General features: G+C 63.6%; 37 protein-coding genes. 20 read left to right on the top strand and 17 right to left on the bottom strand.

Going from position 1 to position 54,876, the window contains the following annotated elements:
* Positions 1-82 precede the first annotated feature (82 nt).
* Entirely contained in the window at positions 83-490 is a 408-nt protein-coding gene (locus tag ACVOL0_RS06765; RefSeq protein WP_481548460.1) for an RNA-binding S4 domain-containing protein, read from the bottom strand.
* Positions 491-596: 106 nt separating this feature from the next.
* Between ACVOL0_RS06765 and ACVOL0_RS06760 the strand changes: the two genes are divergently transcribed.
* Positions 597-2,051 carry an MATE family efflux transporter gene (locus tag ACVOL0_RS06760; protein WP_481548459.1) on the top strand — a complete coding sequence of 485 codons (1,455 nt, stop codon included), beginning with the start codon at positions 597-599 and terminating at the stop codon, positions 2,049-2,051.
* A gap of 122 nt (positions 2,052-2,173) precedes the next feature.
* Here ACVOL0_RS06760 and ACVOL0_RS06755 read toward each other — a convergent pair whose 3' ends face one another.
* From ACVOL0_RS06755 to ACVOL0_RS06745, 3 genes are all read right to left on the bottom strand, one after another.
* Positions 2,174-3,529, bottom strand: a complete 1,356-nt coding sequence (locus ACVOL0_RS06755; protein ID WP_481548458.1) for a Gfo/Idh/MocA family protein — start codon at positions 3,527-3,529, stop codon at positions 2,174-2,176.
* A gap of 116 nt (positions 3,530-3,645) precedes the next feature.
* A complete protein-coding gene (locus ACVOL0_RS06750) occupies positions 3,646-6,621 on the bottom strand; it encodes a TonB-dependent receptor plug domain-containing protein (protein WP_481548457.1) in 2,976 nt (991 codons plus the stop codon).
* 123 nt (positions 6,622-6,744) lie between these two features.
* A complete protein-coding gene (locus tag ACVOL0_RS06745) occupies positions 6,745-10,107 on the bottom strand; it encodes a TIM-barrel domain-containing protein (protein WP_481548456.1) in 3,363 nt (1,120 codons plus the stop codon).
* Between the two features lie 316 nt (positions 10,108-10,423).
* On the opposite strand from ACVOL0_RS06745, the gene ACVOL0_RS06740 reads away from it, so the two are divergent.
* Genes ACVOL0_RS06740 through nagA form a run of 5 tightly spaced genes read left to right on the top strand, consistent with a single transcriptional unit; the run spans position 10,424 to position 15,776 of the window.
* Positions 10,424-11,578, top strand: a complete 1,155-nt coding sequence (locus tag ACVOL0_RS06740; RefSeq protein ID WP_481548455.1) for an SIS domain-containing protein — start codon at positions 10,424-10,426, stop codon at positions 11,576-11,578.
* Positions 11,571-12,521: an ROK family protein gene (locus tag ACVOL0_RS06735; protein WP_481548454.1), complete on the top strand. Its 951-nt coding sequence runs from the start codon at positions 11,571-11,573 to the stop codon at positions 12,519-12,521. Before ACVOL0_RS06740 ends, ACVOL0_RS06735 begins: the two co-directional genes overlap by 8 nt.
* Positions 12,522-12,523: 2 nt before the next feature.
* Entirely contained in the window at positions 12,524-13,858 is a 1,335-nt protein-coding gene (locus ACVOL0_RS06730; protein ID WP_481548453.1) for a D-tagatose-bisphosphate aldolase, class II, non-catalytic subunit, read from the top strand.
* Between the two features lie 26 nt (positions 13,859-13,884).
* A complete protein-coding gene (locus ACVOL0_RS06725) occupies positions 13,885-14,667 on the top strand; it encodes a DeoR family transcriptional regulator (protein WP_282270845.1) in 783 nt (260 codons plus the stop codon).
* Positions 14,664-15,776 carry an N-acetylglucosamine-6-phosphate deacetylase gene (nagA, locus tag ACVOL0_RS06720; protein ID WP_481548452.1) on the top strand — a complete coding sequence of 371 codons (1,113 nt, stop codon included), beginning with the start codon at positions 14,664-14,666 and terminating at the stop codon, positions 15,774-15,776. The genes ACVOL0_RS06725 and nagA overlap by 4 nt, the downstream gene beginning before the upstream one ends.
* A 177-nt stretch (positions 15,777-15,953) precedes the next feature.
* Here the strand turns inward: nagA and ACVOL0_RS06715 are convergent, their stop codons facing one another.
* Positions 15,954-16,562, bottom strand: a complete 609-nt coding sequence (locus ACVOL0_RS06715) for a DUF937 domain-containing protein (RefSeq protein WP_481548451.1) — start codon at positions 16,560-16,562, stop codon at positions 15,954-15,956.
* Positions 16,563-16,718: 156 nt separating this feature from the next.
* The gene (locus tag ACVOL0_RS06710) at positions 16,719-18,365 is read right to left on the bottom strand and encodes a catalase (RefSeq protein WP_481548450.1); all 1,647 of its coding nucleotides are present in this window, start codon (positions 18,363-18,365) and stop codon (positions 16,719-16,721) included.
* Positions 18,366-18,569: 204 nt separating this feature from the next.
* On the opposite strand from ACVOL0_RS06710, the gene ACVOL0_RS06705 reads away from it, so the two are divergent.
* Together ACVOL0_RS06705 and ACVOL0_RS06700 are read left to right on the top strand one after the other, a co-directional pair.
* Positions 18,570-19,256 (top strand): helix-turn-helix transcriptional regulator, encoded by a 687-nt coding sequence (locus ACVOL0_RS06705; protein ID WP_481548449.1) that lies wholly within the window; start codon positions 18,570-18,572, stop codon positions 19,254-19,256.
* Positions 19,257-19,329: 73 nt separating this feature from the next.
* On the top strand, positions 19,330-19,953 hold the full coding sequence (locus ACVOL0_RS06700; RefSeq protein WP_481548448.1) for a glutathione S-transferase family protein: 624 nt from the start codon (positions 19,330-19,332) through the stop codon (positions 19,951-19,953).
* 168 nt (positions 19,954-20,121) lie between these two features.
* On the opposite strand, the gene mutS is transcribed toward ACVOL0_RS06700, so the two are convergent.
* The 10 genes from mutS to ACVOL0_RS06650 form a co-directional block, all read right to left on the bottom strand.
* Positions 20,122-22,677 (bottom strand): DNA mismatch repair protein MutS, encoded by a 2,556-nt coding sequence (gene mutS, locus ACVOL0_RS06695; RefSeq protein WP_481548462.1) that lies wholly within the window; start codon positions 22,675-22,677, stop codon positions 20,122-20,124.
* A 387-nt stretch (positions 22,678-23,064) separates the two neighbouring features.
* Positions 23,065-25,371, bottom strand: a complete 2,307-nt coding sequence (locus tag ACVOL0_RS06690) for a TonB-dependent receptor (protein ID WP_481548447.1) — start codon at positions 25,369-25,371, stop codon at positions 23,065-23,067.
* Between the two features lie 1,174 nt (positions 25,372-26,545).
* Complete coding sequence (locus ACVOL0_RS06685) at positions 26,546-28,687, bottom strand: TonB-dependent receptor (protein WP_481548446.1); 2,142 nt, start codon at positions 28,685-28,687, stop codon at positions 26,546-26,548.
* 1,084 nt (positions 28,688-29,771) lie between these two features.
* Entirely contained in the window at positions 29,772-31,106 is a 1,335-nt protein-coding gene (locus tag ACVOL0_RS06680) for an amino acid permease (RefSeq protein WP_481548445.1), read from the bottom strand.
* The gene (locus tag ACVOL0_RS06675; protein WP_481548444.1) at positions 31,103-32,035 is read right to left on the bottom strand and encodes a cation diffusion facilitator family transporter; all 933 of its coding nucleotides are present in this window, start codon (positions 32,033-32,035) and stop codon (positions 31,103-31,105) included. The genes ACVOL0_RS06680 and ACVOL0_RS06675 overlap by 4 nt, the downstream gene beginning before the upstream one ends.
* A gap of 286 nt (positions 32,036-32,321) precedes the next feature.
* Positions 32,322-34,610 (bottom strand): Orn/Lys/Arg family decarboxylase, encoded by a 2,289-nt coding sequence (locus ACVOL0_RS06670; RefSeq protein ID WP_481548443.1) that lies wholly within the window; start codon positions 34,608-34,610, stop codon positions 32,322-32,324.
* A gap of 29 nt (positions 34,611-34,639) precedes the next feature.
* Positions 34,640-35,989, bottom strand: a complete 1,350-nt coding sequence (gene adiC, locus ACVOL0_RS06665; RefSeq protein ID WP_481548442.1) for an arginine/agmatine antiporter — start codon at positions 35,987-35,989, stop codon at positions 34,640-34,642.
* A 106-nt stretch (positions 35,990-36,095) separates the two neighbouring features.
* Entirely contained in the window at positions 36,096-37,514 is a 1,419-nt protein-coding gene (locus ACVOL0_RS06660) for a DcaP family trimeric outer membrane transporter (RefSeq protein ID WP_481548441.1), read from the bottom strand.
* Between the two features lie 210 nt (positions 37,515-37,724).
* Positions 37,725-38,846: a metallophosphoesterase gene (locus ACVOL0_RS06655; RefSeq protein ID WP_481548440.1), complete on the bottom strand. Its 1,122-nt coding sequence runs from the start codon at positions 38,844-38,846 to the stop codon at positions 37,725-37,727.
* Positions 38,847-38,940: 94 nt separating this feature from the next.
* The gene (locus tag ACVOL0_RS06650) at positions 38,941-40,380 is read right to left on the bottom strand and encodes a GGDEF domain-containing protein (protein ID WP_481548439.1); all 1,440 of its coding nucleotides are present in this window, start codon (positions 40,378-40,380) and stop codon (positions 38,941-38,943) included.
* A 136-nt stretch (positions 40,381-40,516) separates the two neighbouring features.
* On the opposite strand from ACVOL0_RS06650, the gene ACVOL0_RS06645 reads away from it, so the two are divergent.
* The 3 genes from ACVOL0_RS06645 to ACVOL0_RS06635 all read left to right on the top strand — a co-directional run bounded on the left by ACVOL0_RS06645 (position 40,517) and on the right by ACVOL0_RS06635 (position 43,212).
* On the top strand, positions 40,517-41,314 hold the full coding sequence (locus ACVOL0_RS06645) for a TlpA family protein disulfide reductase (protein ID WP_481548438.1): 798 nt from the start codon (positions 40,517-40,519) through the stop codon (positions 41,312-41,314).
* Between the two features lie 24 nt (positions 41,315-41,338).
* Positions 41,339-42,145, top strand: coding sequence for a thiol:disulfide interchange protein DsbG (gene dsbG / locus ACVOL0_RS06640; protein ID WP_481548437.1), 807 nt, complete (start codon positions 41,339-41,341; stop codon positions 42,143-42,145).
* An 80-nt stretch (positions 42,146-42,225) separates the two neighbouring features.
* Positions 42,226-43,212 (top strand): cation diffusion facilitator family transporter, encoded by a 987-nt coding sequence (locus ACVOL0_RS06635; RefSeq protein WP_481548436.1) that lies wholly within the window; start codon positions 42,226-42,228, stop codon positions 43,210-43,212.
* A gap of 228 nt (positions 43,213-43,440) precedes the next feature.
* Here ACVOL0_RS06635 and ACVOL0_RS06630 read toward each other — a convergent pair whose 3' ends face one another.
* Positions 43,441-45,504, bottom strand: coding sequence for a 3-hydroxyacyl-CoA dehydrogenase NAD-binding domain-containing protein (locus ACVOL0_RS06630; RefSeq protein ID WP_481548435.1), 2,064 nt, complete (start codon positions 45,502-45,504; stop codon positions 43,441-43,443).
* 236 nt (positions 45,505-45,740) lie between these two features.
* On the opposite strand from ACVOL0_RS06630, the gene rpoE reads away from it, so the two are divergent.
* The 9 genes from rpoE (at position 45,741) to recO (ending at position 54,708) form a co-directional block, all read left to right on the top strand.
* Positions 45,741-46,361, top strand: coding sequence for an RNA polymerase sigma factor RpoE (rpoE, locus tag ACVOL0_RS06625; protein WP_296250849.1), 621 nt, complete (start codon positions 45,741-45,743; stop codon positions 46,359-46,361).
* Positions 46,358-47,266 (top strand): sigma-E factor negative regulatory protein, encoded by a 909-nt coding sequence (locus tag ACVOL0_RS06620; protein ID WP_481548434.1) that lies wholly within the window; start codon positions 46,358-46,360, stop codon positions 47,264-47,266. The genes rpoE and ACVOL0_RS06620 overlap by 4 nt, the downstream gene beginning before the upstream one ends.
* Positions 47,267-47,394: 128 nt before the next feature.
* Entirely contained in the window at positions 47,395-48,915 is a 1,521-nt protein-coding gene (locus tag ACVOL0_RS06615; RefSeq protein ID WP_481548433.1) for a DegQ family serine endoprotease, read from the top strand.
* Positions 48,916-49,074: 159 nt separating this feature from the next.
* A complete protein-coding gene (lepA, locus tag ACVOL0_RS06610; protein ID WP_481548461.1) occupies positions 49,075-50,865 on the top strand; it encodes a translation elongation factor 4 in 1,791 nt (596 codons plus the stop codon).
* A 104-nt stretch (positions 50,866-50,969) separates the two neighbouring features.
* Complete coding sequence (gene lepB, locus ACVOL0_RS06605) at positions 50,970-51,773, top strand: signal peptidase I (protein WP_481548432.1); 804 nt, start codon at positions 50,970-50,972, stop codon at positions 51,771-51,773.
* Positions 51,774-51,802: 29 nt separating this feature from the next.
* Complete coding sequence (locus tag ACVOL0_RS06600; RefSeq protein ID WP_481548431.1) at positions 51,803-52,180, top strand: DUF4845 domain-containing protein; 378 nt, start codon at positions 51,803-51,805, stop codon at positions 52,178-52,180.
* Positions 52,173-52,847 carry a ribonuclease III gene (rnc, locus tag ACVOL0_RS06595; RefSeq protein WP_481548430.1) on the top strand — a complete coding sequence of 225 codons (675 nt, stop codon included), beginning with the start codon at positions 52,173-52,175 and terminating at the stop codon, positions 52,845-52,847. The genes ACVOL0_RS06600 and rnc overlap by 8 nt, the downstream gene beginning before the upstream one ends.
* Positions 52,844-53,746, top strand: coding sequence for a GTPase Era (gene era, locus ACVOL0_RS06590; protein ID WP_481512644.1), 903 nt, complete (start codon positions 52,844-52,846; stop codon positions 53,744-53,746). The genes rnc and era overlap by 4 nt, the downstream gene beginning before the upstream one ends.
* Before the next feature lie 242 nt (positions 53,747-53,988).
* Positions 53,989-54,708, top strand: a complete 720-nt coding sequence (recO, locus tag ACVOL0_RS06585) for a DNA repair protein RecO (protein ID WP_481548429.1) — start codon at positions 53,989-53,991, stop codon at positions 54,706-54,708.
* The last annotated feature ends 168 nt before the right edge of the window (positions 54,709-54,876 follow it).

Genomic DNA, 54,876 nt, shown 5'->3' with positions numbered 1-54,876 from the left:
ATGCTCGGCAGAGGCCTTACCGGTAGAGCCCACTGCCGAGCATGGCTCGGCACTACGGTGAATCGTTTGCCGGGCGGGCGGATCAGAGCGCGTCGAGGTCGCCCAGGGCACGGATCAAACGCCGGGCGCGCTTGTCGGGTTTGTGCTCCGGGGCCTGGTAGCCGGTGCGTTCTGCGGCACGACGCAGGTGCAGTTCGTGACGCGCCTGCTTCGAGGCCGCCGACTCTTCGTACATGGCCTGCGCTACCGGCGCCGAACCGCGTTTGTCACTGAGCCCGCGTACGGCGATCTCGAAAACCTCATCGCCACGCTGCACCCGCAGCGCATCGCCCAGCCGAATGGCGCGGGACGACTTGGGGCGTTGCCCTTCCACGTCCACCTTGCCGGTCTCCACCGCCTGCTTGGCCAGGCTGCGGGTCTTGAAGAAACGCGCAGCCCACAGCCACACGTCAAGACGAATGCTTGCTACCACTACGACGTCACCACTCATCGCGTTGCCATGACTCCTGTGTAAGTCACCCATCGTTGATACCTGACTCCGGCACCCTCACCTGCAAGATGCTAGTGTGCCTGCCCCGATCCCGACAACGTTGTCCATGTCGAAAACCAAGCAAACCCGCTCACTGACCGAAGGCCCGATCGGCACCAGCCTGCTGATGTTCGCGCTACCCATTCTGGCTGGCAACATCGCACAGTCGCTGAACGGGTCGGTCAATGCCATCTGGGTCGGCAAGTTCCTCGGCGAGGCGGCGCTGACCGCCACGGCCAACGCCAACAACATCATGTTCTTCCTGATCGGCTCGGTATTCGGCATCGGCATGGCCGCCACCATCCTGATCGGCCAGTCCATCGGCGCCAAGGACCTGCCACAGGCACGGCGGGTGATGGGCACCAGCGCCACCTTCTTCATCAGCCTGTCTGCGGTGATCGCGGTGCTGGGCTGGTTCCTGTCGCACCGCCTGCTGCTGGCGATGGGCACACCGGCCGAATCGCTGCCGATGGCCGATGCCTATCTGAAGGTGATCTTCCTGGCGATGCCGCTGCTGTACGCATTTGCCTTCATTACCGCCGCCCTGCGCGGTGCCGGCGATGCGCGCACGCCGTTCCGCTTCCTGCTGTTGGCGGTGCTGATGGATATCGCCTTCAACCCGCTGCTGATCTTCGGTGTGGGGCCATTCCCGGAGCTCGGCATTGCCGGCGCGGCGTGGGCCACCTTCTTCTCGCAGGGCCTGGCGCTGGCCGGGCTGATGCTCTACCTGCGCAACAAACGACACATGCTGTGGCTGGGGCGCAAGGACATCGGCCTGCTGAAGATCGACACCGTCATCCTCAAGGCGCTGGTGGTCAAGGGCGTGCCGATGGGCCTGCAGATGATCCTGATCTCGCTGGCGATGATCATGATGATCAGCATGGTCAATGGCTACGGGGTGGAAACCGCCTCGGCCTATGGCGCGGCGATGCAGTTGTGGACCTATGTGCAGATGCCGGCCATGGCCATTGGCGCAGCCTGCTCGACGATGGCCGCACAGAACGTCGGCGCCGGCCTCTGGCCACGGGTGGAAGCCACGGCGCGTACCGGCGTGCTGTTCAATTTCCTGCTGACCGGTGCCCTGATCGCACCAATCATCCTGTTTGATCGCAGCACCTTGGCCTTGTTCCTGCCGGCAGCCAGCGAGGCGCTGGAAATCGGCCGCCATCTGAACCACATCGCGGTGTGGTCGTTCCTGTTCTTCGGCGTCAACTTCGTGCTGTCCGGCGTGGTCCGTTCCACCGGCGCGGTGCTGCCACCGCTGTTGATCCTGGCAATCGGCATGTGGGGCATCCGTGTACCGTTCGCGCTGTGGCTGCAGCCACGCTTTGGTGCCGATGCGATCTGGTGGAGCTTCCCGGTCAGCGCCCTGTGCTCGATGCTGATGATCATGGCCTATTACCGCTGGGGTAATTGGCGCAGCGCCAGCATCCTCGACAAGCCAGCGCAGGCCACCCCGGCGGAAGTGCCGGCGACGCCGCCGTCACCGGTGGCGGATCCTGACGTGGAATTGGAACGCTAGACAGCGCTGTAGGAGCGGCGTCAGCCGCGAAGCTGGCATTGCTGGAAAGGCCTAAAAGCCCAACCCCTCCCCAACCCTCCCCTACGCCTTCGGCGCAAGGGAGGGGGCAGAAACACGGCGGATCAATAACTGCCGTCGAAGGCGAAGATCGGCTTGCGTTGCTGCCACAGGCCCTTGGTGAAGTCCGGGAACTCCAGGGTCTGGAAGCTGTTGGCGATCGACTGCTCGGACAACGGCGTGATCGCACTCCAGGTCACGGCATCGTAGATGTCGATCGGCATCGGTGCCTTGGCCTTCAGTGCTTCCACGAAGGCGTGGATCACGAACCAGTCCATGCCACCGTGACCGGCGCTGGCGGCAGTGTCAGCATGCTGCTTCCACAGCGGGTGCTCGTACTGGTCCTGGTAGGTTTTGAACTCTTCCCACTGGTGCGGCGGGCTGCGGCCTTCGATATGGATGCCGTGGTTGACGTCCATCCACAGCCCCTTGGTGCCCTGCACACGGAAGCCCATCGAGTACGGACGCGGCAAGGAGGTGTCGTGCTGCAGCAGGATGGTCTCGCCGTTCTCGCAGGCCAGCGTGGTGGTGACGATATCGCCGAGCTTGAACTTGACCTTGGTGCTCGGATGGGTGGTGCCACCGCTCTTGGCCACGGTGTACTCGTGCAGGCCGCGCGCCTTGCTGGCGAAGGCATTGATATGGGTGAAACGGTTGCCACGGTTGATGCCGGTATACATCGCGCAGGGGCCGATGCCGTGGCTGGGATACAGCTCGCCATTGCGCTCGACCGAGTGCTCGGTGCGCCAGCGTGCTTCCGACCAGCCCTTGGCGCCGAACTCGACGCCGCTGTCATAGGGCTGCGACGGATCACCCGAGTTGAACTTCACTCCACGCAAGTCGTGCTGGTAACCGCCCTGCAGGTGCACCAGTTCGCCGAACAGGCCCTGACGCACCATCTGCAGCGCGGCCATCACGTCACGGCGGTAGCAGACGTTCTCCAGCAGCATGTACGGGGTGCCGGTGCTGAGCTGGGTATTGAGCACATCCCAATGGTCCTGCAGGGTGATGCCGGCAACCACTTCGCAGCCCACCGCGACCTTGGCCTGCATCGCCGCGATCGCCATCGGTGCATGCAGCTCCCACGGGGTGGCGATGATCACGCCATCCAGGCCGCGCCGCTCCAGCAGGCGCTTCCAGGCATTCTGGTCACGGTCCGCGCCATAGGCCTGCGGCGCGGGCTTGCCAGCCTTGGCCACCATGTCCATGGCGCGGCCGAGCATGATCGGCTCGATGTCGCACAGGGCAACCACTTCGACGTCGTCGCGGCGTACCAGTTCCTTCAGCAGTACCTGGCCTCGCATGCCGGTGCCGATCACGCCAAGGCGCACCTTGCGGCCACATGCCCAGGCTGGCGTATTCGGCAGCAGGCTGGTGGCGGCCAAGGCCGCGCTGGCCATGATGAATTCCCTACGCTTCATTGTGTTTCCTCTTTCAGGGGTCGTGCCGGTGATGGCAGGTGTGCCACGACCGTGCTGACGGTGTCACTGTCTTCCCCCTCATGCAATGCATGAGGGGGAAGCACTGCTGCGGTGGATCAGAACTTGTAGGTGGCGGTCACGCTGTAGATGCGACCAAAGTTGTTGGCATAGCCGGAGAAGTTCATCCAGTCGTTCGGATCGTAGAACGGCAGGCGGTTGAACAGGTTCTTCACCGTCACACCGACGCTCAGCTTCTCGATCGGACGCCAGTTGACGCTCAGGTTGGCCGTCCACCATGCCGGTGCGCCACCGCAATGGCCGGGGGCCAGATCGAGGAAGCTGCCCGTGCAGGTCTGCGCGTTGTTGTCCTGCGCATCGATGCGGTCATAGGCCCACTTGGTGCCGCCGACATAGTTGACGTAGAAGCCGGTATCCCACTTGCCGTAGGTCCAGTTGGTATTGAACGTGGCGCGGACCTTCGGGTTGTTGTAGTAGCCAACCACGTTGCCGTAGTACCAGCCGTCACCGTTGTCGGAGTTGTACATGTTGCGGTTGGCAATCGTCGCGGCCACACCGATGTTCAGGCGGCCCCATTCACCCAGGTCGAAGCGGCTGCGCAGATCGACGTCGAAGCCGTCGATAAGGGTGCGGCCACGGTTGCTGTACTGACCGATCACGCTGGCCACGTTGCCGATGCTGTAGCCCGGCAAGGTGCCCGGACAGGTCACGCCGCTGGCAGGGTCGTTGCACATCGCAGCCAGTGCAGCGAGGTTGGACTTGTCGGACTCGGTGATCGGGAAACGCGTCATCGAATCGATGTCTTCTTCCTTGCTGTAGTCCGGTGCGACGATTTCATCGCGGCGGTACACGAACCAGTAGTCGGCCGACACCGACAGCCAATCGGTCGGCTCCAGCACGACGCCCAGCGTGGCGATCTTCGCCTTCTCCGGCTTCAGGTCCTGGTTGGGCTGCGTCATGCGCGCCACGTTGCGGGCGCAATCGCTGTTCCACAGGCTGTTGCCCAGGTCCTTGTCGACGACGCGGTTGGACTGCCGCAGCAGGCCGGCGATCGCATTGGTTTCGGCGCAACGGACTTCATCACGGTAGCCGCCGATCTGCGCATACACGCCACCGCTACCCGCTTCAGCCAGGCTCGGTGCACGGAAGCCTTCCGAATAGGTACCACGCAGCACCAGTTGCGGTAGTGCCTGGTACTTCAGGCCGATCTTCGGTGCGGCATTGGCGCTGAAGCCCGGGTACTTGTCCAGGCGCAGTGCCAGGTCCATCTCGAGCTTCTCGGTGAGCGGCACCACGGCTTCGGAGAACAGCGCATAGGTGTTGCGCTTGCCGTCGAACCACGAGCCGCCCTGCTGGGTGATCAGGCCGTTGGCAGCGTCCGGGTTGCCCGGGGTGTAGAAGGTCTCGCGGGTGGCATTGAAGCCGAAGGCCGCGCGCACTTCGCCAGCCGGCATGTTGAACAGCGGGCCTTCGATCTTGCCGTCCAGGGTGTGCAGGCGGGTCCACGACTCGATGTCGAAGGTCGGGAAGGCTTCGCGGATCAGCGCCGCGTTGGCTTCACTGATCTCACCGAACTTATAGGCGGGATGATCGGAAATGATGACGCGGCCGGTACCCGGATCGATGGTGTACGGACCGAAGGCTTTCTCGAAGCCTTTCAGGTTGACGTTGGTGGTCTGGTAAGTGACCGAGTGCGAACCGGCGGTGGCGAACGCTGTTTCCCAGTTCCAGTCGCCAGCAGCACCACGCAGACCTGCCACCACACGGTAGCTGTCGTCGGTATTGCGCTGACCGAAGTGGCCACCGCCGACGTCCTGCAGCAGGTAACCCAAACCGACCACACCGCCATTCATCGCCTTCAACTCCGGGCTGGCGTGGTTGTATTCGTTGTTCGGGCCGAGCCACGGGGTCAGGAACTGGTTGACCGTGTTGCCGGTGTTGCGCGAGAACCAGCTCTGCGGATTGCCGGTGGTGGTGCCGTAAGCGCGCGGGGTGCCGCCGTTGGCGTGCAGGTCGATGTCGGTATAGGTGACTTCGGCGAATGCCTCGGTGCTGTCATTGAGCTGGTAATGACCATTGACGTAGGCAGTGACGCGCTTGGAATCGGCGCCGCCGTTGATCTGCCGGTTCATCCAGGTCTGCCAGATACAGCGGGTGCCACTGCTGACCTGCAGTACGTTGTTGCAGCCCGGTGCAGCCTCGTCCTTGCGCACGCCGGTGACCGGATCGATGGCGTAGTAATAGCCGGGGTTGAACACGCCCGGCGCACTGCCGGTGTCCAGCCGCAGATTCTTGATGTAGTCCGGATTGTTGACGTAGAACTGGCCCGGGTGCTTCAGGTACCACTCGCTGTCCGGAATGCCGTCGCGCTCATACAGGTTGATGCTGGCATAGACGTTGTAGCCGTCCTCGGCCATGTCGCCGAAACCGCCAGTGACGCTGGCCTGCTTTTCACCGAACGAATCAAAACGCGAAGCGGTGTCCCAGGTGCCGCTGACTTCCAGGCCCTGGTAGCTGCTCTTGGTAATGACGTTGATGACGCCTGCCACCGCATCGGTGCCGTACACGGCCGACGCGCCATCGGTCAGCACTTCCATGCGCTCGATGACGGCGGCAGGAATGGCATCGATGTTGACGAACTGGGTCTGGAAGCCAGCCGGTGCGCCGTAGTACGACAGACGGCGGCCATTCAACAGCACCAGCGTGCCCTGTGCGCCGAGGCCGCGCAGGTTGGCCTGTGAAGCACCATCGGAACCGGAGAACAACGACTTGGAATCAACCTGGCCCGGTCGTGCCGCCGGCAGATTGTCGAGCACCTGCAACAGCGTGCGCGCGCCCATGTTTTCGATGTCCTGCTTGCTGATCACCTGCACCGGCGATGCGGTTTCCACATCGGTGCGGCGGATGTTGGAACCGGTGACCTCGATGCGGGCCAACTCGGTGGTCTTGTCCTTTTCCTTATCGGCCTTGTCCTGCGCGAAGGCAGGTGCGGCGATGGCGAACAGCACGCTGGCAACAGCCAACGATAGTGGAGCTTGCAAACAGCGTTTGGCACTGCGGTTGGCTGGCAACATCGGGGTTCTCTCCTGGCAAGGGCACGCAAAAAAAAAGCAGTTGGCGGGCAAAGCGATCCCATGCCACGGTTCTTGGACCGTAGCCGGGGGTAATCCGGTGGGAGGAGCGGTGTTACGGGTGGGTCATGGGGCGAGGATGTCGGCGGAATCGCCCTCCTCGCCTATCAGTACGGCGTTGGCCCAGTTGGCGCAGACCTGGGACGGTTGGCTACCCTGCGCGCCCAAGGTGCGCAGACTCAGTCTGGACAGACCGCGGATGTCGAGCTCGGGCTTGACCACGCCCGGCGCTTTGACGAAGCCGCTGTCATAGAGCAGGCGGTCATCACCCCATACCTGGAACTGCAGACCACCGGCCTGACGGCATTGGTCATCGACGCCGAGGTCGGCGCGCAACGTTTTCCACTGGCCCTTCAAGCTCATGTCGATGCGGCTCTGTGCGCCGACGCCGAGGCCACGGCGGAACTGCAAGCCGTTCATGCGCATCGGCACCGCGGCAGCGAACGAACGGTCGGCATGCACCTGGGCGGCCAACACGGCCGGCAGCGGCAGCTGGGAGAGGTATAGCTGTCGCGCCGGCCGCTCGACCGTTTGCTGCTCGAGGATGTGGAAGGTGGACAGTGCAATCGGGCCAACATCGCGCGGCTGCAGTGCATCCACCGCACGTGCGGTGCTGCCCTGCGCTGCGGTCACCATCGGATCGGCGCCACTTGCGCCGTCACCGTCGGGGTTCTGCACGCTGAGCACGCGGAAGCGCAGCAGACGGCCGGCATGGGCCGGGAAATCGATGCGCTGCAGTTCCTGCTTCAGCTGCAGGTGACCACTGGCAATCGGCTTGCCCCACTCGCCATTGCTGTCGGCCATGTAGATTTCGTAATCACGCACCTGACCATGCTTCCAGTGCTGGTCGTTGCGCGGTGCCAGCTCGATGCCATCAATCAGCTTGCGCTCGCCAAAACCCACCACCCATTCGTGGGCGCCGGTGCGGATGGCCTGGTTGCGCACGCTACGGAACCACGTCGCCGGATCGTCGTCGAAGGCGTTTTCCAGCGGATGGCCGGGTTCTTCGGCCGGGCGGTTGACCACCAGCAGGCTGTCAGACGGCAGCGCGCGGCCCAGCTCCGGTGCGTTCGGGAAGGCGTCGTCGGCCAGCGCGGCGGCGACCGGGAAATCCAGCTGCAGGTTCAGCGGCGCGCGGATGTCCTGGCTGGCAGTACGCACGTGCAGGGTGCCCTTGCGCTCCTTGCCATCGAAGTACCAGCCCTCGCTGGCTGCCTGCAATGCAGCGGCATCAGCCAGCCTGGGCAGCGTGCGGCCATCCAGTTGCACGGCAGTCGGTGCGCTGCGATTCAACACGCGCAGGCCGTAACGGCGCTGCGCCAACTGACCTTGATACTCGCCCTGTACCGGCGCGATCTCCACCTGCACCGGGCCACTGCCCTGCGCCGGTGCCTGCACGCGGATCTGCTGCGTGCTGGACTCACCCTTCTGGTAACGGCGGGTGCTGCCATCGTCTTCGTACAGCGTGTAGCTGGACTCGCCCTGCGGATACAGATCGAAGGTCACTTCATCCAGCGGCTTCTCGCCGTCGAACAGCATCTCCGGATACATCGGCAGGATCGCGCCGGCACGCACGAACACCGGCAGCGTCGCCAGTTCGACCGGACGGTCGAGCTGCCTGCCTTCGGCACCGGCCTGCAGATGGCGGCCATCCCAATAGTCGTACCAGCCACCGGCCGGCAGATGGATGTCGCGGCGCCAGCCACGGCTTGCCGCCTGGCTGCGATACACCGGCGCCACCAGCAGATCACGGCCGAGCAGGAACTGGTACTTGTAGGTTTCGTCCTGCGCGTGCGGGTCCTGCGGGTTGTCCCACATCAGCCCGCGTACCGGCGGCGCACCGCTTTGTGCGGCATCGTGCACCAGCCCATACATATACGGGGTCAGGCGCATTTTCAGCTTGAGGTAGTCGCGGTTGATCGAACGGTAGGGCTCGTCGAAGGCCCAGGGGTGCTTGCGCGCGTTCGACGACCAGCCGGACATGCCCATCAGCACCGGAGTGAAGGTCTTCCACTGCAGGTCGCGGGTGAAGGTCTCGGCGCTGCCACCGAAGATCGCATCGACGTCGCCGCTGGCGTAGGCCATGCCCGACAGGCCCGAACCCACCAGGGTCGGCACGTGCCAGCGGATGTAATCCCAGCTGCTGCTCTGGTCACCGGTCCATGCAACCGCATAACGCTGGATGCCGGCCCAACCCATCACCGTCCACAGGAAGGGGCGCGAATCGGAATTGTTGAGGATGCCGTCAAACGCCTGGCGATTGGCATCCATCGCGAACTGATAGCCCTGCCCGGTCCAGGCCACGTCCAGCTTCTGCACGCGGCTGCCGGCCTTGCCGACTTCCCACGCAATCTTGTCGACGCCGTTCTCGGTCCACAGGCCGGTCTTGAAGCCGTACTTGGCCAGGCCCTGCACGGTTTCCGGCAACTGCTTGTAACCGCAGCCGTAACCATCGTTGGGCAGGATCCAGCCGCCCGGCATGTCGTTTTCGCGGTACTTGGCAGCGACGCTGTTGACCACGTCGATAGTGGTGCCGGTGGGGCCATCGCTCCAGCCTTCGGGCACGCTGCCAGGCTTTTTGATGTTGTCGCCGTCGTTGTAGCAGTCGGCGTCGCCATAGGACAGCGCCCAGCGCGCGACCATGTTCGGCCGGCCGGTCAGCTGGGTGTAGCGCTCCAGCAGACGCTGCAGATCATTGCCGACGAAGTAATAGGCGTCGAAGCGATCTTCGCGGTGCAGCAACGTGGCCTGGTCCGGCTGGCGCAGGTCATAGCTGCCGTCGCTCCAGGTATTGCGCAACATGCCCCAGCCGCGTGAGCTGAGCAGCATCGGCGCCGGGCTCGGGCGGTCGCCCTCTTCCCAGCCACCGGAATAGGAAACTTCAAGCTCGCGGCCCTTGAACTGGAAACGGCCGTTCTGCTGGCCGCCGCCGTAGAAGGCTTCATCGGCCTGCGAGGACAGCACCTGCACGCTCTGTTCGGCGCCCAGATCCAACGGCTGCTGTTCCTGCCATAGCGACACCGGCTTGCCACCATCCAGACGCTCCAGCCGCAGCTGCAGGGGCTGCCGCTGCACATGCAGGACCAGCGCCGGGGTACGCACGCGGATTTCCTGCGCGTCTTCTTCCAGCCGCGCCTGCACCTGCTGCACGGGCTGCGGCAACACGATGGGCGCGGCCTTGTCGCCGGCGCCGGTCAGTTTGCCGTTGCGGCCGGCCTGCACATGCACGATGTCGTTGGCCAGCACCTCGATGCGCAGGGTGCTGCCGTTGTCACTGCGTACGTCCCAGGCACGCACGCCGTCACGGCCATCGCTGGCGGTGACGGAGCGCAGATTGCCGATGGGCTCGGCCTGTGCGGTCACTGCCGGCAACAACAAGGCCGAAAGCAGCGCCAGCAGCAGCGGCGATTGACGAACGCAGTGTTCCACCTTGCCTCCAACCCGTTCAACGGGCGTTTCGAAACCGAGTGCGCCGACTCTAGGGCAGGAAATCGAAAGATGTCAACAAAATGAAAGCAAAAGATAAGTAATATTTCTTGCAATCGAAAGATGATGCACAGCAACAACTTTCACATCGCGCAGCTGAGCGTATTCATTGCTGCGAAAGGGTTTCCCGGGAAACCTTTCGCTTCGGACGATTCTCAAGTCAGCAAAGTCTAATTAAATAAATTCTTTCGTTTTGCTTTCGGTATTTGACATTCCGAAAGAAAAGAAAGATGGTGCGCTGGCCAATCAGGAATCACACATGGATGCCACCCTGCTTCACGATCTGACCGCCTGGCAGCGCCTGGGCGGAGCCGATACCGCTACCGAAATCGCCCAGCAGCCCGCGCTGTGGGAAACCCTTGCCATCGACCTGCAACAGGCCAGCACGCGCCTGCAGGATTTCCTTGGGCAGCGCCTGTCCGATCCGCGCCAGCGGGTGATCTTCACTGGCGCCGGCAGCTCCGGTTTCATCGCCGAGATGGTGGCCGACACCATCAATGCGCAGTGGCCGGCCGAAGTGCGCGCCGTGCACACCACCAGCCTGCTCACCCACCCGGCGCTGTACCTGCAGCGCGACCGCCCGACCCTGCTGGTGTCGTTCGGCCGCAGCGGCTCCAGCCCGGAAAGCGTGGCCGCCGTCGACCGCGTCCGCGCCGACGTCGACGATGCCCGCTTCCTCGACATCACCTGCAATGCCGACGGCGAACTGGCCCGCCGTGGCGCCGGTCGTGACGACACCTGCACGCTGCTGATGCCGGCCGCCAGCTGCGACCGCGCCTTCGCCATGACCAGCAGCCTGAGCTGCATGCTGCTGACCGCACTGACCGTGTTCGACAGCGCCCCCTGGGCCGAGCGTGTACAGCGCCTGCAGCAGGTTGCCGCACTCGCGCGCCAGGGCTTGGACAACTGGGATGCTGTGGTCGCTGCACTCGCTGCGCAGCCATACAACCGCGTTATCTACCTTGCCAGTGGTCCGCTGGAAGCGCTGGCCCGCGAAGCTGCGCTGAAGGTATTGGAACTCACTGCCGGCCGCGTGCTGGCACTGGCCAATACCCCGCTGGGTTTCCGCCACGGCCCCAAGTCCACGCTCAATGATGAAACCCTGGTCGTCGTGCTGCGCAGCGCCGAGCCGCTGTCGCGTCGCTACGAACAGGATCTGCTGGAAGAACTGCGCGGTGATGGCGTTGCCGGCAAGGTGCTGTCGATCGGCCCGCACTCGGACCTGGGCATCCATGACGACTACACCTTGTCCGTGCCTGCCCTGCCCGACAGCTGGCTGGCGCCGGTGTGGCTGCCGTTCGCACAGCTGTACGCACTGCAGCGCTCGGCCGCACTCGGCCTGACCCCGGATAATCCGTTCCCGGACGGCACCGTCAACCGCGTGGTCAAGGGCGTCACCATCCACCATGGCTGATACCCGCGCCCCGGCCTGTTATGGCATCGACATTGGCGGTACCAAGATTGAACTGGTGGCCTGCGATGCCGCCCTGCAGGTCGTGTGGCGCAAACGCATCGCGACCCCGCAGGGCGACTACAACGGTTTCCTGCAGGCGGTGGAAACGCTGGTTGCAGATGCCGATGCAGAACTCGGCCAACGCGCGCAGGCCATCGGCATCGCCCTGCCCGGCGTGCGCGAGCGGCGCAGTGGCCGCCAGCTCAGTGCCAACGTACCGGCACTGACCGGCCAATGCGTCAGCGCCGACCTGCAGGCGCGCCTGCAGCGACCGCTGCACTTCGGCAACGACCTGCAGTGTTTTGCATTGTCGGAAGCACACGGTGGCGCGGCGAACGGTTACGCCAGCATGTTCGGCGCCATCCTCGGCACCGGTGCCGGCGGTGGTTACTGCCTGCACGGCAAGCTGGTCGGTGGCTTCAACGGCCTGGCCGGCGAATGGGGCCACTGGAGTGTTCCAGCCAACCTGCTGCAACGGCACGGTCTGCCACTGCTGGAGTGTGGCTGCGGCCTGCGCGGCTGCGTGGAGCGCTATGTCTCCGGCAGCGGCGTGGCCATGATCGAACGCCATCTTGGCGGCAATGCGGCCAACGCCAGCGAAGTCATCGCCCAGGCCGAGGCCGGTGACATCCGCGCCATGCAGGCATTGGATATCCATCGCGACCTGCTCGGCCACAGTTTCGCCGCGCTGATTCTCGCGCTGGACCCGCACGTCATCGTGCTCGGTGGCGGCCTGTCGCAGTACGCGCCGCTCTACCAGCAGCTGCCCGCGGCCATCGCCGCACATCTGTTCAACGGCGTGGAAGTGCCGCCCATCGTGCCACCGCGCTTCGGCGATGCCGGCGGTGCCCGTGGCGCCGCCCTGCTCGCCTGCCAACCCGCTTACCTGATTCCCGGAGCTTGACCATGTCACCGCTGCAATCCCTGCTTGCCTCTCATCGCCAAGGCCACAATGTCGGCCTGTACAGCGTCTGCTGCAGCAACGAACAGGTGTTGCGCGCTGCAATGCATGTGGCCGCGCAGCACGGCACCGTGCTGTTGATCGAAGCCACCTCCAACCAGGTCGACCAGTTCGGTGGTTACACCGGCATGACCCCGCCGCAGTACCGCGCCTATGTGGAAGCACTCGCCGATGAAGAAGGATTCCCGCGCGCGCAGCTGATCCTGGGCGGCGACCATCTCGGCCCCAACGCCTGGCAGAAGCAGCCGGCCGCCGAAGCGATGGCCAACGCGCGCGTGCTGATCGAAGCCTATGTCGCCGCTGGCTTCCACAAGATTCATCTCGACTGCAGCATGTCCTGCGCCGACGACCCGACCCCGCTGCCGGACGCCACCGTCGCCGCACGCTCGGCCGAACTGGCAGTCATCGCCGAAGCGACTGCCAAGGCCAACGGCCTGCCGCCGCCGGTCTACGTGATCGGTACCGAAGTGCCGATTCCCGGTGGCGAAGCCTCGCTGGCAGGCGGCCTCGCGGTCACCACGCCGGCCGCTGCCGCGCAGACCCTGGCCATCCATCAGCAGGCCTTCGACACACCGGAACTGCGTGATGCCTGGCTGCGCGTGATCGCCATGGTGGTGCAGCCGGGCGTGGACTTCGACCACAGCAGCGTGCACGAATACGACGCCGCCGCTGCCAGCGAGCTGGCTGATTTCCTCGAACAGCAGCCGCGCATCGTGTTTGAAGCGCACTCGACCGACTATCAGCGCGAGTCCGGCCTGCATGCATTGGTGCGCGATCACTTCGCGATCCTCAAGGTCGGCCCTGCGGCAACGTTTGCCTACCGCGAAGCGCTGTTCGCACTCGCCGCGATCGAAGCCGAACTGCTGCCCGCCGCGCAGTGCTCCAGGCTGCCGCAGGTGCTGGAACAGGTGATGCTGGCCAAGCCGAAGAACTGGCAGGCGCATTACCACGGCGACGAAGCCACGCTGCGCCTGCTGCGCTCCTACGCCTTCAGTGACCGTTGCCGCTATTACTGGGGCGAACCGGAGCTGCTGCAGGCGGTGCAGACGCTGTTTGCCAACCTGGAACAGCACACCCCGCCGCTGGTACTGCTCAGCCAATACCTGCCTGGCCAGTACGTGGCCGTGCGCGAGGGCCAGTTGGCCGCCACGCCAACGGCCCTGGTGCAGCATCGCGTCGGCCAGTGCCTGGGCGAATATGCGCGCGCCTGCAGCGCCAATCAGGCAGGTACGCGCAAGCAAAGCGAAAGTTTGCGTACCCAAAACCTTGCGAACGGTTAATCTCCGCTTTCAAACGCACAAGAGAGCTGACCATGCGCAATACCCGTCCCCGCCGACAGCAGATCCTGCAACGCCTGATCGACCAAGGCTCGGTGCAGGTTGCCGAACTGGTTGACCAGTTCGGCGTGTCGGCGGTGACCATCCGTACCGACCTGGGCCACTTTGAGGCCCAGGGCCTGGCCACGCGCACCCACGGTGGCGCGACCCTGGTACGCATGCCGCCGCAGGAACAGGACATCCACGAGAAAGATGCGCTGAACCTGTCGCTGAAGGAATCCATCGGCATGCGCGCCGCGCAGCTGGTGCAGCCCGGCGACAACATCATCATCGACTCCGGCTCCACCACCATGACCCTGGCCCGACACCTGCGCGACCACCGCGATGTCACGGTGATGACCAATGGTTTGAACATCGCCTGGGAGCTGGCCAACGCACCGGCCGTCAACGTACTGCTGACCGGCGGCCTGCTGCGCAAGCAGTCGCTGTCGCTGCAGGGCAGCCAGGCCGAAGCCAGCCTCACCTCCTACAGCTTCGACACCTTGTTCCTTGGCGTGGACGGTCTGGACCTGCAGTTCGGCCTGACCACCCATGACGAAGCCGAAGCCCGCCTCAATCACCGCATGGTCGAGCGCGCACGGCGCATCGTGGTGCTCACCGACGCCTCCAAATTCGGCCGGGTGAGCCTGCACCGCATCGCCCGCCTCGACCAGATCCACGCCATCATCACCGATACCGGCATCGACGATGCCACCCGCGAGGGGCTGCAGCGCCAGGGCATCGAAGTGATCACCGCCGAGCCACCACTATGACCGCTACCCGCGGCCTGTACGGCCGCATCCTCACTCCCTTGGGCTGGCGCCGCGGCCACGTTCACTTCGACCAGCAGCTGCGCACGCTGGACGTGGAAGACCACGCCGGCGACGGCGGCGAGCTGCCCATCATCCTGCCCGGCTTCATCGACCTGCACGTGCATGGCGCGGCTGGTGTGGACCTGATGCAGGGCGGCGATGTCGCCCGCCACATCGCCCACACCCATGCCCGCTACGGCACCACCACCCTGCTCGGCACGACGATGACCGCCGAGTACGCGGAGATCGAGAACGCCCTGCGCGGTGTCGCCCAGGTGATGGCGACACCCGATGTGGATGCCGCGCAGATCATCGGCGTGCATCTGGAAGGCCCCTTCATCAGCCCGCAGCGGCTGGGCGCACAGCCGCCACGCACGCTGGAAGCAACGCTGGAGTCCGTGCAGCACCTGCATGCCCTGGCCCCGATCAAGGTGCTGACGATTGCACCGGAGATCGGCCAGCACACTGCCTTGATTCCGGCTTTGGCAGCGATGGGCATCCGCGTGCAGATCGGCCACAGCGCTGGCACGTACGACGATGCGGTCGCCGCACTGCAGGCTGGTGCGGTTGGCTTCACCCATCTGTTCAACGGCATGACCGGCGTTGATCACTACAAGCCCGGTATCGCTGCTGCCGCCTTGGCCCATGCCGAATATGCCGAACTGATTCCCGACCTGCAGCACGTGCATCGCGGTGCCATCCGCATGGCGGTACGCGCGATCCCGCGCCTGTATGCCGTCACCGATGCCACCGCTGCCACCGGCATGCCCGATGGCGAATACGCACTGGGCGAACAACGCGTGCACAAGTGCATGGGCTGCGTGCGGCTCTCCACCGGCTCGCTCGCAGGCAGCGCACTGACCATGGATCAAGCACTGCGCAATCTGGTCGATGTCGGCCTCGAACTCGCCGACGCCTCGCAACGTGTCTCCACCATCCAGGCCGATTACCTCGGCCTGGAAGATCGCGGCCGCATCGCGCCGGGCCTGCGCGCGGACATGGTGGTGCTGGACCCGCAATTGAAATTGCAACAGGTATGGATAGCCGGCAACCCGGTCGACCCAAACTGATCCGCCCCATGTAGTGCCGAGCCATGCTCGGCAGTGGGCTCTACCGGTAAGGCCTCTGCCGAGCATGGCTCGGCACTACAAGGGCTCTACCGGTAAGGCCTCTGCCGAGCATGGCTCGGCACTACAGAAAGCAAAAACGCCACCTTGCGGTGGCGTTTTCGATCAACCTCTGCCAGCTCAGCGCTTGCCGCTACCCAGCAGGCCGCTGCCCAGCTTGATCAGGTCGCTGACGCCGAACTGGCCGTCGCCGTCCTGGTCCAGCACGCTGCCCAGCAGGCCGCCACCAATGCCGCCGGCCTGGGCCACCTGCTGCTTCTCCTGGCCAAGAACCTGCGCCAGGCCGTCCGGATTGGCCGGTGCGGCGCCACTGCTCATGCGCTGGGCGATATAGGCCATCACGATCGGGGCGAGGATCTTCAGCAACTGGCTGGAGGCGCTCGGGCTCAGGCCGGTCGCCTGGGCCAGACCGGTTTCAGCACGGTCCTGGCTGCCGCCGAAAATGTGGCCGAGGATGCCGGCGCCGTTGGCTGCCGGGCTGTTGCCGCCGCCCATTACCGCGCCCAGCACGCTGCCGATGTCCAGGCCGCTGTGGTTGTTCTGCAGCGCGCCGAACAGCGCTTCGGCGCCCTGGGGCTTGGCTGCGTTGTTGCCCAGTGCACCCATCAGCAGCGGCAGCGCGGCGCTGATGGCGCCCGAGGCCTGCTGGCTGTCGATGCCAAGCTGCTGCGAAACCTGCTGCAACGGTGCGCCCTGCAGCTGGGAAAGAAGATCGTCGGTCAGACTCATCGGGGACTCCTTGAATGGGTGGGTTGCCGAGCGGCATGGTAACCCCCGCAAGGGGGCGTAAGTGAAGGGGCAATGACGTGTTGGTTTGTGGGCAGAAACAGCACCGCCCGCGCAGGGCGGGCGGTGCTGTGTCGTCATTGGATCAGCGAACCGGACTTACAGCTCGATGTCCTCGGCGCCTGGCGTAGCAGCGGGGAAGTCGCTGCCCGGATGCGGCGGTGGTGCGAACGGATCGGCAGAGGCGGGCGCAGCTGCAAGCGCCTGCAGGGCAGCGGCAATGCCCGCGCCATAGGCAGGGTCGGCCTTGTTGCAGTTGTCGATATGGCGCTGCTTGATGAAGTCCGGCGCATCACCCAGGGCGCGGGCGGTGTTCTCGAACAGGCGCTGCTTCTGCGCCGCGTTGTAGCTGCGGAACAGTGCGCCCGGCTGGCTGAAGTAGTCGTTGTCGTCTTCGCGGAAGTTCCAGAAGTCGGCATCGCCACGGATCTTCAGGGCCGGCTCGCGGTACTGCGGCTGTTCCTGCCACTGGCCATAGCTGTTGGGCTCGTAATGCGGCAGGCCGCCGTAGTTGCCGTCCACACGCATGGCGCCATCGCGGTGGTTGCTGAAGACCGGGCAGCGGGCGGCGTTGACCGGGATCTGGTGATGGTTGACGCCCAGCCGGTAGCGCTGCGCGTCGGTGTAAGCGAACAGACGCGCCTGCAACATCTTGTCCGGCGACGGGCCGATGCCCGGTACCAGGTTGCTCGGTGCGAAGGCCGACTGCTCCACGTCCTGGTACCAGTTGACCGGGTTGCGGTTGAGTTCGAATTCGCCCACTTCGATCAAGGGGTAATCGCTCTTTGGCCAGACCTTGGTCAGGTCGAAGGGATGGATGCGGTAGGTTTCCGCTTCCAGCTCCGGCATGACCTGCACGAACAGCTTCCACTTCGGGAACTCGCCGCGCTCGATCGCCTGGAACAGGTCACGGCCATGGCTTTCGCGGTCCTTGCCGACCAGTACTTCGGCCTGCGCGTCGGTCAGGGCCTGCACGCCCTGCTGGGTGACGAAATGGAACTTCACCCAGAAGCGCTCGCCGCCTTCATTGGTGAAGCTGTAGGTGTGCGAACCGAAGCCATTCATGTGGCGGAAGCTGCGCGGGATGCCGCGGTCGCTCATCACCACGGTGACCTGCATGAGCGCTTCCGGCAGCAGGGTCCAGAAGTCCCAGTTATTGCGCGCGCTGCGCAGGTTGGTGTGCGGGTCGCGCTTGACCGCCTTGTTGAGGTCACCGAACTTGCGCGGGTCACGCAGGAAGAACACCGGCGTGTTGTTGCCGACCAGGTCCCAGTTGCCTTCTTCCGTATAGAACTTCAGCGCAAAACCGCGGATGTCGCGCTCGGCATCGGCGGCGCCACGCTCACCGGCCACGGTGGTGAAGCGGGCGAACATCTCGGTCTGCTTGCCCACCGCCGAGAACAGCTTGGCGCGGGTGTACTTGCTGATGTCGTGGGTGACGGTAAAGGTGCCAAATGCGCCGGAACCCTTGGCGTGCATGCGGCGTTCGGGAATGATTTCGCGGTTGAGATTGGCGAGCTTTTCCAGCAGCCAGACATCTTCCATCAGCAACGGGCCGCGCGGGCCGGCGGTCTTGCTGTTCTGGTTGTCCACCACCGGCGCGCCGAAGGCGGTGGTCATCGGTGTTGCCGGTGCGTCGCCGTGCTTCTGCTTGAGCGTGGTGCTGGTGTCGCGTTGCGACTGTGCGGCCTGCTCGGGGGAGGGGGCGCTGTGGTACGGACAGGTGGGCTTGTTGTCGTTGCTCATTGCTGGCTCCTGCTGGCGTTGGGGTTTTGCTCCCACCGACTGTAACCACGGAAGCGTTAAATGAGTAATCAAATGATCCGGTCGCTCTGATAGGGCTTACCTATTACTCAGCTTGCCGGGATAAACGTGCCCTGTTGATGCAGCGCGGGCGATCCGCTGTCCGGCAGCCGTTATGCTGGGCAGCTGCCTGCCCCGGACCCACCCATGAGCCAACGCGCTGCCCGACTGCTGCACCTGCTGGATGAATTGCGGCGCCGCCGCACGCCAGTGCGCGGTGCCGAGCTCGCGCAGCGCCTGGAGGTGAGCCTGCGCACCCTGTACCGGGACATCGACGCGTTGCGCGGGCAAGGGGCCGATATTGCCGGTGATCCCGGTGTTGGCTACCAACTGCGGCCGGGCTTTCTGTTGCCGCCGATGATGTTTTCCGCCGAGGAACTGGAAGCGGTGTTGCTGGGCGCGCGCTGGGTGGCCTCGCATGGCGACCCGGAACTGGCGGCAGCAGCCGACACCGCCTTGCAGCGTGTCATCGGTGTACTGCCCGAAGCCCTGCGCCTGCAGGTGGAAACCAGCGGCCTGTTCGCACCGCACTGGCATGCGGTACCGCCGGAACCGTGGTTGCCGGCCTTGCGGCGTGCCATTCGCGACGGCAATGCCGTGCGCATCCAGTACCGCGACGTCGAGGGCAGGATCAGCGAACGCATGATCTGGCCGTTCGCGATGGCGTTCATGGCTGACGTGCGAATGCTGGCGGCGTGGTGCGAGATGCGCGGTGATTTCCGTCACTTTCGTGCCGACCGCTTGTTGGCGCTGGAAGACACAGCACAACGCTATCCGGCGCAGCGCCATCAGTTGCTGAAGCGCTGGCGTGCGCAGTGCATGACGGACAGTTGATGCATCACTGCTGACAGCAGCTGTCAGCAGCCCCTGCGCACACTGTGGGCTCCTTATAACGCAGGTGCCTGACATGAGCGACACGCTTACCTTCTACAGCCATCCACATTCGCGCGGCCGCATCACCCGCTGGATGCTGGAAGAAACCGGCCTGCGCTACGACGCAGTGATGCTGGAGTACGGCACCAGCATGAAGTCTGCGCAGTACCTGGCGATCAATCCGATGGGTAAGGTGCCAGCCTTGCTGCAGGGTAAAACGGCGATTACCGAAAACGCCGCGATCTGTCTGCATCTGGCCGATCTGGCACCGGCCAAGGCGTTGTTGCCGCCAGTTGGAACTGCCGAGCGCGGCGAGTGCTACCGCTGGGTGCTGTTTGCGGCCGGGCCGCTGGAAGCGTTCGTTACCGATCTACGTCATGGCACGTTGGCGCCGCCGATGGAGGCCGGCTACGGCAGCGCTGAGGATTTGATTCGCACGCTGGAAACGGCAGTAGCCGGCAAGCGCTATCTGGTGGGTGACAGCTTCACCGTCGCCGATCTGTACATGGCCTCGTTCCTGAGTTACTTCGTCAGCATGGGCCAGCTTGAGGCCAAGCCGGTGTTCACGGATTACTACGCCGTCCATCTGCAGCGGCCGGCGTCGGTGCGTGCAGGGCAGCTGGATGATGCGCTGGTGGCGCATGTGGGAGCGGCGTAAGTCGTGAAGCTGTAGCGCCGAGCCATGCTCGGCAGAGGCTGCACCGGTAGTGCCCATGCCGAGCATGGCTCGGCACTACGGGGATAAGCTTGATGCTCTGCTCGTCAACCCTCACCCCAACCCCTCTCCCGGTGGGAGAGGGGCTTTAAGCGGTAGGCTGCGATCCGACTAGATCAACGACTTCACCCGGTACAGCGCTTCCAACGCCTGCTTCGGCGTCAGCTCATCCGGGTCGATCGCCTGCAGTGCATCCAGGGCTGCCGAATTCGGCGCGGCAAACAAACCGAACTGCTGCGGCGCATCCAGTGCCTGTGGTGCCATCGCAGCACTCTGGGTTTCACCACCACGTTGTTCCAGCTCGGCCAGACGGCGGCGCGCCTGCGCCACCGTCGATTTGGGCAGGCCGGCCAGCGCGGCGACCTGCAGACCAAAGCTGCGGTTGGCCGGGCCGTCCTTCACTGCGTGCATGAACACCAGGGTGTCGCCGTGTTCCACCGCATCCAGGTGCACGTTGGCGATGCCGCTGGCGCCGCCTTCATGGCTTTCGTCGGCCAAGGCGGTCAGCTCGAAATAGTGGGTGGCAAACAGCGTGTAGCAGCGGTTCTGGTAGGCCAGGTGGCGGGCCACTGCGTCGGCCAGGGCCAGGCCGTCATAGGTCGAGGTGCCGCGGCCTATTTCGTCCATCAATACCAGCGAATGGGCGGTGGCGTGGTGCAGGATGTAGCTGGTCTCTGCCATCTCCACCATGAAGGTGGATTGGCCCTTGGCCAGATCGTCGCCGGCGCCGATGCGGGTCAGGATGCGGTCGATCGGGCCGATCACCGCGCGGCTGGCTGGCACGAAGCTGCCGATATGGGCCAGCAGCACGATCAGCGCGTTCTGCCGCATGTAGGTCGACTTACCGCCCATGTTCGGGCCGGTGATGACCAACATGCGGCGGTCCGGGTGCAGGTCCAGGTCGTTGGGCTCGAACGGCGTATCACGGACGGCTTCTACCACCGGATGGCGACCGCGTTCGATGCGCAGGCAGGCGTCTTCCTGCAGTTCCGGCTGCGCCCAGTCCAGCGCCTGCGCGCGTTCTGCGAATGCGGCCAGCACGTCCAGCTCGCTCAGGGCGCCAGCGCAGCGCTTCAGCGGCTCCAGGTGCTGGCCGACGATATCGAGCAGGCCTTCGTACAGCAGCTTCTCGCGGCTGAGCGAGCGTTCGCGTGCCGACAGCACCTTGTCCTCGAAGTTCTTCAACTCCTCGGTGATGTAGCGCTCGGCATTGGTCAGGGTCTGGCGGCGGGTGTAGTGCACCGGCGCCTTGTCGGCCTGGCCCTTGCTGATCTCGATGTAATAGCCGTGTACGCGGTTGTAGCCGACCTTCAAGGTGGCGATGCCGCTGGCCTGGCGCTCACGCGCCTCCAGGTCGATCAGGAACTGATCGGCATGGGTGGACAGGCGGCGCAGTTCGTCGAGCTCGGCATCGTAGCCTTCGGCGATCACGCCGCCGTCGGACAGCTTCAGCGGCGGCTGTTCGGCGATGGCGCTGGCCAGCAGCTGCGCGCTTTCATCATGCGAACCGAGTTCGGTACGCAGTTGCTGCAGGCGCGGTGAGTCCAGCGTATCCAGCTGTGCAGTGATGGCCGGCAACAGGCCAAGACCATCACGCAGGGTGGAGAAGTCGCGTGGGCGCGCCGAGCGCAGCGCCATGCGGGTCAGGATGCGCTCGATGTCGCCAAGTGCGCGGAAGCTGTCGCGCAGGTCGGCGTCGGTGCCGCGATCAATCAGCGTGGCGACCGCGTGGTGACGCTGCTGCAGCACGTTGCGCAGGCGCAGTGGGCGGTGCAGCCAGCGTCGCAGCAGGCGCCCGCCCATCGGCGAGACGGTGCTGTCGAGCACGCCGAGCAAGGTGTTGCGGGTGTCGCCGTCAACACGCGTATCCAGTTCCAGATGCCGGCGGGTGGCGGCATTCATCGCGATCGCTTCACCGGCATTCTCCATCGAGATGGAGGTGAGGTGCGGCAGGCGCTGCTTCTGGGTTTCCTCGACATAGCCGAGCAGGGCACCGGCAGCACCGGTCGCGCGCGGCTTGTCGTCGATGCCGAAGCCGCTGAGATCGTGCAGCTTGAAGAAGTTCAGCAGGTGGCGGCGGCCGCTGTCGGCATCGAACAGCCACGGCGCGCGGCGGCGCACGCCATTGCGGTGGCGCAGGAACTCCGGCCAGTTCTCTTCATCCGGGACCAGCAGCTCGGCCGGTTCCAGACGGGCCAGTTCGGCTTCCAATGCGTCGTCGGTATCGACTTGGTTGACCAGGAAGCGGCCACCGGCCAGGTCGGCCCAAGCCAGGCCGTAGCCGGACTTGCTGCGCGACAGCGCCATCAGCAAGGTGTCGCGGCGCTCGTCCAGCAGGGCTTCGTCGGTGACGGTGCCGGGGGTGACCACGCGCACCACCTTGCGTTCGACCAGACCCTTGGCCAGCGCCGGGTCGCCGATCTGCTCGCAGATCGCCACCGATTCGCCAACCGCCACCAGCCGCGCCAGATAGCCTTCAAAGGCATGCACCGGCACGCCTGCCATCGGGATAGGCGCGCCGCCGGAGCTGCCGCGCTGGGTCAGGGTGATGTCGAGCAGGCGCGCGGCCTTGCGCGCGTCGTCATAGAACAGTTCGTAGAAATCGCCCATCCGGAAGAACAGCAGCAGGTCCGGGTACTCGGACTTGGCTGCGAAGAACTGCTTCATCAACGGGGTGTGTTCGGGCTTCTTCTCGGTCACGCGGGGTCCACTTCAATTTGCCGGGCGGCGGCATAGGGCCGCTATTGTAGGCGCAGTGTCGGGGATGGACGAGGTCGAGGCCTTGGGAAGCGACAACCGCGACGCAGGTCGCGATGAAGCGGCCGCCAGCACGTGCTGGCGGTGAGGATGTGCCTGGTTTTCCTGAATACCTGACCGTGGCGCGGGTCGGGTGGCGTCGCCTGGAGGATGGCGATCCTCCGCTCGGTATGCGTTCGCCTGGCAGACCGGGGCTGGCTGCAACGATGTAGTGGAGGCGCGTTGACCGGTTGCGTCTTGCGTCCGGCAACGAGAGGAGGGCGCCCGCACTATGACCTTCGTGGTGACCGTCGGTGCCTAGAAATTCCAGGTCAGCGATACCCCCGCCGTACGGAAGCTGTCCGGTGACAGGTATTGCATCAAGCCATCGTTGTTGATGAGTGAGCCGTAGTCGATGAAGCTACGGTAGTGCTTGTCCAGCAGGTTGCGCGCGTATAGCGATACTTCCCACTGACCATCCTCGGCACCGATGCCGATGGAAACATTGGCCACGCCATAACCTGGGGTTCTGGTGGAGGACTGGGCAGCGCTATTGTAGAAATTGCTCTTGTAGCTCCATCCGGCATTGGCATTGACGGCCAGGCCGTTGCCGAGGGCGTGATAGTAGTTTCCATTGAGGGAATAGCTGTATTTGGAGACATACGGTGGCGTGAATCCGGTCAGGTCGGCTTGCATCACGCCGTCGATGAGGCGACAAGGTGCATCCCGGTTGTCCTCGCAGGTGGTGAAGTAGTCGCGGTAATCGGCATCGGTGACCGCGCCGGTGGCGATCAAGGAGAAATCCGCGGTGGGGCGCCAGCTGACTTCAAGTTCCGCGCCCTTGGTACGCATCTCGCCTGCGTTCGACATCGCCCAGCCCAAGGTCTCCGGGATGTAGACCTGTGCCTGGAAGTCCTTGTAGTCGGCTTTGTACAGGCTGACGTTGATGGTCAGGCTGCGGTCGAAGAACTGAGTCTTGGCGCCAAGTTCGTAGGCCGTGGATTTTTCCGGCTGGATCTGGTTCGAGCGGGCCGAGACCGGGTCGATGGTGGGGCCCTTGTAACCGGTGGCGACGTTGGCATACCACATCAAAGTGGCGTTCTGCTGGAATTGCAGAGCCACTTTTCCTGACACGTTGTCCTTGCTGATTTCGCCCCGTGACGGAAGGAAGTCACTCAGGTAGACAACTGGCTTTCCTTCCGCGGTAAGCATCGCGATAGGGGTCATGGTGGCGACCACCTTGTCGTGCGTGTAGCGCAATCCGCCACTGGCCGACCAGCGATCACTCAGCTTGTAGCCAACATTGGCGTAGAGCGCGTGGCTCTTGGTGTCAGCGTGGATATGCTGTCTGGGTCCGGTGAGCGAGCGCAATTCGCTCGGTGGCGCTAAATCGTAATTGAAGCCGCCGTAGGCGTAGTACTCATATGTGCTGTCAACGTTTGCGTAGTAGGCGCCCAGGACATAGTCCAGTCGCTCGTCGTGCGCGGTGCCGGCCAGGCGGAACTCCTGGCTGATCTGATGCGCGCGGATCGTGGTTATGTTCTTGTTGAGGAAGTCCGCCGGTGTCTGGTCGATGTCGTGCACCTGGTTGACGGTTGAGCCGCGATAGGCGGTGATGGACGTCAACTGAGCACCGTTGGCAAACCGCAGGTCGGCCTTGGTTGAAAAGCCGGTTACGCCCTGGAAGGAGAAGCCGTCCGAGTCGGCCTGGCTGGTGAAGCTGTTGCCGCCGATGTTCTGGAAGCCGGCGAGGCTGGCGTTGTAGTCTTCGTCCCTACCCAGACTGTAGAGCACACCCAGGGCGCGGTTGAACAGGGTCTGGCGTTCTGCCGCTACCAGGATGTCGAGCTGTTCGGTTGGCTTCCACAGCCACTTGCCGCGAACACCGCGTCCGGTCTGGTCGCCGATGTTCCAGTCGTGGAAGGCATTTGAGATGGCGCCGTCCTGGTCCTTGTAGTACGCGGAAAGCCGCAGTGCCGACGTGTCGGAGATGGCCAGGTTGCCGGTTACGCGTGCGACATGTTCGTTGCGCTCACCCAGCGACAATGCGACCGAGCCGCCGGTGGTGCCGATCTCCGGGTTGCGGGTGCTTATGTTGACCACGCCGGCGGATGCGTTCTTGCCGAACAAGGTGCCCTGCGGTCCGCGCAGCACCTCGATGTGCTCGATGTCGCTGAAACCTGCCACGCCGGGATCGCGGGGAATACCAATCACCACGTCATCGACCACGGTGCCAACGGTCTGCTCGGAGGCAACGCTGTAGGCTTGCGTGCCGATGCCGCGGACCTGGAAGCCACCGCTGTTGGCGGTACCTGCAGTAGCTGAGAACGACACCCCGGGGGCCAGATATTGCAGGTCGGAGATGCTGCTCATGTTGGTGCGGTCGAGCTGCTCGGCGGTGACAACGCTGACCGAAATGGGGGTGCGTTGCAGCGGCTTGGCCTGGTGGGTGGAGCGTACCATCACCGTGTCCAGGTCCTTGGTGGTGGGCTCTGAAGCGCCAGCTTGCTCGCCGGCCAGCGCGGGTTGTGCGGCTGCCAGTGCAGAAAGCAGGGCCAATGAAAGGTGGGTAAAACGCAGGCCGCTTCCGGAATTCCGGTGTTGGTGGGTGGTGGATTTCCTCATGCATTTCTCTCCGATGGTGAGGCAAGGAGCCGGTGGTTCCGGCGGGTTGGTGCGTTGATCTGTGTGCTGTGGTGTCGTGCTTGCTGACGCTTCCCATCGTCGAGAGATCAAGCCGGGGCATGGTCGGCTCGACGATCCAACGAGGGTCTGGATTGCGCCTTTTCGCGATCTCTCTTTCCAGCGCCGTGGCTGCCGGAGGAGTGCGAATAACCGAAAAGAAGGAAGCTGCTACGCGATGGCGTAGCCGGTCGCACGGAAGGGCACCGTCCGCACTGTCCGATGCAAGCGCTGCATCAGGGGGCTCGGTTGGGCATATGAATGCGGCAGCGATGCGATTGCTGGCATTGCGCGCAAGATGAGATTCATGGCTGAACCAAGCTGTGGCATATGGCGTCCACGCCTGCCGTCTGGCAAATGTCGGACGTACTGTTCAGCGCTGCAGAGCGGTTTCCACGAGCCATCAGCAGCCAACGGGTTGCTGACGGTTGCTGGTTGCAATCTTGATGCTGCCTTGCTTTGCATTTCGGGACGACTCCACGCACGTTGGTTGATGCTTGTCACGCGTTGCGGGAGCGACGATGTTCAAACGGCAATGTCGGCGTCAATAGTTTGCTTCGAGATGCGCGAATTGGAACATTGCAGCGCGAAGTTGCAGATGTCATCGAGATGGATAGTCGATTGATTTCCATCGGAAGCACGGGTGCTGCTGTGCATGCATTGCGCTTTCGCATCGGGACGATTGCGGTGCTGCTTGCTGCGCGGGCGAAGCCTGTTTGCGCAGAGCGCTTGAGTGCGAGGAAGGCGGCTGGAGGTACAAGGGAACGGATGCTTCAACTTCGATGGGTACAGTTCGTACTGCAGGTTTCAGAATGGAATTGCGCAGGCGTTCACGAAGGTGCGAACGCAAGGCGAACGGACTGGGCTATCCCCGGAAAGGATGGGGACTGCTGCCACGGCAGCGTTATCTGCTTTGTCGGTTCGCGGGAAATCGTTGCGTGGCGTCGGTCCGCTCACATCGCTTTTCAGGTGCATCGGCCAGATGCCTCGTTCCGCCGCCGGAGCGCCCGATCGGGATATGAAGTATTCGCACCGCAACGCAGACGCACTGGTGGTGTTGGTGCCGCCAATGAGAGGACGGCGCCTGCGTTGCGATCCGAACCCAGGCAATGCCTGATCAGAACTTCAGGTTCAAGGTCACGCCGACGGTGCGGAAACTGTCTGGTGCGAGGTATTGCATGGCCCCGCCCCTGTTGACGAGATTGAAGCCAATAAAGCTCCGGTAGTGCTCATTGAGCAGGTTGCGCGCATACACCGATACATCCCAGCGTCCATCTTCGGAACCGATGCCGATGGATAGATTTGCAAGGCCGTAGCCTTCGGATCTGGTGCGTGCTTGTGCGACCGTGTTGTAGAACGGGCTTTTGTGCGTCCAACCACCGCTTGCGTTGAGGACCAGACCGTTGCTGATGGGGCGGTAGTAGACGCCGCTGAGCGAATAGCTGTACTTGGATACGAAGGTCGGGACGAAGCCGGAGAGGTCTCCCTGCATCACGCCATCGATCATCTGGCATTGTGCCTCGCTGTCGGGATTGCAGCGACCAAAGTAGTCAAGGAACTCCGCATCGGTGATGGCGCCATTGGCCATCAGCGTGAAGTCGGCGGTTGGCCGCCAGCTGACTTCCATTTCCATGCCCTGGGTGCGCACTTTTCCCGCGTTGGCCATCGCAAAGCCATTGGTCTCCGGTACATAGACTTGTGCCTGGAAGTCCTTGAAGTCGGATCGGTATAGGGCAGCGTTCACGGTCAGGCTGCGATCAAGAAACTGCGATTTCACGCCGAGCTCATAGGCGGTGGACTTCTCCGGTTGGATACGGTCGGAGCCGATGTTGGTGGCGTCCACGGTTGGACCCTTGTAGCCGGTGCCGGCATTCGCGTACCACATCAACGTAGGTGTCTGCTGGAACTGCACGGCTACCTTCCCGGAGACGTTTTCCTTGCTTATCTCGGCGGACGAGGTCTTGACGGAGTTCATTGGAAGTACCGGCTTTCCGTCGACAAACGGCACCTCGATAGGTGTCATGCCAGCGATGACCTTGTCGTGGGTGTAGCGCAGCCCTGCGCTGGCCGTCCATCTGTCAGTGAGCTGATAGCTGGCGTTGGCATAGAGGGCGTGACTCTTGGTGTCGGCGTCGACATGTTGTTTCGGGCCGTTCAACGACATGTAGACGTCCGGGTTGCGTGGCGTGTAGCTGAAGCCGCCGTACGCGAAGTACTCATAGGTGCTGGCTACGTTCACATAGTAGGCGCCCAGTACATAGTCGATCCGTTCATCGAATGCACTGTCTGCCAAGCGGAATTCCTGGCTGAGCTGATGAGAGCGGATGGTGGTCAGGTTGTAGTTGAGGAAGTCGACTGGCGTCTGGTCGATGTCATGCATCTGGTACACGCGTGCGCCGCGATAGGCTGTGATCGAGGTGAGCTGGGCACCATTGGCGAGTTTGAGGTCGGCCTTTCCAGAGAAACCGGTAACTCCCTGGAATGCAGAAGCATCGGCATCGGCATAGCTGCGGAAGTTGTCCCCGCCTACGTTCTCGAACCGGGCAAGAACGGCGTTGAAGCCGGCATCAGCGCCAAACGAGTATGGGATAGCAACAGCGCGGCTGAACAGGGTCTGGCGCTCGGCCGACATCAGCAGGTCGAGATTCTCGATTGGTTTCCACAGCCATTTTCCGCGGATGCCGCGGGCGGTTTGATCACCGATGTTCCAGTCATGGAATTCATTCGGGATCGCTCCGTCCTGTTCCTTGTAGTAAGCCGACACGCGCAATGCCGAGCTGTTGGTAGTCGCCAGGTTGCTGGTAAACCTTGCTACGTGTTCATTGCGTTCACCCAGTGACAGCGACAGGTTCGAGCTGTTGCTGCCGATGTCCGGGTTCTGCGTGGTGATGTTGATCACCCCGGCCGATGCATTCTTGCCAAACAAGGTGCCCTGCGGGCCACGTAGTACCTCGATATGCTCGATATCGCTGAACCCGGCCACGCCGGGGTCGCGGGGAATGCTGATGACCACATCATCGATCACCGTTCCCACGGTCTGTTCCGAGGCAACGCTGAAGGCTTGGGTGCCAATGCCGCGGATCTGGAAGCCACCACCATTGGCGGTTGCCGCGCCGGCAGAGAATGAGACGCCTGGGGCAAGGTATTGCAGATCGGAAATGCTGCTCATATTGGTGCGGTCGAGCTGCTCGGCGGTGACCACGCTGATCGAGATCGGGGTGCGTTGCAGCGGTTTGACTTGGTGAGTGGATCTGACCATGACCGTATCCAGGTTCTTGGTCGCTGGTTCCGCGGTGACCGTTGTGTCATCGGCAAGTGCTGGCTGTGTAGCTGCCAGTGCCGAAAGCAAGGCCAATGAAAGGCGACTGCAACGGATGCCGCATCCGGCTGGTTGGTAGGTGGAGCGTGGCGATTTCCTCATGCATTTCTCTCCGATGGTGGTGGTGCGGAGCCGACTGGGCCGGCGGTGTGTACGGCGATACACGTGCTTTGGTTCTGCGTGCAGGCGTTGTTGCTTGAGTGATCGAGGCTTGGCGGCCGCTTGTGGCGCGGTCAGCTGCGCCTCGCCCCAGTCGTGTCCATGCGAATCCGGCCCACGCGCAAGCGCGCCGGATGGCGAAAGGAAAGCGAAAGGAGATGAGGTGCTAGGCGGCGGTGCCGCTGGGGCAGCGGCGCTCGCGTGAAACGAATCGTGTTGTGGTTGTCTGCGTTGCCCGCCGGGTGACGGCCGTAGGAAAGCGGGAATGCAATGCCGCGCTACGTTTCATTGCTGAGCCTTCTCCACCAACGTTGATCGATGACGTCTACGTTTTGCGGGAGCGAAGATGTTCAAGCAGCGACGTCGGTGTCAACACGTTGGCGCGAGATGCTCGGATCAGAACATTCGATCAGCCACGCGAATTGATGGCTGGTTCGCTTATATGTTTGATTTTCATGAGGTGCGGGAGCAGTGGTAGCAACCGGGCAGGGTAGGTCAGCGGTGAGCTGCAAAGCTGTTTGCTGCGCAGGTGCCATGGCTTTGCGCGGCACATCAAAGCGCCCAGGCGCCGGCTTGCGATGGAAAGGTATGGATCAACGAAGTTGACTGGATACAGATCATCGGCTTTGCCGGTGACTGAAGTGGCGAAACCAGCGACTTCTGCGTACGGACGCAGCCCTTGCTGGATCGTATTGACGTTCAGCGTGTTCTATAGCGATCCGCATAGCAGGCAGGCCGTACACCGGTGTACTCGTGGCCGATTTTTCCGCCTGCAGTGCCGCGAGATCACCAGGTTCTTCTGCCTGGGAATCAGCAACGAAGATATGCTTCATTGCCCCATTGACGAAGTCGCGGGTGGGCCGGGCTACTCGCGGCCCCGTGTGCGGTCTTTGGCGATCTCAAGCATACGCTGGCGGAAGAATGGATACAGTGCTGCGCTGAACAGTACGGCCACCGTGGCATAGGCCAGTAATTGGGCATCCGCGCCAAGCAGGGCATACAGACAATAGGCGGTCGCAGCGGAAGCGGTGAACAGGCAGGCGGCGCGCATCCAGCCCTGTTCGCCTCGATCCAGGGTGGTGCAGATCAGTGCGCCAGCCGAGAACAGGTAGGGAATGATGGTCAGCAGTACCGCGATATTGGTCAGCTGGTCGAACTGGCGGGCCAGCGTGGGCGAGGATGTGACCAGCAGCAATGCGCTCATCAACACCGCCACGATCATCAGGCCGGTGCCGGGCATGCCGTGCTTGTTGAGCCGGCAGAACACCTGTGGGAACAATCCATCCTCGGCCGCCGCTTTGGCCGATTGCCCAACCAGCAGCATCCAACCGCCGAGTGCGCCGGCCGATTTGAGGATCGCGCACAGGGCAATCATCAGCACGCCCCATGGGCCAATCATCAGCTGGGCTACGTCGGCAAATGGTGCCGAGGAGTCGCGCAGCTGCGCCATTGGCACGATGCCCATGATCACCAGCGAGCAGCTGATATAGATGATGGCGGCCAGCGCCAGTCCCAGCAGGGTGGCGAGCGGGATGTTGCGCTTTGGGTTGTCGATCACGTCCGCGGATACCGCTGCGCTTTCCACGCCCATGAAGGCCCAAAGGGCGATGGATGCGCTGCGCGAAATCGCGGCGCTGTCCTGCATGCCGCTGACGTTCCAGCCGGCACTGAACAGAGCTGGGTCGAACCACCACCAACCAAAAATGGCGATGCCCAGTATCGGGATCAGTGCGAGCAGCAGAGTGCCAGTCTCCAATGCTCCTATCCAGCGGGCCCCGCGTGCATTGGCCAGGCTCAACAGCCATATCACCGCCAGGGTGAAGCCCAGTCGAGGATAGACATCCTGCAGCCATGGCCAAAGATGGCTCAGATAGCCTGTCACCACCAGGGCGATGGCAACATTGCCGATCCAGTTGCCGAACCAGTAGGCGTAGTTGCTGACAAAGCCGATGTAGTTGCCGAACGCGTCGCGCGCGTAAGCGTAGGGGCCGCCGGGCTGCGGATCGAGTTGCGACAGGCGCGCGAATACCAGGCCGAGTGCGATGGCACCTGCAGTGGCGATCAGCCAGCCCAGCGAGGAGATGCTGCCGACGGTTGCAAGGTTGGCCGGTAACAGGAACACGCCGGTGCCAATCATGTTGCCGGCAACCAGCATGGTTGCCATGGTCAGGCCCATCTTCTTCGGGGCTGGCGAGCTCATGTCCAGGCCGGATCGGAAGTGAAGTCAATGGTCAGCCAGAAGCGTCCCGAGCGCGCGTCCAGTTGTGCGGCGATCTCATCGCGAAGGCGGTCGACATCACCGATGCTGCCAAGCTGGGTGTCGGGCCTGGTCAGGATATGGATCTCGACAAAGTGCATGCGACCAATTTTGGCCACATGGCTGGTGAAGCCCTCGAACCGATGCGTAGCGACGAATTGCTGCATTACCTGTTGCACCAGTTGATCAAGCTCATCGGGGGCTACCTGTAGCACTTCGCGCGCGGCCTTCCACGCGCCGCGCAATGGCACCGGCAGCGTAGCCAGGCTTATGCAGGCGAGCACCAGAGGATCGAGATAGGGAATCCAGCGCTCATGCGTGCCGCCACGAAGTGCCAGAGCGATCACGAAGGACAGCACCACCGCAAGGCTCATCAGTCCGGTAAGCAGCCATGCGCGCGCGTCCAGGCGCAGCAGCCCGGATTGCAGCCGCCTTGCGTGACGGCCGATCCACACGGCCATCGCCAGGTCCACCACCGCCAGCACGCCAGCCCAGAGCAGGCCGGGACCCACGCGGGTCTCATGTCCCCCATCGCTGAAGCCGATCACTGCATTCGCCAGCGCGTAGATGCAGGCAAGGCTGAGAATCGCGCCGCCCAGTGCTTCGACCATGGGTTCCAGGTGCCAGAAACCATACTGGAAGCGCGGGCTCTGCTCACGCGCCATCAGCCGCAGCACGGCCAGCGCGACCAGCGTCAGTGCCACATCCACCAGGCTGTAGATGCCGTCGAACAGAATGGCCTGCGAGCGGGCAAGCATGCCGCCAAAGAAGCCGATCGCAGCGACCAGCACGGTCGCGGCGATGGAGAGTTGCAAGACGCGTTGTTCCTGGTGGGTGCTGGTCATCTGGTTGGTCGGCGGCCCGGTAGCCATGTAAGGGAGCTGGGCTTTAAGAGCCCCTCTCGCTTGCGGGAGAGGGGTTGGGGTGAGGGTGCCTTGAAAGCACGTAGAGCAGATCTTGAGCTGAGCGGAGCGATAGCAAAGGCAAAGGCAAAGGTAGAAAAAGCCAAAAGCCAAAAGCTCCCCTCATCCGCCCCTGCGGGGCACCTTCTCCCGCTTGCGGGAGAAGGGAACGCCTGCAGCTGCCAGGTAGTGCCTGCAGCTGCCAGGGAATGCCCGTAGCTGCTAGGGGGGCGCACTGCTGTTTTTGCAACCTGCCTCAGATCTTCAAAACCTCCACCCGATAACTCGGCTTATCGCCGCTGTTGTCGATGATCAAGCCATGTACATCCGACTCAAAGCCTGGGAAGCGTGCGTTCTGCTCGCGGGCGATACGCAAGGACTGGATGATGGGTTCATCGCTGGCACCGAAGCGCTCACCCGGCATGATGGTCGGAATGCCGGGCGGGTAGGGCACCAGCATGGTGCCAGCGACGCGGCCACTGAGCTGGTCGATATCCACCCGTTCGATCTCGCCACGCACCAGATGGTTATAGGCTTCGGCCGGGGTGATGACCGGCTCGGGCAGTTCCACATACATCTCGCGCATCACCTCGGCTACGCGGAATTCACGGTTGAACTCGTGCAGCGCGGTGCATAGATCACGCAGCCCCCAGCCTGCGTAGGCAGCGGCGTTGTCTTCCAGCAGGCTGGGCAGTGACCGGCTCAGCGGAGCGTTGGCGTCGTACAGGTCCTTGAACGCGAGCAGTTCCGTGACCAAGGTGCTCCACTTGCCCTTGGTGATACCCATCGAGAACAGGAACAACACCGAGTACAAATTGGTCTTTTCCACGGTGAGGCCGCGCGACCACAGGAACTTGCTCAGTATCGCCGCCGGAATGCCGAGCTTGCCCATCTCACCATCCATCGACAGGCCGGGTGTCAGCAGGGTGACTTTGACTGGATCGATCAGCACAAAGTCATCGGCCAGGTTGTCGAAGCCATGCCAGCGTGCATCCGGACGCAGATACCAGTCCTGGCGCGAGGTGACCATCGGCTTGCTGTCATCGCCCTTGGCCAGGGTGCGTTCCACGCCGTCGGGCTGCCAGACCTTGAACCACCAGTCATCGCGTCCCAGATCCTCGCTGACGTGCAGCATCGCGCGGCGGAAGGCAACAGCCTCATCGTGCATCTCCTGCACCAGCGACTTGCCAGCGTCACCTTCCATCATTTTCGAGGCAACATCGCAGGAAGCGATGATGCCGTAGTGTGGGCTGGTGGAGGTATGCATCATGAAGGATTCGTTGAACCGCTCCGCATCCAGCTCCCGGGTCGCAGCATTGCGTACGTGAATCATCGATGCCTGCGAGAACGCCGCCAGCAGTTTGTGGGTGGAATGGGTGGTGAAGATGATGGCGTCCTGCTCACGCGGCTTGCCCTTGGCCATGCCATAGTGGTTTTCATAGAAGGGATGGAACGCCGCATAGGCATACCAGGCCTCATCGAAATGCAGGAAATCCACTGCTGTACCGAGGTTGTCGGCGATTTTTTCGGCGTTGTAGCAGAGCCCGTCATACGTGGAGTTGGTGACCACCGCAATACGCGGTTTCGCCCCGGGCTTGGCGGCCTTGCTGGCCAGGGGGTTGGCCTGGATCATCTTCTGCAGGGCGTCGCCGGAGAACTGGTCCAGGCTGATCGGCCCGATGATGCCGTGGGCGTTGCGGCTGGGGGTGAAGTAGACCGGAATGCCGCCGGTCATGATCAGTGCGTGCAGCAGCGACTTGTGACAGTTGCGGTCGACGAACACGATGTCGCCACGTGCGACCGTGCCGTGCCAGACGATCTTGTTGGCGGTGGAGGTGCCATTGGTGACGAAGAACGTGTGGTCGGCGCCGAAGTTGCGCGCGGCTTCGGCTTCGGCGTCACGGATCGGGCCGGTGTGGTCAAGCAGCGAGCCAAGCTCCGGCACCGAGATCGACAGGTCGCTGCGCAAGGTGTTCTCGCCGTAGAACTGGTGCAGCGCACGGCCTACCGGTGACTTGGTGAAGGCGACACCGCCGGCATGGCCTGGCGTATGCCAGGAGTAGTTGGACTGGGCCGAATGATGGATCAGTGCCTTGAAGAACGGCGGCAGCAGCTTGGCCATGTAGTCGTCGGCGGCGCGCATCACCTGGCGGGCGATGAAGCTCTTCGTGTCTTCGAACAGGAAGATGTAGCCATGCACGAATTTGAGCAGCTTGCTCGGCACTTTTTCGATGGTGCGGCGCTCGCCATACAGGAATACCGGTAGGTCGGCGCGGCGCTGGCTCTGTTCGCGCAGGAAGGCGAGCAGGCGTTGGAACTGGTCGTCGTCGTCCTCGGTGCCGTCGATTGAGATCAATACCGCCGAGGCGGCCACATAGGTACGTGCGCCGGCGCGCGCGTCATCCAGGTTCAGGCCGGAGAGCACGCGTTGGTCGCTCTTGCGCAGTTCCTCGGCGAGGGCGCGGATCAGAATGCCGGCGATGCGCGGCGATTCGTAGTCGGCATCGATGATGACGATGGGGTAGTCCAGTGATTTGAAGTACATGGTCTTGTTCCTATCTACCGAGCGGGGGATCAGTTCGTGCTGGCACGCGGGGTGCCATTCGGAGTGAATTTGGCCAGGCGCTGCTTGCGGCGCTCATCGCTGAAGAACGGATAGAACACGGTGATGAACAGCACGAACAGGAAGGCGTACTGGACGATGCTGCCGGAGGAGCCATAGATGGCCCACAGGCAATACACGACGGTGATGCTGGTCAGCACCCAGAAGGCGCCGGTGTGGGCCAGCGTATGCGAGCGTTCGACCACGAAGTAGCAGGCCACGCAGGAGTAGATATAAGGCAGCAGGGTCAGCACGACTGCCGCCGAGGTGATCACGTCGAATTGCGCGGATGCGGTCTCCGAGGTGGAGGTGATGAGCACCGCAAGCGTCATCAATACGGCAACGATGAGCACGCCCCTGACCGGCACTTCGTCCTTGTTGATCTTGCTGAAAACACTTGGGAATAAACCATCGTCCGAGGCGGCCTTGGCGCTCTGCGCGGTCAGCAGAATCCAACCGCCGAGCGAACCGGCCGCACCGACGAAGGCGCACAGGCTGACCAGTGCACCGCCCCAGCCGCCAACAGCGGTTGCCGCAGCCAGCGCGAACGGCGCGTCGGATACCTGCAGGTCGGCGTTGGGCACCATGCCCATGATCACCGAGGAGCTGGCGATATAGGCGATGGCTGCCAGGAACACGCCTGCCAGGGTGGCGCGGGCGACGTTCTTTTCCGGGTTCTCGACCACGCCGGCGGTGACCGATGCCGATTCCACGCCGATGAAGGCCCACAGCGTCAGCGCGGCGGCGCTGGACACCGCGCCGAAGTTGGATTGGCCGGAGACGTTGTAGGCCCCCTTGAAGATGGTGGGGTCAAAGTAGAACCAGCCGAAGACGGCGATGCCCAGGATCGGCACCAGCGCGAAACTGGTGGTCACCGTCTGTACGCGGCTGACGAAGGACGGGCCGATGACATTGGCGAAGCTCAGGGCCCATACCAGCAGCAGCACCGCAATGCAGCGCGGCACTGGATCGGACAGGATCGGGAAGAAATAGCTGAAATAGCCCACGGCCGCGATCGGGATGGCGACGTTGCCGATCCAGTTTGCGAACCAATAGATGGTATTGGTCTGGAAGCCCATGTAAGGGCCGAACCAGTCACGCGCATAGGCGTAGGGACCGCCCGCCTTGGGTGCCAGCTTGCCGAGTTTGGCGAATACGAAAGCCAGCAACAATGCGCCAGCGGTGGTGACCAGCCAGCCCCAGATCGAGGCGGTGCCGATCTTGGCCAGGCTGGAGGGCAGCAGGAATACACCTGAGCCCATCATGTTGCCTGCCACCAGGAAGGTCGCGCCTACGACCCCGATTTTCTTCTGACCTGCCATGACAATCTCCTCTCACCGGCGTTGCCGGGTAATTCGATGGGAAGGGCATTACGTGAATCGTTGGGTGGCGAGCTGCACATGCGCATGTGCAGGAATCGGCTGCCTGTTACTTGATGAAGTTGTACTGGAGGCTGCCCTGCAGGCGCAGCGTGTCGGCATCGCGGCCGTCCTGTAGTTGCTGTTGGCCGTATAGCAGCTCCATGCCCATGGTCCAGGATGGTGCTGGGCTCCACAGCAGATTCAGCGCGGCGTAACGGCTGCGACGGAAGGCGTCGCTGGCCAGTGCGTCGGCGCTGTCGATCTGCAACTGCCCGTAGATCAGGTTGGAGCGCCACAGTTCCGACCAATAGTGGGTGTAGCCGAAGAAGCCGCCACGCAGTGGCAGCGCTTTGAGCCGGCCTTCGGCATCAATGGCGGCGTCGAGATTGGAACCGGTCAGGTCCGCGGTGTAGCGGCTGATGCCTTTGCCGCCGATCAGGCCGAACAACAGCAGGTCACGCTCGGCCACGGCGTAGGACCCACTCAGTTGCAGTCCGCCGCCGAAGGTTCGGTCGCTGCGACCATCGCCATCGTAGCCGAGGCTGCGCAACACCGCGCCCAGTTGCAGATGGCCCCAGTCGCGTTCCATGCGCGCGATCAGGCTGATGTCGGGCAGGTGCTCGGTGCTGCTGTCGTTGTTGCCGATGTTGGCAAGCTGTGAATCGGGGTCTTCGGCGGCCACGGTCAAGCTATTGCCCTTGCCCAGCGCGAAACTGTGGTGGATGCCGGCGACCAAAAGATAGCCGGCAGCGCCAGGCCCGGCAAAGTCCAGGGTGTCAGGCAGTGAGTCGGCATCCATGAAGGTGGAATAGCCGTAACCGGCATAGGTATTGCCCAGCTGGCCATAGGCGTGGCGCAGGCGGAACTGATAACTGTCGCTGCTGCCGAAGAAGTCGTTCTCCAGGTAAAAGCGCAGGTTCCCATGCGTGGTTGGCCGGCGTGCCTCGAAGCTGAAACGGGTCTGCTTGGCATGCATGCCGAAATGCGAGACATCACGGTGCGGGCTGTCGACCGGAATCGATGAGGGTATGAACTGCTCGGCATCACCTGCGGCGCGACGGTCTGCAATCGCGTCGAGTTTGGCGTAGCCGCCCAGCCGGATGATGGTGTCGGTGCCGGGGATGGCAAGGAAACCCTTGAGCTCCGGGTCGTTCGGGGAGGGCGCATTGTCCGGTCGCGATGCGGCGGTGGATGGATCAGCGACCGAATCACGCGCGGGGAGAATGGTCTGTGGATTCGTTGTTCCGGCGCTGGCGTTGGCACGGGTTGCCGGAAGTGGCGAAGAAGCTGTGGCCTGCGGCACGTGGGCCGCCTGGGCGGGATTGGCCTTGCCTTGTTCCAGGGCATCAAGGCGTGCGGTGAGCGATTGCAGGTGTTGCTGGGCCTGGGCGATCTCCGCGCGCAGGGCCGCCACCGAGTCCTGCGCGCTCGCCGCACAGGGCAACAGGGCCAGTGGCAGCAATGTGGCCAGCGTCAGTGGTTTCATCGCCTGTTCCGTGGAGAAAAAACACCGCTCACGGCCGGGACGGATCCCCGCCGACATTTCACCTTTCGCATTTGTCGCTAGGCGCTGGTTACCGCCCTCGGCCAGCGCGAAGCCTGCCCATTTACCATCGTTGAAATCAGGTTATGACTCCGTGAATTTAGGATGAAGCCTTATGTCATAAACCGTTGGTGCCTGATTGTGGAAAGGTGTTCAGTCCTTTGTTTCCAGACGACCAAGGTCCAGTGCAACGCGACTGCCATCCAGCAGCCCACGGCTCAGCCTGCCATCCTCGATGAACAGCAGTTCGCCGTTCTCGCCGTCCTTGATGCTGCTGTCGATGGCGATGATGCGATCGCCATGGAAGCTGCTGACGTGTGGCATCGAGGTGTGGCCGACCACGATGCGTTTGAGCCCGAGCTGGTCGAGCACGGTCTGCACCCCAGCCGTATCCAACTGACCATTGAAATAGCCGCGGTACCAGATCGGGCTGGTCTTGCCGTCGTATAGCGGTGCGCTGATCGGGTCAGCTTTGACCTCGGCCTTGGGCCTGCCCAGCGTGGCCTGATAGGCGGCGTTGGTGGCTGCTGGATCGAGCGCGAGTTGCAACGCGTCAGGCGAAATGCCGCCATGCAGGAACAAGGTATCGCCGATACGAAGCAGCACCGGGCGGGTGCGCAGCCACTGCCCGATCACCGAATCGGCGCCGTACAGCTGCGGGTAGCTCCGGCCGAGCAGCTGCGCACTGCGCAGGTACTTGGAATTGACGTAGCGCAGGTCCTCGTACAGCACCATGGTTTCGTGGTTGCCGAGCACGAAGTGGACCGCGCCACCGGCTCGCGTGGCTTGCTGCTGCAAGCTGTACAGCAGCCAGAAGGCCTCGGTGACCTGGGGGCCGCGGTCGAACACGTCACCGGCGATGACCAGCGTGTCCGTGCCCAGTGCCCAGTTGTCGTCGTTGTCGATCACGCCATTGGCGCGCAGCAGGCGGCGCAGCAGATCGTACTGGCCGTGGATATCGGAGACGGCGACGATGCGCGGCACTGCAGGCAGCACTGCTGCCGTCGGAGTAACGAGTGGCGCGATGTGCAGCGGGTGCGGATAGCCGCACTCCGGTGCGAGGGCATGGGCGCCACCGCGCCGTCCGTTCAAGGTCCGCGTAACCACCCGGTCATCACAGATCCACTGTGCCTGCAGGCGCTTGCCCGCGCGGAATACATAGGGGCCATCGGCCTGCACGTGCTCGGCTGGCTGCGCGACTTCGCGGGCGCTTGCATCCAGCGCGGGCAGGGCGCTGCACAGCAGCAGGATGAGCAGGGCGCGGATGTTGGGCATCAGGGGTTCCGAAGACGGGTGACCTGGCGCACCCGAGCTCAGCCTATGCCGTCGCTGCCGTGCCGGCATGTGCTATCGGTTGGTGGTGGCGAGCTCAGTCGCGGCGCAATGCGCTGCGCCCCGGTGCAGTGGGAAGGGCATCGCTGCCCAGCACCACGCGGTTACGGCCCTGTTTCTTGGCCTGGTACATGGCGGCGTCGGCACGTGCCATCACCCGCTCGTAGTCGGGGTGACCGTCGTACAGAGCCACGCCGATGCTGGCGCTGATCGGCAGCAGCTGACCATCCGCCAACGTGACGGGCGTATCGACGATGCGTCGGCACAGGCCATCGGCAATCACCATGGCCTGGCGCTCTTCCACCGCTACCAGCACAACGACGAATTCTTCCCCGCCGTAGCGGAATACATAGTCGCTGCCACGGGTGAACTGGCTGAGGATGCCGGCCACATGCTGCAGGGCGCGGTCACCGGCCTCGTGGCCATGCGCGTCGTTGATGGCCTTGAAGTGATCCAGATCCAACAGCAGCACGCCAAAGCTGTCGCCGGACTTTTCGGCCAGCTCGATTTCACGGCGCAGCACGGTAGGCAGGAAGCGGCGGTTGAGCAGGTTGGTCAAGGCGTCACAGCCGGCATCGAGTTCGCCGATGCGCTCGAACAACATGCCGAGCAGGGTGCGGATCTGGCTGACCTTGGAACGTACGTCCTGCAATTGCGCCGAGCGCGCTGCCGGGTCGCTGTCCTGCTGCAGGGTGTGTTGCAGCAACTGGTCGACGTCATGGATCAAACCGCTGATCTGGCGGGTTTCGGAGCTCTCGCCAAAACTCGGAATGCCTTTATGGTTGAACCAGAGGCCGAACTCCGAACGCGCCAAGGTCTGGAAGCTGCCCAGGTCGCCCTGCGCTGCCAGGGCGTAGAGGAGGGTGTTTTCCCAATCCAGCAGCAATGCGCGCTGGCGTTCGCGCTCGGTGCTGACATTCTGTACCAGCGAGAACAGCCGATACGCGGCATCCGTACGTGAGGAACGTTCCCGTGCATTGGAATAGGCCAGTGTCATACCCTCCAGTGCGATGTCGAACGAGGCGGTGAGGCTGGCAATGGCGGCATGAGCGGCCTCGCCGTGCCCGGCCTGCTCGCCGATCAACTGGAACAGGCGTTGCTTCAGTACGCGGGTCCCGCGGGTAACCAGATCCACCGGAATGCCCACGCGTGCATGCACATCACCGATGACGCGCTGGTTGGCGATCAGCTGTTCAACGTCGGCGGGCGTGGCGCGCAGCAGATCCCTGACCCAGCGCTGCATCGCCGGTTGCAGGCGTACCCGTACCTGGTCATGCGACATCGAACGCGAGGCGCGCGCGTCGTTCATCATGACCTTGTAAAAATGGGCGGCCATTTCGGCGGCATGAGCCTCGGCCAGGCCTGCCAGAATCTGGCTTGCATCGGCACCTGCGGCAGCGAGGCTGGATTTCCAGGCATCGGCCAGGGCGCTGCTGTCGGTGTCGGGGGCGGACGAAGTTGAGGGGGCGATATTCATGCGTGCGATCGGTAAAGTGCCAAGAGGCAGCCGATCATTATCGGCAGCAACAACAGGATTTTGAGGACTTTGTGTTGATAGTTGAATTCACTGTTTGTTCAAGTTTGCTTGTGCTGGGTAGCGTTGGATTGGCTGAATGATCAGTGCAGGTCCGTTTCCCTTGATGGCGCTGGTTGCCCTGTTGGCGCTGGCGATTGGCTGGTTCTTCGCGCGCGCATTGGCACCTGCCGCCGATGGAATGCGCAGCCGCGCTGGTGCGGTGGTGCTGGATGCGTTTCTGCTGGGTTTGCTTGGCGCACGTCTGGGGCACGTGGCGCTGCACGCTGGCGACTATCTGCCGCAGCCTCTGTCCATCATTCGCCTGGGCGACGGTGGCTATTCGATCTGGACAGGCCTGCTGGTCGCAGCGGCCTATGCAATGTGGAAGACCCGCCAACGCATCCTGCGCAAGCCGGTGTTGATGGGTTTGGTCGCGGGTGCGGCGTTCTGGGCAATCGGCGGCATGGCGTTGTTTGCAGTGCAGCGCTCATCCATTCCGTTGCCGGACGCGGTACTGGTTGACCTGCAGGACAAGCCTGCGCCGCTGGCCGCCTTCGCTGGCAAGCCAACCGTGATCAATCTGTGGGCGACCTGGTGTGGCCCGTGCCGGCGCGAGATGCCGGTGCTGGCACAGGCGCAGCAGACGCACCCGCAGGTGCAGTTCGTGTTCGCCAATCAAGGCGAAACCCGTGATGAAGTCGCCAATTATCTGCGTGCTGAAAACATGCTGTTGACCAATGTACTGCTGGATGCCGAATCGCGGGTGATGCAGCAGACCGGCGCCCGCGCCCTGCCAACGACGCTGTTCTTTGGCGCCGATGGAAGGCTGCGCAATGTGCATATGGGCGAGCTGTCGCGCGCCACCCTGGAAGCGCGCCTGCGCGAAATGCAATAACCCCTTTCCTGAAAGAGACACACGATGATGCGTTCCCGTTCGATGTTGCTGTTGTTGTCCGCCATGACGCTGACCCCGCTGGCCTGCGCACAGACTGCCAGTGCCCCCGTGGCTACTGCGGCCAAGCCAGCTGCGGCCAATGAGCCGGCGGTGGTGAAGACCCTGCGTTCGCAGGGGGTGGAATTCATGGGCACGTTCGAAACGCCGGTTGGCCTGACCGGCTATGCCGGCGTCGCCGGGCAGCGTCCGCTGGGCGTGTATGTGTCCAAGGATGGTGAGTACGCGGTGGTTGGTACCCTGGTCAACGCCAAGGGTGAGGACGTCAGCGCCGCCAAGCTCAAGGAGCTGGTGTCCGGGCCGATGGGGCAGCAGGCCTGGGCCAAGGTGGAAGCCAGCCATTGGGTGCGCGATGGCAAGGCCGATGCGCCGCGTGTCATCTATTCCTTCAGCGACCCGAACTGCCCGTACTGCAACCGCTTCTGGGAAGCGGCGCAGCCTTGGGTGGCCGCAGGCAAGGTGCAGATCCGGCAGATCCTGGTGGGCGTGATCCGCGAGGACAGCGCCAACAAGGCTGCTGCCATTCTGGGCGCGACTTCGCCGGAGCAGGCGCTGATCCAGAACGAGCGTGATTTCGCCAAGGGCGGCATCAAGCCGCTGGCGACGGTGCCGGCGGCGGTGCAGGCCAAGCTGCGTGCCAATGAGGCCTTGATGCTGGAGCTGGGCTTCCAGGGCACACCGGGCATCCTGTTCAAGGACGCCGACGGCACGGTGCAGATGCGTTCGGGCATGCCGCAGGGCGATGACATGCAGACGGTGCTCGGCCCGCGCTGATCACTGAACCGGGCGGCGGCGATGTAATAGTCTCCGCCGCCACAGGCTGACTAAGCTGGCCCCGTCAAAAGGAGCCAACCATGAGTCACGACCACAACCATCTGCCCAGCGAGATCCGCCACGAGAAGCCATTGTGGTGGGCGCTTGGGCTGACCACTGCCTATCTGGTGGTCGAGGTCATCGGCGCGTTCTGGACCAACAGCCTGGCGCTGCTGTCCGATGCCGCGCATATGGCCACCGATGCGCTCGGGCTGATGATCGCGCTGACCGCCGTGCGCCTGAGCCGACGCCCACCTGATGCCAGGCGCACCTATGGCTATGCCCGGCTGGAAGCGCTGGGCGCGGTGGCCAATGGCCTGCTGTTGTTCGGCGTGGGCATCTACATCCTGTTTGAAGCCGTGCAGCGCTTCCAGCAGCCGCAGGAGATTGCTTCCACCGGCATGATGTGGGTTGCCGCATTTGGCTTGGTGGTGAATCTGATTGCCATGCGCCTGCTCAGTGCCGGCAGCGGCGAGAGCCTGAACGTCAAGGGCGCCTACCTGGAAGTGTGGAGCGACATGCTCGGCTCGGTGGCGGTGATCGTCGCTGGCGTGATCATCCACTTCACTGGCTGGACCTTGGTTGATCCGATTCTGGCGGTGCTGATTGGTTTGTGGGTGTTGCCACGTACCTGGGTGCTGCTGCGCGATGCGATCAACGTGCTGCTGGAAGGCGTGCCCAAGGGCGTGGTGCTGGCTGATATCGAGGCGGCGCTACGCGGGCATGCCGGTGTCGCCGGCATCCATGATCTGCACGTGTGGGCGCTGGCATCGAGCACGCCGGCCCTGACTGTGCATGTGGTGATGCACGATGGCCAGTCGCCGGATGTATTGCGTCGGCAACTGGCCGATCTGCTGCATGAGCGGTTTGATATCGACCATGTGACGGTGCAGGTAGAAGCGGATCACTGTGGCGATGATTGTGCCGACAAGAAGGCGGGTGGCGGTGACCACGGCCACGACCATGATCATGAAGGTCATGCGCACGCGCCGGATGATCAAGGCCACCATGGGCATGTGCACCGCTAGACAGCGCGCTTCGCGCGCGTCCCCTCTCCCCAACCCCTCTCCCGCAGGGGGAGAGGGGCTTAGGCGTCGGCGAGGTGAAGCGATGCTTGCAACTTTGGCTTTTAAAGCCCCTCTCCCCCTGCGGGAGAGGGGTTGGGGAGAGGGAGGGGCGCAACGCGCCCAGCCGTGAAGTCAACAAAAAACGGAGCCTTTCGGCTCCGTTTTTTCATTCGATCAACTGCCAAAAACTCAAACCACCGGCTCACGCAGTTCCGGCATCTCCCAGCCCTTGCGCGGTGCGAAGCGGTCGCCATGGCGTGCCTGCAAGGCCTTCAGCTTCTCAACCAGCACATCCACGCCTGTCGCACGGATATGCTGGATCGGGCCGCCACGGAACGGGGCGAAACCGGTGCCGAAGATCACCCCGGCATCGAGCAGATCGGCATCGGCTACTACGCCGTCATGCAGGCAGGCCACGGCCTCGTTGAGCAACGGCAGGATCAAGCGGTCTTCCAGATCCGATGGCGCCTGGTAGTCCTTGGCAACTTCCGGCTTTACCGCACGGCCGTTCTCCCACTTGTAGATGCCCTGGCCGTCCTTCTTGCCGCGCTTGTTCGGCTCGACGGTAGCCAGTGCGGCCGGGATCTGCAGGCCGAGGAACGGTGCCAGCTCCTTGCCGACACCTGCAGCCACGTCCAGACCGACCGTATCCAGCAGCTCGATGGGGCCCATCGGCATGCCGAACTTGACCGCAGCCTTGTCGATTACCGGACCGGGAATGCCTTCGGCATAGGCGGTGGCGGCTTCCAACATGTACGGGAACAGCACGCGGTTGACCAGGAAGCCAGGCGTGCCGGCCACCGGCACCGGGAATTTGCCCAGCGCCTTGCAGAACGCAGCCAGACGCTTCTCGGTCTCCGGCGCCATGCCGTCGTGGTGGATGATCTCCACCAGCGGCATCTGCGCGACCGGGTTGAAGTAGTGCAGACCGGCAAACTGCGCCGGGCGTTGGATGTGGTCACGCAGCTCGACCAGCGGGATCGAGGAGGTATTGGTGGTCAGCAGCGCATCGGCCTTCATCTTCGGCTCCAGCGTCTGGTATAGCGCACGCTTGGCTTCCGGGTTCTCGATGATGGCTTCGATCACCAGATCGGCCTGCGCCACGCCGTCACCGGCCAGATCGGCCTTCAGTCGTGCGGCCACTTCCGGGCGCTTGCTCTCATCGCGCACCTTCTTGTCGAACAGCGCCTGCGCGCGGGTCATGGCCGGGTCGATGAAGCGCTGCTCGCGGTCCTGCAGGGTCACGTTGAAGCCCTTGTACGCCGCCCAAGCCGCGATGTCGCCGCCCATCACGCCGGCACCGACCACGTGCACATGCTTGATGCCCGAATCCTTGCCGCCCAGGCCCTTGAGCCGTTCGGTCAGGAAGAAGATGCGGATCAGGTTGCGCGCGGTCGGGCTGCTGGCCAGCTTGACCACCGCACGACGCTCGGCATCCAGGCGCTTCTGGATCGGGCTGCCGCCGGTGCGCTCCCAGGTGCTGATCAGCGCGTAGGGTGCCGGGTACTGGTCCTTCTTGGCCTTGCGTGCGACCTGCTTGGCCATCTGCGGGGCGAGGATCTTGCGGGCCAGGAAGGTATTGGTGGCCCAGGCGGTGGCGCGTTGCTTGAACGGGCGGGTCACGCCGGTCTGCAGCAAGGCGACGGCCGCATCGACCAGCACCGCCGGGGCGGCGACCTTGTCGACCAGGCCGATAGCACGCGCGGCCGAGGCCGACAGGGTTCGGCCGGTCAGCATCATGTCCATCGCCGCCGGCGCACCGACCAGCTGTGGCAGGCGTGCACTGCCGCCCCAGCCCGGGAAGATGCCCAACTGGGTCTCGGGCAGGCCGATACGGGTGGATTGATCGTTGGAGGCCACGCGGTAGCGGCAGGCCAGCGCCAGCTCGGTGCCGCCGCCCAGGCAGTGGCCGTGGATGGCGGCAACGGTCGGGCAGGGCAGCTCGGCCAGCTTCTGGTAGACGCTCTGGCCGCGGCGGATGGCGTCATTGACGGTGCCGCGGCGGTCGAACTCCTGGAATTCCTTCAGGTCGGCACCGGCGATGAAGCCGGCCGCCTTGGTCGAGCGCACCACCACGCCCTTGGGCGGGTCGATGGCCAGCCGCTCGACGATATCGCCCAGTTCCAGCAGCACGTCCTGCGACATGGCATTGACCGGGCTGTCCTTGCGGTCGAGGCTGAGCACTGCCACGCCATCCTCGCGCAGCTCGGTTTGCCAATGATTGAAGCGGAGCCCGTCGAAGCCTGAGAGCATGGGACGTTCCATCCGGTTGTGTATGGAGAAGACCGCTATGATCCAGAGGTTGTTTCCCTGCCGTCAAATCCCAATGTCTGGAATTGTGTTGGGCTTATCTGGTCAGCGCCCCTGCAGGTTAGCCGAACGGGAGTTAAAAGCTGGTGCGGTGCCGCTGGGACAGGGTGCTGAACTTTTGCCGCGAACAGCGGTCTTATTGCCCGACGTCGGTTGGGCTGACAGGAGTGCGGCCCGTTATGGCCGAGGTTGAAACACCGCAGGAGCTGGACCTGGAGCTGGTCCGGCGTGTGCAGCGCGGCGAAAGCGCAGCGTTCGATGTGTTGGTACGCAAGTACCAGCATCGGATCATTGCGTTGATCGGGCGCTACATCGCCGACTGGAGTGAATGTCAGGACGTGGCCCAGGACACTTTCGTGCGCGCTTACCGTGCGCTCGGGAATTTCCGTGGCGACGCCCAGTTCTATACCTGGTTGCATCGGATCGCAGTGAATACCGCAAAAAACTACTTGGCAGCACACAACCGGCGCCCCCCCACCGACGACATCGAGATCGGTGACGCCGAGCAGTTCGACAGTGGGGTCCGCTTGCGCGACAACGACACGCCGGAGCGTGAGTTGATGCGCCAGGAACTGGAACAGACCGTGATGAAGGCGGTTGATGCGTTGCCCGAAGAGCTGCGCTCAGCCATTACGTTGCGAGAGGTGGAAGGCATGAGTTACGAGGATATCGCGCAGAAAATGGGATGCCCGATCGGTACGGTGCGGTCGCGGATCTTCCGTGCCCGCGAGGCCATCGACACACAGCTGCGTCCCTTGCTGGATACCCCCAGCGCTACCCGTGAACGGAGTCGCGTATGAACCCGCAAGACCGTAACCCGGTGTCAGCCGGTGCTGCGCCGGACAAATTTGAACTGCACTACCGCCAGCAGTTGTCGGCGCTGGTGGATGGCGAGCTGGCTGCCGATGAGGCGCGCTTCATGCTGCGCCGCTTGGAGCACGACAGTGAGCTTTCAGCCTGCCAGGAGCGCTGGCAGGTAGTGGGTGACGTGATGCGCGGCCAGGCCTGCGCACCGGCGCCCCTGGATTTCAGTGCGCGCGTGCGTCAGGCCGTGGACGCGGATGCGTTGCAGAACGGGCCGCTTGTGGCCGCGACCGCAGTACAACGTGCGCCGCAACGTGCCGCGCGGACAGGTTGGCGGCGTTGGGGCGGCGGTGCCGCCCTGGCTGCCTCGGTGGCTGCGGTGGCCTTGTTCATGGCCCGCGAACAGCTGCCGGAAACCAGTGCGCCCACGCCGGTCATCGCGACCACGGCGGAAGTTGCCCCGGCACCTGTGCAGCCTTCGGCTCCTACCGCGGCTGATGCCGGTAATGTCGCCGGTCTGGTTGCGGCCGCACCGGCGGTTGCCGCAGCCGTGACCCGTCGCCAGGACGCCACTGCCCGTCGCGGCAGTGCGACCCGCACCCAGCAGGCGGCACGCGCTGGTACTGCGCGCATGACCGAGCCGCAGCGGGCAATTGCCTCCGCGCCGGTACTGCCGGCAACGCCGGCGTTGCGTCAGGACCCGTTCGCCACCGGCAACGGTGTGCTGCATGCGCGGCCATGGCCACGTTCGACCGTGGCACCATCGCTGTCGCAGGGGGCGCTTAACGCAAGTTTCCCGGCACAGGAGCAGGGTGGGGCGACGTTCTACCCGTTTGAACCGCGCATGCCGGCACAAAGTACCGACGATGCCGAGTCGCGCAGGCTGTTGCCGCGTCAGTAAGTGTTGTTTGCCGGTCGTCCGCCTCTGGGCGGCCGGTTTTCCCCGGATTCCAGGTTTGTGCGCTGTGATTGGGCGTACCGGGCTTGGCTGTTCTTTCCCGCTTTGACTGAATTGGAGGCTCGAAGCTGATGACCCCTCGTATCCAAAACAAGGTGTTTGGCCTGCTGGCGATGACCCTGCCGTTGGTGGCCTGTGCGCAGAGCCCGGCACCGGATGCGCCCGCCGCGCAGGCGACCACTGCCCGTGCCGCCCCCGCGCCGCAGCTGGTGCAGGGTTTGCCTGACTTCACCCAACTGGTCGATCAGGTCGGCCCGGGTGTGGTCAAGGTCGATACCGTGATCGGCGCGCGCCGCAATCCGCGCGCTGCCCAGCAGGGCCCGGACATGGACCAGATGCCGGAGTTCTTCCGCCGCTTCTTCGGTCCGGATTTCCAGATGCCGGGGCCGGGCCAGCAGGGACCGGACAGTGGTCCGCGTGGCCGCAGCATGGGCTCGGGCTTCATCATCTCCAATGACGGCTATGTGCTGACCAACCACCACGTCATCGACGGTGCCGAGTCGGTCAAGATCACCTTGAGTGATCGCCGCGAGTTCACCGCCAAGGTGGTCGGCAGCGATGCCCAGTACGACGTGGCGCTGTTGAAGGTTGAGGGTAAGAACCTGCCGACCGTGCGTGTGGGCGACTCCAATACGCTCAAGCCGGGCCAGTGGGTGGTGGCGATCGGTTCGCCGTTCGGCCTGGATCACTCCGTTACTGCCGGCATCGTCAGTGCGCTTGGCCGCAATACCGGTGGTAACGAGCAGCGCTATGTGCCCTTCATCCAGACCGACGTGGCGATCAACCAGGGCAACTCCGGTGGCCCCTTGCTGAATACGCGCGGAGAGGTGGTCGGCATCAATTCGCAGATCTTCTCCGCCTCCGGCGGCTACATGGGCATCAGCTTCGCGATCCCGATCGATCTGGCGATGAATGCGGTCGAACAGATCAAGAAGACCGGCAAGGTCAGTCGTGGCCAGTTGGGCGTGATGGTCGGCGAGGTGACCAGCGATATCGCGCAGGGCTTCAAGCTGCCTGACAGCCGTGGCGCGCTGGTCAACCAGATGGTGCCCGACAGCGCGGCGGCCAAGGCAGGTATCGAGGTGGGCGATGTGATCCGTGCGGTCAATGGCACCGAGATCAATACCTCCAGCGAGCTGCCGCCGATGATTGGCGCGATGCCGCCGGGCAGCAAGGTGCGGATGAGCATCCTGCGTGACGGCAAGCCACGCGATATCACCGTCACCCTGAGCGAGCTGGCTGAGGACGCTGCGCGCCCGGGTAACACTGCTGCCGCTGGCGATGAGGCCAAGCCGCAGGCCGGCGCCAATGCCTTGCTGGGGCTGGAAGTGGTCGATCTGACTGCCGCCGAGCGTCGTCAGCTTGGCCTGGAGTCGGGCGAGGGCGTGCGCATCACCGGCGTCAACAGCCAGTCTGGCCGCGAGGCGCGTCTGGCCCCGGGCATGGTGGTGCTGCAGGTCGGGCGCGCCCCGGTGGGCAGCGTTGCCGCCCTGAACCGGGAGCTGGCCGGCTACAAGAAGGGGGACGTGGTCATGTTGCTGGTCCGCGCCGGCGCCAACAGCGCCTTCGTCCCGGTCCGCGCTGGCGAATAAGCCCGCCAGACCTTGCGATAGCAACGGGAGCCGCCTTCGGGCGGCTCCTTTCGTTCAGCTGCCGGCCAAACCCTGTGCGGGGCTTGGCTCCGGCATGCGATAATGGCCCGTTATCCTGACGACGCAGCGCCGCCGCCGCCACCTATGTCACATGATTCGATGCGGATGATCCGCAACTTCTCCATCATTGCCCACGTTGACCACGGTAAGTCCACCCTGGCCGACCGCATCATCCAGTTGTGTGGCGGCTTGACCGCGCGCGAAATGGAAGCGCAGGTCCTGGACAACAACCCGATCGAGCGCGAGCGTGGCATCACGATCAAGTCGCAGTCGGTGTCGGTGCCGTATACGGCCCGCAACGGCCAGACCTACTTCCTGAACTTCATCGATACCCCCGGCCACGTCGACTTCTCCTATGAAGTCAGCCGCTCGCTGGCCGCCTGCGAAGGCGCGCTGCTGGTGGTCGATGCGGCCCAGGGCGTGGAAGCGCAGTCGGTTGCCAACTGCTACACGGCCATCGAACAGGGCCTGGAAGTGGTGCCGGTGCTGAACAAGATCGACCTGCCGACCGCCGATATCGACCGTGCCAAGGCCGAGATCGAGGCCGTGATCGGCATCGATGCCTCCGACGCGGTTGCGGTCAGCGCCAAGACCGGCCTGAACATGGAGGAGGTGCTGGAAGCCATCGTGCACCGCATCCCGCCGCCGGCCGACCGTGGCAGCGACAAGCTGCAGGCGCTGATCATCGATTCCTGGTTCGACAATTACCTGGGCGTGGTCTCGCTGGTGCGCGTGATGCAGGGCCAGATCAAGGCCGGCGACAAGATCCAGGTCATGTCCACCGGCCGTTGGCATCTGGTCGACAAGGTCGGCGTCTTCACCCCCAAGCGCAAGGAAATGCCTGCGCTGCGTGCCGGTGAAGTGGGCTGGATCAACGCCAGCATCAAGGACGTGCACGGTGCGCCGGTCGGCGACACCCTGACCCTGCAGGCCGATCCGGCTTCCGAGCCGCTGCCCGGCTTCCAGGAAATGCAGCCGCGCGTGTTCGCTGGCCTGTTCCCGGTCGATGCCGAGGACTACCCGGACCTGCGCGAAGCGCTCGACAAGCTGCGCCTGAACGACGCCGCGCTGCGCTTCGAGCCGGAAAGTTCCGAGGCGATGGGCTTCGGCTTCCGTTGCGGCTTCCTCGGCATGCTGCACATGGAAATCGTGCAGGAACGCCTGGAGCGCGAGTACAACCTCGACCTGATCAGCACCGCACCGACGGTGATCTACGAGGTGCTCAAGAGCGACGGCACCATCGTGATGATGGACAACCCGGCCAAGCTGCCGCCGGTCAACCAGGTCGAAGAGATCCGCGAGCCGATCATCCGCGCCAACATCCTCACCCCCGAGGAATACATCGGCAGCATCATCAAGCTGTGTGAAGAAAAGCGCGGCACCCAGATCGGCATCAACTACATGGGCAGCCAGGTGCAGATCAGCTATGAGCTGCCGATGGCCGAAGTGGTGCTGGATTTCTTCGACAAGCTCAAGTCGGTCAGCCGTGGCTACGCCTCGCTGGAATACCACTTCGTGCGCTTCGAGGCCGGCCCGTTCGTGCGCCTGGACGTGCTGATCAACGGTGACAAGGTTGACGCCCTGTCGCTGATCGCCCACCGCAGCCACGCCGATCGCCGTGGCCGCGAGCTGTGCGAGAAGATGAAGGACCTGATTCCCCGGCAGATGTTCGACGTGGCCATCCAGGCCGCGATCGGCGCGCAGATCATCGCCCGTACCACGGTCAAGGCCATGCGCAAGAACGTGCTGGCCAAGTGCTATGGTGGCGACGTTTCGCGTAAGAAGAAGCTGTTGGAAAAGCAGAAGGAAGGCAAGAAGCGCATGAAGCAGGTGGGCCGTGTGGAGATCCCACAGGAAGCCTTCCTCGCTGTGCTGCAGATGGACAAGTAACAGTGATTTGGGAGTTGGGATTCGGGATTGGAAGGAGCAGCATCTGCTCTGGCTGCTGCGAATCCCCAATCCCGAATCCCGAATCTCATTCCGAAGGAACATGAATGAAATGGTTTGAAATCATCCTGGTAGTGCTGACCCTGGGCTCGGGCCTGGTGTTGCTGCTGGACAAGCTGTACCTGCGCAAGCGCCGTGCCGAGAAGGCCAGTCTGCTGGACAGCGAAGAGCCGGCGGTGGTGGATTACTCACGCGCGTTCTTCCCGGTGCTGGCGGTGGTGTTGATCCTGCGCAGCTTCGTGGCTGAGCCGTACAAGATCCCGTCCAGCTCGATGATGCCCAACCTGCTGATCGGCGATTTCATCCTGGTCAACAAGTTCTCCTACGGCTTCCGCCTGCCGATCACCAATACCAAGATCATTCCGGTGGCTGAGCCCAAGCGCGGTGACGTGGTCGTGTTCAAGCCGCCGCACGCACCGGACCAGAACTGGATCAAGCGGGTGATCGGCCTGCCGGGTGACCGCATCGGCTTCCATGGCGACACCTTGTCCATCAATGGTGTGCCGATGGTCTACGAAGACCGCGGCGAATACATCGGCAAGGGCCCGGGCGCGGAAATGACCGGCGCCTCGCTGCTGACCGAGCAGTTGCCAGGCCGCAGCCACACCGTGCTCGAACTGCTGGGCCGTGCCGACCCGCGCGGGCAGGGTGACTGGGTGGTGCCGGAGGGTCACTATTTCGTGATGGGTGACAATCGCGACAACAGCGAGGACAGTCGCTTCTGGACCCAGACCCACTTTCTGCCGGAAGAGAATCTGCGAGGCAAGGCGTTCCTGATCTGGTTGAACTGTGAAGGCTGGTTCTGCAAGGGTAGTTTCGAACCGTCGCGTATCGGGGCGGGCATTCAGTGAGTGGACAACGCGTTTCTGGGGAGATCGCAATGAAGCACAAGCAAGCAGGTATGACGCTGACCTCGTTCCTCGTGGTGTTGGCGGTGGTGGGTTTCGCGCTGTTTATCGGTATGAAGCTGTTCCCGATGTATCAGGAGTATTACTCCGTACGCTCGGCGCTCAAGAGTATCGCCGCGGAGCCAGGCTCCGGCAGTCTCGATCCGAGCAAGGTGCAGGAGTTGTTCTTCAAGCGTATGGACATGAACTACGCCGACGACGTGAAGCCGGCTGATCTGAAGATCGAGCGCACTGATGGCGGTTTGCGCATGATCGTCAGCTATGAAGTGCGGCGCGAAATCATCGGCAACCTCGATGTGGTTGGCAAGTTCAATGCGTCCCAGGATCTGAAGCGGACCGGTAGTGAATAGAACGTTCCAACGGGGTGATCTGATCGGTCACTCATTCAAGGATCAGGGTTTGCTGAAGCAGGCCCTGACCCATCGCAGTGCCGGCGCGCCGCATAACGAGCGCCTGGAGTTCCTTGGCGACAGCATCGTCAACATGTTGATCGCCGAAGCGCTTTTCACACGCTGGCCCAAGGCTGACGAGGGCGCGCTCACGCGTGCCCGCTCGGCCTTGGTTTGCGAGGCGGCATTGGCGGTGATTGCGCGTACGCTGGAGCTGGGCGAGCGTTTGACGCTGGGCCCGGGTGAGATGAAATCAGGCGGCCATCGCCGCGACTCCATCCTCGCCGACACTTTTGAGGCCGTGGTTGCCGCCATTTATCTGGACGCCGGTTTCGAAGCCTGCCGCGAGCGGATAATGCCGTGGTTCGAGGCGTCGCTGTCGGCGGTGCCGGTGGGCAAGCCCGAGAAAGACCCCAAGACCCGCCTGCAGGAATGGTTGCAGGCCCGGCAGAAGACCCTGCCGGTATACGAGCTGGTATCGGAGACCGGCGACGACCACGCCAAGCACTTCCATGTGCGCTGTTGCGTGGCTGACCCCGCCGTAAGTACCGAAGGCGAAGGCACTTCGCGACGGCTGGCCGAACAACAGGCGGCAGCCGCCGCAATAGAGCAATTGGATTCCAAGTGAACGACACCTCCTCTCATCGCTGTGGCAGCGTCGCGGTCATTGGCCGCCCCAACGTTGGCAAGTCGACCCTGACCAACGCCCTGGTCGGCGCCAAGGTCAGCATTGTCTCCAACCGTCCGCAGACCACCCGCCACCGTCTGCTCGGCATCGCCACCTACCCGGAAGGCCAGCTGGTGCTGGTTGATACCCCCGGCCTGCATCGCCAGCAGAAGCGCGCGATGAACCGGGTGATGAACCGCGCCGCGCGTGCCTCGCTGGAAGGTGTGGATGTTGGCCTGCTGGTGATCGAAGCCGGTCGCTGGGACGAAGAAGACACCCTCGCGTTCAACGTGCTGAGCGATGCAGGCGTACCGGTGGTGTTGATCGTCAACAAGGTTGACCGGATGAAGGACAAGGGTGCGCTGCTGCCGTTCCTGCAGGAGATCACCGTTGGTCGTGAATTCGCCGCCGTACATCCGATCTCGGCGCTGAAGCGCAATGGCCTGGATGCGCTGGTGCGCGATCTGATCGGGCTGGTACCGGAAGGCCCGCCGATGTTCGGCGAAGACGAGATCACCGACCGCAGCCAGCGTTTCCTCGCCGGCGAACTGGTCCGCGAGCAGTTGATGCGCCAGCTTGGCGAAGAGCTGCCGTACGCCACCACCGTGGAAATCGAACGCTTCGCCGAAGACGGTGCGCTGCTGCGTATCGGCGCGGTGATCTGGGTCGAGCGCGAAGGCCAGAAGGCGATTGTCATTGGCAAGGGGGGTACCCGCTTGAAGGAAATCGGTGCCAAGGCGCGTCTGCAGATGGAGCGCCTGTTCGGTGCCAAGGTATTCCTGGAAACCTGGGTGCGCGTACGTGAAGGCTGGTCCGATGACGAGGCTGCGCTGAAGGCCTTTGGGTACGGCGAGCAGTAAGGTTTGCTCCGGGAACCGGGAGTGGCGAATCGGGAAGGGAAGCTGCCTGGTTCTGCTGCAACTTGCGATCCCGTCCGTTGGCTGGCGATGTGACAGGTCAGGTTGCGCGATGAAGGCCGACGCTGCGACGCCGCACTTTCGTAGCAACGGCCTCCCGCGAGGGCGTCTGCAGGAAGCCGGCTGGTTCAAGTTGAAGGGCTGCTCCGACTCCCGATTCTCCATTTCCGACTCCCGGCCTTGAGATGCGCATCGAAGACCAGCCCGCTTACGTGCTGCATGCCCGGCCTTGGCGCGAAACCAGCTTGCTGGTCGAGGTGCTGAGTCTGGAGCACGGCCGTTTGGGTCTGCTTGCACGCGGCGTGCAAGGGTCGAAGAAGCAGGCGCTGCGCGCCGCCTTGCAGCCGCTGCAGGCGATTCGTTTTGACGCGCAGCAAACCGGTGAGTTGGCGCAACTGCGCCGCGCCGAAAGCCAGGACGTGGCCCCAAGGTTGCACGGCCCCGCGATGCTGGCCGGCTTCTACATCAACGAACTGGTGATGCGGCTGACGCCGCGGCAGGACCCGCTGCCCGAGTTGTATGTGGCTTACGGTGAGTTGCGCGGGCAGTTGGATCAGGCGGAAGGGTTGGCATGGTCGCTGCGGCGCTTCGAGCGTGACCTGCTCGACGCATTGGGCTTTGGCTTCGACTGGAGTTGTGGCGGTGACGGCGAGCCTATCGATCCGGCGGCACGCTATCGGCTGGACCCGTTGCAGGGTGCGCTTCGACTGCTCAGCGAGCGTGGCAACAACGAGCGGCGTGTGCTGGCAACCGGCACCGCGCTGCTGGCGCTGGCCGAAGACCGGATGCCGAACAGCGCTGACGTCGCCAGTCTGCGCCTGCAGATGCGCGCCGTACTGCTGCATCACCTTGGCGGTCGTGGACTCAAATCCTGGGAAATGCTGGGTGAACTGACTCGTTCGTAACCGTAGTGCCGAGCCATGCTCGACAGGGGCCGTATGCAGAATCCAACCATGTAGTGGGGGGGGGGGGGGGGCGCGGCGCGGGCGCGGGGGGGCGGGGGGGGGAGCAGCGCGCGGGGAGCAGAGGCGGAGGCCGCCACGCGCGCGGCGAGGCGGCGGCGCGAGTGGAGG

The organism is Stenotrophomonas sp. STEN021 (assembly GCF_056760175.1).
Note: the sequence above shows the minus strand (reverse complement) of the source record. Positions and strands in the feature narration are given on the sequence as shown.

Excerpts from the sequence above, each read along its gene's own strand:
- ACVOL0_RS06765 (WP_481548460.1), bottom strand. The coding sequence starts at position 490 with ATGAGTGGTGACGTCGTAGTGGTAGCAAGCATTCGTCTTGACGTGTGG.
- ACVOL0_RS06760 (WP_481548459.1), top strand. The coding sequence starts at position 597 with ATGTCGAAAACCAAGCAAACCCGCTCACTGACCGAAGGCCCGATCGGC.
- ACVOL0_RS06755 (WP_481548458.1), bottom strand. The coding sequence starts at position 3,529 with ATGAAGCGTAGGGAATTCATCATGGCCAGCGCGGCCTTGGCCGCCACC.
- ACVOL0_RS06750 (WP_481548457.1), bottom strand. The coding sequence starts at position 6,621 with ATGTTGCCAGCCAACCGCAGTGCCAAACGCTGTTTGCAAGCTCCACTA.
- ACVOL0_RS06740 (WP_481548455.1), top strand. The coding sequence starts at position 10,424 with ATGGATGCCACCCTGCTTCACGATCTGACCGCCTGGCAGCGCCTGGGC.
- ACVOL0_RS06735 (WP_481548454.1), top strand. The coding sequence starts at position 11,571 with ATGGCTGATACCCGCGCCCCGGCCTGTTATGGCATCGACATTGGCGGT.
- ACVOL0_RS06730 (WP_481548453.1), top strand. The coding sequence starts at position 12,524 with ATGTCACCGCTGCAATCCCTGCTTGCCTCTCATCGCCAAGGCCACAAT.
- nagA (WP_481548452.1), top strand. The coding sequence starts at position 14,664 with ATGACCGCTACCCGCGGCCTGTACGGCCGCATCCTCACTCCCTTGGGC.
- ACVOL0_RS06715 (WP_481548451.1), bottom strand. The coding sequence starts at position 16,562 with ATGAGTCTGACCGACGATCTTCTTTCCCAGCTGCAGGGCGCACCGTTG.
- ACVOL0_RS06710 (WP_481548450.1), bottom strand. The coding sequence starts at position 18,365 with ATGAGCAACGACAACAAGCCCACCTGTCCGTACCACAGCGCCCCCTCC.
- ACVOL0_RS06705 (WP_481548449.1), top strand. The coding sequence starts at position 18,570 with ATGAGCCAACGCGCTGCCCGACTGCTGCACCTGCTGGATGAATTGCGG.
- ACVOL0_RS06700 (WP_481548448.1), top strand. The coding sequence starts at position 19,330 with ATGAGCGACACGCTTACCTTCTACAGCCATCCACATTCGCGCGGCCGC.
- mutS (WP_481548462.1), bottom strand. The coding sequence starts at position 22,677 with ATGAAGCAGTTCTTCGCAGCCAAGTCCGAGTACCCGGACCTGCTGCTG.
- ACVOL0_RS06690 (WP_481548447.1), bottom strand. The coding sequence starts at position 25,371 with ATGAGGAAATCCACCACCCACCAACACCGGAATTCCGGAAGCGGCCTG.
- ACVOL0_RS06685 (WP_481548446.1), bottom strand. The coding sequence starts at position 28,687 with ATGGTCAGATCCACTCACCAAGTCAAACCGCTGCAACGCACCCCGATC.
- ACVOL0_RS06680 (WP_481548445.1), bottom strand. The coding sequence starts at position 31,106 with ATGAGCTCGCCAGCCCCGAAGAAGATGGGCCTGACCATGGCAACCATG.
- ACVOL0_RS06675 (WP_481548444.1), bottom strand. The coding sequence starts at position 32,035 with ATGGCTACCGGGCCGCCGACCAACCAGATGACCAGCACCCACCAGGAA.
- ACVOL0_RS06670 (WP_481548443.1), bottom strand. The coding sequence starts at position 34,610 with ATGTACTTCAAATCACTGGACTACCCCATCGTCATCATCGATGCCGAC.
- adiC (WP_481548442.1), bottom strand. The coding sequence starts at position 35,989 with ATGGCAGGTCAGAAGAAAATCGGGGTCGTAGGCGCGACCTTCCTGGTG.
- ACVOL0_RS06660 (WP_481548441.1), bottom strand. The coding sequence starts at position 37,514 with ATGAAACCACTGACGCTGGCCACATTGCTGCCACTGGCCCTGTTGCCC.
- ACVOL0_RS06655 (WP_481548440.1), bottom strand. The coding sequence starts at position 38,846 with ATGCCCAACATCCGCGCCCTGCTCATCCTGCTGCTGTGCAGCGCCCTG.
- ACVOL0_RS06650 (WP_481548439.1), bottom strand. The coding sequence starts at position 40,380 with ATGAATATCGCCCCCTCAACTTCGTCCGCCCCCGACACCGACAGCAGC.
- ACVOL0_RS06645 (WP_481548438.1), top strand. The coding sequence starts at position 40,517 with ATGATCAGTGCAGGTCCGTTTCCCTTGATGGCGCTGGTTGCCCTGTTG.
- dsbG (WP_481548437.1), top strand. The coding sequence starts at position 41,339 with ATGATGCGTTCCCGTTCGATGTTGCTGTTGTTGTCCGCCATGACGCTG.
- ACVOL0_RS06635 (WP_481548436.1), top strand. The coding sequence starts at position 42,226 with ATGAGTCACGACCACAACCATCTGCCCAGCGAGATCCGCCACGAGAAG.
- ACVOL0_RS06630 (WP_481548435.1), bottom strand. The coding sequence starts at position 45,504 with ATGCTCTCAGGCTTCGACGGGCTCCGCTTCAATCATTGGCAAACCGAG.
- rpoE (WP_296250849.1), top strand. The coding sequence starts at position 45,741 with ATGGCCGAGGTTGAAACACCGCAGGAGCTGGACCTGGAGCTGGTCCGG.
- ACVOL0_RS06620 (WP_481548434.1), top strand. The coding sequence starts at position 46,358 with ATGAACCCGCAAGACCGTAACCCGGTGTCAGCCGGTGCTGCGCCGGAC.
- ACVOL0_RS06615 (WP_481548433.1), top strand. The coding sequence starts at position 47,395 with ATGACCCCTCGTATCCAAAACAAGGTGTTTGGCCTGCTGGCGATGACC.
- lepA (WP_481548461.1), top strand. The coding sequence starts at position 49,075 with ATGCGGATGATCCGCAACTTCTCCATCATTGCCCACGTTGACCACGGT.
- lepB (WP_481548432.1), top strand. The coding sequence starts at position 50,970 with ATGAAATGGTTTGAAATCATCCTGGTAGTGCTGACCCTGGGCTCGGGC.
- ACVOL0_RS06600 (WP_481548431.1), top strand. The coding sequence starts at position 51,803 with ATGAAGCACAAGCAAGCAGGTATGACGCTGACCTCGTTCCTCGTGGTG.
- recO (WP_481548429.1), top strand. The coding sequence starts at position 53,989 with ATGCGCATCGAAGACCAGCCCGCTTACGTGCTGCATGCCCGGCCTTGG.